Origin of the sequence: Streptomyces sp. NPDC096105 (assembly GCF_044763335.1) — a bacterium.
Classification (GTDB): domain Bacteria; phylum Actinomycetota; class Actinomycetes; order Streptomycetales; family Streptomycetaceae; genus Streptomyces.
Genome location: NZ_JBIWGC010000013.1, coordinates 167928 through 212217 on the forward strand (window position 1 = coordinate 167928; position 44290 = coordinate 212217).

38 protein-coding genes and 2 pseudogenes (1 of these 40 running past the window's edge) are annotated in these 44290 nt (G+C 73.3%); 20 read left to right on the forward strand and 20 right to left on the reverse strand.

Annotation, left to right across the window (positions count from 1 at the left end; all coding sequences use genetic code 11):
- Both ACIQ8B_RS21310 and ACIQ8B_RS21315 read left to right on the forward strand, forming a co-directional pair.
- Nucleotides 1–280, forward strand: the 3' portion of a protein-coding gene (locus ACIQ8B_RS21310; RefSeq protein ID WP_403548738.1) for a DUF3558 family protein. Its footprint begins 548 nt before the window's first position; only the last 280 of its 828 coding nucleotides appear in the window; the start codon falls outside the window, past its left edge; the stop codon is at nt 278–280.
- Nucleotides 281–395: 115 nt separating this feature from the next.
- Nucleotides 396–1685 (forward strand): DUF2637 domain-containing protein, encoded by a 1290-nt coding sequence (locus tag ACIQ8B_RS21315; protein WP_403548798.1) that lies wholly within the window; start codon nt 396–398, stop codon nt 1683–1685.
- A gap of 85 nt (nt 1686–1770) precedes the next feature.
- Here the strand turns inward: ACIQ8B_RS21315 and ACIQ8B_RS21320 are convergent, their stop codons facing one another.
- Together ACIQ8B_RS21320 and ACIQ8B_RS21325 are read right to left on the reverse strand one after the other, a co-directional pair.
- Complete coding sequence (locus ACIQ8B_RS21320; RefSeq protein WP_403548740.1) at nt 1771–3975, reverse strand: trypsin-like serine protease; 2205 nt, start codon at nt 3973–3975, stop codon at nt 1771–1773.
- Nucleotides 3976–4132: 157 nt separating this feature from the next.
- A complete protein-coding gene (locus ACIQ8B_RS21325) occupies nt 4133–4639 on the reverse strand; it encodes a hypothetical protein (protein ID WP_403548742.1) in 507 nt (168 codons plus the stop codon).
- A 400-nt stretch (nt 4640–5039) separates the two neighbouring features.
- On the opposite strand from ACIQ8B_RS21325, the gene ACIQ8B_RS21330 reads away from it, so the two are divergent.
- Nucleotides 5040–8477: an ALF repeat-containing protein gene (locus tag ACIQ8B_RS21330; protein ID WP_290005563.1), complete on the forward strand. Its 3438-nt coding sequence runs from the start codon at nt 5040–5042 to the stop codon at nt 8475–8477.
- An 83-nt stretch (nt 8478–8560) separates the two neighbouring features.
- Nucleotides 8561–8950: a hypothetical protein gene (locus ACIQ8B_RS21335; protein WP_133169065.1), complete on the forward strand. Its 390-nt coding sequence runs from the start codon at nt 8561–8563 to the stop codon at nt 8948–8950.
- An 89-nt stretch (nt 8951–9039) separates the two neighbouring features.
- Here ACIQ8B_RS21335 and lysS read toward each other — a convergent pair whose 3' ends face one another.
- Nucleotides 9040–10782: a lysine--tRNA ligase gene (gene lysS / locus ACIQ8B_RS21340; RefSeq protein WP_403548744.1), complete on the reverse strand. Its 1743-nt coding sequence runs from the start codon at nt 10780–10782 to the stop codon at nt 9040–9042.
- 223 nt (nt 10783–11005) lie between these two features.
- Between lysS and argS the strand changes: the two genes are divergently transcribed.
- Nucleotides 11006–12763 carry an arginine--tRNA ligase gene (gene argS / locus ACIQ8B_RS21345; RefSeq protein ID WP_403548746.1) on the forward strand — a complete coding sequence of 586 codons (1758 nt, stop codon included), beginning with the start codon at nt 11006–11008 and terminating at the stop codon, nt 12761–12763.
- A gap of 89 nt (nt 12764–12852) precedes the next feature.
- On the opposite strand, the gene ACIQ8B_RS21350 is transcribed toward argS, so the two are convergent.
- Entirely contained in the window at nt 12853–13224 is a 372-nt protein-coding gene (locus ACIQ8B_RS21350) for a peptidase inhibitor family I36 protein (RefSeq protein WP_290005556.1), read from the reverse strand.
- 284 nt (nt 13225–13508) lie between these two features.
- Here ACIQ8B_RS21350 and ACIQ8B_RS21355 point away from each other — a divergent pair, with 284 nt between their 5' ends.
- Both ACIQ8B_RS21355 and ACIQ8B_RS21360 read left to right on the forward strand, forming a co-directional pair.
- Nucleotides 13509–14288 carry a peptidoglycan-binding protein gene (locus tag ACIQ8B_RS21355; protein ID WP_403548749.1) on the forward strand — a complete coding sequence of 260 codons (780 nt, stop codon included), beginning with the start codon at nt 13509–13511 and terminating at the stop codon, nt 14286–14288.
- Complete coding sequence (locus ACIQ8B_RS21360; RefSeq protein ID WP_403548751.1) at nt 14285–15127, forward strand: DUF2690 domain-containing protein; 843 nt, start codon at nt 14285–14287, stop codon at nt 15125–15127. Before ACIQ8B_RS21355 ends, ACIQ8B_RS21360 begins: the two co-directional genes overlap by 4 nt.
- A gap of 19 nt (nt 15128–15146) precedes the next feature.
- Here the strand turns inward: ACIQ8B_RS21360 and ACIQ8B_RS21365 are convergent, their stop codons facing one another.
- Nucleotides 15147–16355 (reverse strand): PLP-dependent aminotransferase family protein, encoded by a 1209-nt coding sequence (locus ACIQ8B_RS21365; RefSeq protein WP_403548753.1) that lies wholly within the window; start codon nt 16353–16355, stop codon nt 15147–15149.
- 101 nt (nt 16356–16456) lie between these two features.
- A complete protein-coding gene (locus tag ACIQ8B_RS21370; RefSeq protein WP_403548755.1) occupies nt 16457–17962 on the reverse strand; it encodes a helix-turn-helix domain-containing protein in 1506 nt (501 codons plus the stop codon).
- A gap of 213 nt (nt 17963–18175) precedes the next feature.
- On the opposite strand from ACIQ8B_RS21370, the gene ACIQ8B_RS21375 reads away from it, so the two are divergent.
- Nucleotides 18176–18910, forward strand: a complete 735-nt coding sequence (locus tag ACIQ8B_RS21375; protein WP_403548757.1) for a DUF4232 domain-containing protein — start codon at nt 18176–18178, stop codon at nt 18908–18910.
- Nucleotides 18911–19010: 100 nt separating this feature from the next.
- Here ACIQ8B_RS21375 and hemB read toward each other — a convergent pair whose 3' ends face one another.
- Nucleotides 19011–20003, reverse strand: a complete 993-nt coding sequence (hemB, locus tag ACIQ8B_RS21380; RefSeq protein ID WP_403548759.1) for a porphobilinogen synthase — start codon at nt 20001–20003, stop codon at nt 19011–19013.
- Nucleotides 20004–20270: 267 nt separating this feature from the next.
- Between hemB and ACIQ8B_RS21385 the strand changes: the two genes are divergently transcribed.
- From ACIQ8B_RS21385 to ACIQ8B_RS21425, 9 genes and pseudogenes are all read left to right on the forward strand, one after another.
- Nucleotides 20271–20876: a LysE family translocator gene (locus ACIQ8B_RS21385; RefSeq protein ID WP_403548761.1), complete on the forward strand. Its 606-nt coding sequence runs from the start codon at nt 20271–20273 to the stop codon at nt 20874–20876.
- Nucleotides 20876–21592, forward strand: a complete 717-nt coding sequence (locus ACIQ8B_RS21390) for a B3/4 domain-containing protein (protein WP_403548763.1) — start codon at nt 20876–20878, stop codon at nt 21590–21592. Before ACIQ8B_RS21385 ends, ACIQ8B_RS21390 begins: the two co-directional genes overlap by 1 nt.
- A gap of 14 nt (nt 21593–21606) precedes the next feature.
- Nucleotides 21607–23073, forward strand: coding sequence for a PLP-dependent aminotransferase family protein (locus tag ACIQ8B_RS21395; protein ID WP_403548765.1), 1467 nt, complete (start codon nt 21607–21609; stop codon nt 23071–23073).
- A 135-nt stretch (nt 23074–23208) separates the two neighbouring features.
- Nucleotides 23209–23601: a hypothetical protein gene (locus tag ACIQ8B_RS21400; protein ID WP_403548767.1), complete on the forward strand. Its 393-nt coding sequence runs from the start codon at nt 23209–23211 to the stop codon at nt 23599–23601.
- 90 nt (nt 23602–23691) lie between these two features.
- Nucleotides 23692–24918, forward strand: coding sequence for a hypothetical protein (locus tag ACIQ8B_RS21405; protein ID WP_403548769.1), 1227 nt, complete (start codon nt 23692–23694; stop codon nt 24916–24918).
- Between the two features lie 65 nt (nt 24919–24983).
- A pseudogene (locus tag ACIQ8B_RS21410) lies at nt 24984–25397 on the forward strand (DUF4232 domain-containing protein); the annotation flags it as partial.
- Between the two features lie 36 nt (nt 25398–25433).
- Entirely contained in the window at nt 25434–25961 is a 528-nt protein-coding gene (locus ACIQ8B_RS21415) for an SMI1/KNR4 family protein (RefSeq protein ID WP_290005533.1), read from the forward strand.
- 556 nt (nt 25962–26517) lie between these two features.
- Nucleotides 26518–27138 (forward strand): DUF4232 domain-containing protein, encoded by a 621-nt coding sequence (locus ACIQ8B_RS21420; RefSeq protein WP_403548771.1) that lies wholly within the window; start codon nt 26518–26520, stop codon nt 27136–27138.
- A 20-nt stretch (nt 27139–27158) separates the two neighbouring features.
- Nucleotides 27159–27740 (forward strand): annotated as a pseudogene (locus ACIQ8B_RS21425) (nucleotidyltransferase family protein); the annotation flags it as partial.
- Between the two features lie 66 nt (nt 27741–27806).
- Here ACIQ8B_RS21425 and ACIQ8B_RS21430 read toward each other — a convergent pair.
- The 5 genes from ACIQ8B_RS21430 to ACIQ8B_RS21450 form a co-directional block, all read right to left on the reverse strand.
- The gene (locus tag ACIQ8B_RS21430) at nt 27807–29513 is read right to left on the reverse strand and encodes a bifunctional uroporphyrinogen-III C-methyltransferase/uroporphyrinogen-III synthase (RefSeq protein WP_106413068.1); all 1707 of its coding nucleotides are present in this window, start codon (nt 29511–29513) and stop codon (nt 27807–27809) included.
- Nucleotides 29510–30505 carry a hydroxymethylbilane synthase gene (gene hemC / locus ACIQ8B_RS21435; RefSeq protein WP_290005528.1) on the reverse strand — a complete coding sequence of 332 codons (996 nt, stop codon included), beginning with the start codon at nt 30503–30505 and terminating at the stop codon, nt 29510–29512. The genes ACIQ8B_RS21430 and hemC overlap by 4 nt, the downstream gene beginning before the upstream one ends.
- Nucleotides 30502–32220, reverse strand: a complete 1719-nt coding sequence (locus ACIQ8B_RS21440) for a glutamyl-tRNA reductase (protein WP_403548773.1) — start codon at nt 32218–32220, stop codon at nt 30502–30504. Before ACIQ8B_RS21440 ends, hemC begins: the two co-directional genes overlap by 4 nt.
- A complete protein-coding gene (locus ACIQ8B_RS21445; protein ID WP_290005523.1) occupies nt 32217–33005 on the reverse strand; it encodes a redox-sensing transcriptional repressor Rex in 789 nt (262 codons plus the stop codon). Before ACIQ8B_RS21445 ends, ACIQ8B_RS21440 begins: the two co-directional genes overlap by 4 nt.
- 287 nt (nt 33006–33292) lie before the next feature.
- Entirely contained in the window at nt 33293–33565 is a 273-nt protein-coding gene (locus tag ACIQ8B_RS21450) for a glutaredoxin family protein (RefSeq protein WP_290005521.1), read from the reverse strand.
- A 115-nt stretch (nt 33566–33680) separates the two neighbouring features.
- Between ACIQ8B_RS21450 and ACIQ8B_RS21455 the strand changes: the two genes are divergently transcribed.
- From ACIQ8B_RS21455 to ACIQ8B_RS21465, 3 genes are all read left to right on the forward strand, one after another.
- On the forward strand, nt 33681–34592 hold the full coding sequence (locus ACIQ8B_RS21455) for an HAD family hydrolase (protein ID WP_403548775.1): 912 nt from the start codon (nt 33681–33683) through the stop codon (nt 34590–34592).
- Nucleotides 34593–34949: 357 nt separating this feature from the next.
- Nucleotides 34950–35726: an ECF subfamily RNA polymerase sigma factor, BldN family gene (locus tag ACIQ8B_RS21460; RefSeq protein ID WP_106413074.1), complete on the forward strand. Its 777-nt coding sequence runs from the start codon at nt 34950–34952 to the stop codon at nt 35724–35726.
- A 205-nt stretch (nt 35727–35931) separates the two neighbouring features.
- Entirely contained in the window at nt 35932–37176 is a 1245-nt protein-coding gene (locus ACIQ8B_RS21465) for a DUF5667 domain-containing protein (RefSeq protein ID WP_403548777.1), read from the forward strand.
- Nucleotides 37177–37224: 48 nt separating this feature from the next.
- Here ACIQ8B_RS21465 and ACIQ8B_RS21470 read toward each other — a convergent pair whose 3' ends face one another.
- From ACIQ8B_RS21470 to ACIQ8B_RS21505, 8 genes are all read right to left on the reverse strand, one after another.
- The gene (locus ACIQ8B_RS21470; protein WP_106413076.1) at nt 37225–38292 is read right to left on the reverse strand and encodes a lysophospholipid acyltransferase family protein; all 1068 of its coding nucleotides are present in this window, start codon (nt 38290–38292) and stop codon (nt 37225–37227) included.
- Nucleotides 38293–38306: 14 nt separating this feature from the next.
- A complete protein-coding gene (locus ACIQ8B_RS21475) occupies nt 38307–39368 on the reverse strand; it encodes an NAD-dependent epimerase/dehydratase family protein (protein WP_106413077.1) in 1062 nt (353 codons plus the stop codon).
- 201 nt (nt 39369–39569) lie between these two features.
- Nucleotides 39570–39668: a 30S ribosomal protein bS22 gene (locus ACIQ8B_RS21480; protein WP_003948845.1), complete on the reverse strand. Its 99-nt coding sequence runs from the start codon at nt 39666–39668 to the stop codon at nt 39570–39572.
- 154 nt (nt 39669–39822) lie between these two features.
- Nucleotides 39823–40035: a helix-turn-helix domain-containing protein gene (locus ACIQ8B_RS21485; protein ID WP_290005512.1), complete on the reverse strand. Its 213-nt coding sequence runs from the start codon at nt 40033–40035 to the stop codon at nt 39823–39825.
- A 129-nt stretch (nt 40036–40164) separates the two neighbouring features.
- Nucleotides 40165–40980 carry a phosphatase gene (locus ACIQ8B_RS21490; protein WP_403548780.1) on the reverse strand — a complete coding sequence of 272 codons (816 nt, stop codon included), beginning with the start codon at nt 40978–40980 and terminating at the stop codon, nt 40165–40167.
- 92 nt (nt 40981–41072) lie between these two features.
- Nucleotides 41073–42245: an acetoin utilization protein AcuC gene (locus tag ACIQ8B_RS21495; protein WP_403548782.1), complete on the reverse strand. Its 1173-nt coding sequence runs from the start codon at nt 42243–42245 to the stop codon at nt 41073–41075.
- On the reverse strand, nt 42196–43434 hold the full coding sequence (locus tag ACIQ8B_RS21500) for an MFS transporter (protein ID WP_403548785.1): 1239 nt from the start codon (nt 43432–43434) through the stop codon (nt 42196–42198). The genes ACIQ8B_RS21495 and ACIQ8B_RS21500 overlap by 50 nt, the downstream gene beginning before the upstream one ends.
- A 60-nt stretch (nt 43435–43494) precedes the next feature.
- Nucleotides 43495–44157, reverse strand: coding sequence for an HAD family hydrolase (locus tag ACIQ8B_RS21505; RefSeq protein ID WP_403548787.1), 663 nt, complete (start codon nt 44155–44157; stop codon nt 43495–43497).
- Between the last annotated feature and the right edge of the window lie 133 nt (nt 44158–44290).

Genomic DNA, 44290 nt, shown 5'->3' on the forward strand with positions numbered 1-44290 from the left:
GAAGAAGGAAGGCACCTTCAGGCAGCAGACGGTCGTGGCGCGCGTGGAGAACGTGGTCGTCACCCTCGACTACAACGGCGCGGGCCTGGCGGGCGACGAGACGCCGGACGCCGACGATCTGATGGCGGACGCGGAGAAGGCCGCCAAGGAGGCCGTGCTGTCCGTGACGCGGGCGAACGGCCCGGGCGCGGCGAGCGGTTCACCGTCCGCGCCGGCGTCGGGCAAGCCGTCCGCACCGGCCTCCGGGGCGTCCTCGGCGTCGGCCTCCGGCACGAGCTGAGCCCGCTGAAACAGATCCGGCCACCCGTCCTCCGTACACATGTGCCACTCTGTTGCGCGCAACAACACGCACTGGGAGGGGAGTACGGGTGGCCGCGCCACTGCAGCTGACACGGATGCACCGGGTTCTCATCGGCGTGGTCGTCACCGGTGCCGTCGTCATCGCCGGGATCGGCTTCGCCGGTTCGTACGCGGCGGTCCGTGAGCTGGCCCTGCAGAAGGGCTTCGGCGACTTCAGTTACGTCTTTCCGATCGGCATCGACGCGGGCATCTGCGTCCTGCTGGCGCTGGACCTGCTGCTGACGTGGATCCGCATCCCGTTCCCGCTGCTGCGGCAGACGGCGTGGCTGCTGACGGCGGCCACGATCGCCTTCAACGGCGCGGCGGCCTGGCCGGATCCGCTCGGGGTGGGCATGCACGGCGTGATCCCGGTGCTGTTCGTGGTCTCCGTGGAGGCCGCCCGGCACGCCATCGGCCGGATCGCCGACATCACCGCCGACAAGCACATGGAGGGCGTGCGGCTCACCCGGTGGCTGCTGTCGCCGGTGCCGACGTTCCTGCTGTGGCGGCGGATGAAGCTGTGGGAGCTTCGCTCCTACGAGCAGGTGATCAAGCTGGAGCAGGAGCGGCTGGTCTACCAGGCCCGCCTGCGCTCCCGCTTCGGCCGCTCCTGGCGCCGCAAGGCCCCGGTCGAGTCCCTGATGCCGCTGCGCCTCGCCAAGTACGGCGTCCCCCTCGCCGACACGGCCCCGGCGGGCCTGGCGGCGGCGGGCATCGAACCGGCCCTGATCCCCCCGGCGCCGGAACCCCCCGTGGCCGCGGGCAGTCGTGCCGCTGGGGCGGCACGGGTGGGCGACGGGGGTGCCTCCCCGGCCGTTCAGGCACTGGGGGAGGCGCCTCCCGGCGAGCAGCGGCTGCAACTCGAGGGCAACCAGAGCTCCGAGCAGCAGGAGGAAGCCCCCGGCAATCCCTGGCTGCACGCCCGCGACCCGCAGTCCGTCGAGTACCACGGCGACTACGACCCGACGTTCGACCCGGACGAGTACGCCCGCTGGATGGCCGAGCAGCGCCAGGCGGAACAGTACGAGGAGCAGTACCAGGAGGAGCCCCCGCTCCAGGAACCCGCTCCCGAGGAGACCGGCGCCTTCCCCATCCCGGTCGTCCCGGGCGGCCGCACCCGCGAGCTGGGCGAGGGCGGCGCCGCTCCCGGCGCGGAGCCGGACGAGGAGGCCTACTACCAGGTCTTCAAGAAGTCGATCAACGGCAGCTACCCGACGCCCCGTGAGTTCGGCGACAACGTGGAGGCCGAGTTCAGCCGGACCCTCCCGCCGGAGGAGGCCAAGCGCATGGTCACCCGCTTCACCAACCGCTTCAACGCGGAGCTGGAGGAGGACCACATCGCCTGACCGGCGGCCACGACGACGAGGGGGCGCCCGGTGTGCACCGGGCGCCCCGTCGTGTTCGCGCCGTGCGGTGTGTGCCGCCGTCCTCCTAGCGGGCCGCGTGGCCGAAGGCGACGCCCGCCGAGGGCAGTCCGCCCTTGCCCGGCTGGTAGGTGGTGGCCGGGGTCTTGGTCCCGCTCACCACGTTGGACATCGGCAGGGCGTGCAGGGCCCCGTGGGTGGGCGGCCCGTCGGGCATGCCGACGTACAGCCGGCTGCCGGTGAAGTGGATGCTGGAGCCGACGCGCTGGTTGGCGCCCGGCGTGCCGGGGATGCCGCCCGAGTTGCCCGCCTCGAACCAGCGGTCGTCGGCGCCCGGGGAGCCCACCAGGGAGAACGTGGTGATGGCACCGGCCTTCGCGGTGGTGCCGACGGCCTCGTCCGGGATGCCCACGGCCAGCCTCAGGTTCGCCGCGGTGCTGACCGCGCGGGGCGCGGTGCTGACGGCGGTGAGGGCCGCGCCGAACCGGTCACCGGCCTCGGAAGTGCCGCTGACGTCGTCGGTCGCGGTGCCCGAATAGTAGCTGTGCGACTGGCTGTAGGTGCCGGCGGCGGTGATGCGGAAGCTCTGGGCCATGCCGGTGTCGGTCTTGTTCACGCCGTCGATGTCCAGGTCCTCGCCGGGCGAGCCGACGACGAGGATCGACTCGCCGGTGACGCCGGCCGACGGGCGGTAGGGCACCAGGGCCAGGGCCGCGGCGAACTGGTCGCCCGGCTCGGCGCCGCCGGAGACGGTGTCCAGGTCCTGGTCGAGCCCGAAGAGCGGGGTGGGGTTGCCGGCGTCCAGCCGGTGCGAGAAGACGGCCAGGTTGCCGGCGTCGGCGTCCGCACCGATGGTCTCGTTCGGCGCGCCGACGGCGATGTGGAAGGCGTCGGCCGCGACGGTGGAGCCGAAGCGGTCACCGGTCTCCACGGCGCCCGGGACGTTGGGCTTGTCCTGGTGGATCGAGACGTTGGTGGTGCCGTAGAGGTAGAACGCCTGGCCCGCCTCGGCGACGCTGCCCAGCGACTCGCCCGGCGCACCCGCCACGGCGTACGGCTCGCCCTCGGCGGTGGTGCCGGCGGCCACGGCGTGGCCGAAGCGGTCGCCCTTCTCGGACGCGGAGGCGCCCAGGGAGCCGCCGCCGCTGCCCTGCTCGTAGTGGGTGGCCTTCTGCGTGCCCGTTCCCATGCCGCCGGGGGCGCCGTGGAGGATGTCGACCATGCCCGCGTCGGCGGCGCCCCCGAGGTCCTCACCAGGCGTGCCGACCACCAGGTCGGTGCAGCCGTCCTCGTTGAAGTCGGTGGTGTCGAGGGCCTCGGCGAAGTAGTCGTCGGCCTCGGAGCCGCCGGGGACCCAGTCGAGGTCCTGGGTGATCTCGGCGGTGCCCTTGCCGCCGCCGTACACGATCCGCACGAGGCCGGCGTTGGCGTCGCCGCCGACCGTGGCCTTCGGGTCGGCGACGGCGATGTCCTCGACGCCGTCGCAGTTGAAGTCGGTGAAGCGGGGAGCGCCGACCACGGAGTCCACCCAGGAGGCGAGGTCGTCGACGCGGGCGGCGATGCCTCCGGTGCCGGTCTGCTCCTCGTCGGTGCCCAGGCAGCCGCCCTGGTAGGACCGGCTGGCGAGCGCGACCAGCTGGTGGGCGCCGCCGGTGGTGCGAACCATCGGGCCGCCCGTGTCGCCCCTGCACGCGGCGACGCCGTCCTGGCCGGTGACGGTGGCGGTGGTGCCGTCGGCCGAGTCCACGACGAAGGTGCCGGTGTGCAGGTTCAGCGGGGCCCACTCGGTCGCCGTACGGCCGTAGCCGGCGAGTTTCAGCTGCTCGCCCGCGGCGGGCGCGGAGGCGGCCAGGGCGACGGGGGCGACGTCGCGGACCGGGCGGTTCAGCCGGGCCAGGACCACGTCGCGGTCGGTGCGGGGCACCAGCTGGACGACCTGCCGGACGGCGCCGCCGGTACCGCTGAGGTCGGCGCGGCCGATGGTCGCGGTGGTCTTCTTCGCGGGCTTGCCCGCGGGCACCGCGAGGCTCTGCGCCGGGTCGTCGGCGAAGCAGCTCACGGCGGTGAGCAGCCACTCGGGGTCGACCAGGACCCCGGAGCAGCCGCGGTCGTGGTCACCCACGATCAGCCGCGCGGCGTAGGCGTGGGTGGTGTCGCCGGAGGGGGCGGCGGGACCGGTGACGGCGAGGGCGGGCGCGGCGGTCAGGACCAGGGCTCCCGTGGTCAGCGCGGCTCCCAGTACGGCGGGGCGCACGGGTCTGGTACGTCGCATGAGGTTCATTCCTTGAGGTGGATCCGGCAGGGTCGGCGGGGCGCCACGCGAGCGCACCGGTTCGGCGGATCACCGCTGCCGCGTGCGTCCGCCCACGTCTCACTCCGGTCCCGGACGGGAGGGGAGTCGGTGCGTGCTCCGGTGGCGTCCGCCGGAGTTACGCGCTGGTACGGATTTCGACGAGGATGTGGCTCCGACCGCTCGGGTCGATGGATGCGCCGACGGGCTCGAACGAGTTCTCCGGCACCGTCACTTCCTGCACCGTCTCGTCCGGGGCCCGGAGGGTCACATCGGTGTCCACACCCGCGGCGCCCTTCATCCCGTAGACGGACTCGATCTCGAGGCTGAGGTAGCCGGAGGTCCCGGTGACGCTGAAGCAGACGAGCCGGTTGGCGTGCGTGTACACCTCCAGCAGCCCGGTCCGGCTGCCGCAGGTGGCGAGGGTGATGTGACCGTCACCCCGTTTGAGCACGATTCCCTGCTCTTCCTTGATCCTGTCGGCCTGCGGGTAGTTGAAGTCCTCCACCGCGTAGCCCGGTTGTTCACCGGCCACTGGGGCGACGGCCGACGCGTCGCGCGGTCCGGCGAGTCCGGTGGCGATCACGGTCACCACACAGGCGGCGGCGACCGCACCGGTGGCCATGATCCTTCGTGCAAGGTTCACGCAAGTCCCCCCTGCGCATCGTGGGTTGATTCCGCACGGTCCCGGCAGGTGGTTCTCACCGCGACGGGTCCGGACGGAAGAGCCGCCGAATTCAAACACAAGTTCGCTTCAACTGCACGCGCAAAGTGGCTTATTTGCGGCCGAACGGCTTGAACGCAGCGTGTGCGCCTTCTCACTGGATCGTTCCAACCACAACCAGTGGCCCAAACCTCACTCCTTGCGTACTCTCACGTCCGCTCACTTCCACACCTTCTCCAGCCCTTGCCGCACGCTGTCCGCAACTTCCCTACCTGACAGGCCTGTTGGGGCACGCGTGCGGTTCTGACGACTTGCGAACGCGACCGACGGCCGTTCACCAAGCGGTGTCGGACCGCCTGTCGCCGACCAGACGGATGGACTCGTGAACACCACTTTCTGGAGCAGACGCCGGTTCCTGACCGTGGCCGCCGCCACCGCGGCAGCCACGTCGATCCCCCTCGTCACGACCGCCCAGGTCTACGCCGCCACCGCGGCCACGGGCGACGTGCCCGACCTCCCCTCCCTGCCGGACACCCCCCGCGGCAAGGCCGTGTCCGCCTGGAAGGCGGGCGGCAAGGCAGTGAGGAGTGCGGCGGCGGCCGCGCTCACCGGTACTCAGGCCGACGTCGAGCAGTTCGTCGCCACGGGACTCGCCTCTGCGGTCGCGGAGGACAACCGCGTCGCCCTCTTCAAGGCCCTCTCCGGCTCCGGCAAGAGTGTCGCCCGTGACATCTCCGCCGCACTGACCGCGGGTGACGAGGCGATCGCCGCCTTCCTCGCCGGCGGCTACGAGACGTCACAGCTGGAGGACCTCCGCTTCCTCACCTTCACGCTGATGGGCCAGGGCGGCACGAGCGTGAGGGCCGCCGCGAGCAGGGCACTCGACGACGGCTCCGTCGACGCGCTGATGAAGTTCGTCACCGAGACGCAGTTCACCGCACGGTTCGAGGACGAGCGGGCGGAGGTCTTCAAGGTCCTGGCCACCGCCTCGCCCCAGGTGAGGACGTCCGCGCAGCGCGCCCTGGAGGAGGGCACAGCGGGTGCCATCGGCTGGTTCCTGGGGACCGAGCAGCACATCGCCCGCGCCCGTGACCAGGAGAAGGCGACCATCGACCAGCTCGTCGCCATCGTCGAGCGCGAAGGCAACCGGGCCCATCTGACGATGGAGCAGGCGGTGGCCGAGTCGGAGAAGGCGCAGACCGCCGCCGCCAAGGCGAAGGCGGCCGCGCTGGAGGCCGCGAACGAGGCGCAGGCGGCGCAGAACGACGTGAAGAAGGCCGGCAGCGCCGCCCGCAAGGCGGCCGGTGCGGCGAAGGGCGCCGCACAGGCGGCCCGCACCGCCATTTCCGCCTCCAACGCCGCTCAGTCGGCGGCGCGCCGGGCCGCGTGGGCCGCGAACGCGGCCGCCGCCGCGGCCGCGACCGCCGCGCGTGCCGCATCGAACGCCTACCGGTCCGCGATCGCGGCGTCCGCGGACGCCTCCCAGGCGAAGGCCGCGAGGGACGCCGCCGTCAACGCCCGCGACGCCGCCAAGAAGGCACGTACCGCCGCGGCCGCGGCGGACCACGCGTCGACGGCCGCGGCGCAGGCCTCCTCGGCCGGTTCCGCCGCGGCCTCGGCGGCCCGCAACGCCGCGTCCGCCGCGAACTCCGCCGCCGCCGCGGCCACCGCCGCCGGAGTGGCGCAGTCGGAGGCCGCGGCCGCCCGCGCCGCGGCCGCCGAGGCGGACGCGCAAGCCGCACGGGCCACCCGTGCGGCGTCCACCGCCCAGTCCCTGGCCGCCACCGCGGCGAGCGCGGCCAGGACCGCGCGGAACGCCGCCAACTCCGCCGCCGCCCACGCGGAGAAGGCGGCCGACGCGGCGGAAGAAGCGGCCGAGCACGCGGGGAAGGCCGTCGACCACGCCAACCGCTCCACCCAGTACGCCGCCCAGGCCAAGGAAGCCGCCGACGCGGCGACGGCGGCCGTCCTCGAGGCGATGGACGTCGAGCAGAAGGCGCGGGAGGCGGAAGAGGCGAAGATCGAGGAGCACACCCTCCAGGGACGGGACGAGGCACGCCGCCTCAAGGCCATCGAGGCACAGGACCTCGAGGCCGCCCGCAACCAGCTCACCCAGCAGCAGGCGCTGGACTCGGCCACCAAGGACCTCATCGCGGAGGCCGAGCGGGCGCTCCGGGAGGGGGACGAACGGGCCGCGGTCGTCGCCGGCCGCAAGGCGTGCGTCAACTTGCTGTCGTCACACGGCACCTGGACGCGTGAGGCCGCGGAGTTCGCCCTCGCCGGCGACGACCAGGCGGTCCTGGCCTGGATCGACACCGACCGGGTCATCGCGCAGAACCAGGACGACCGGGAGACCGTTCTCTACATCTCCCAGATCTCCACCCCCGACGTGGCCGAGGCCGCGCAGAAGGCCCTGGAGTCCGCCGACCCCGGCGCCGTCGCCGCGTTCCTCAACGGCGGGATGATCGAGGCGGCGAAGACGGACAACTCGGCCGCGATCTTCCGTGTCCTCGGGAAGAACCCCGGCAAGATGGTCAAGGAGGCCGCCACCGCCGCGCTCAGCGACGGCTCCGCCAAGGCGCTTCACGAGTTCTTCGCCACCAAGTACCCGGCGGCGCAGAACGAGGACGACCGTGCCGCCGCCTTCACGATCCTCGCGACCGCCGGGCCGTACACGAAGATGGCCGCGAACGTGGCCCTGGAGGGCCCGGACTGGATGCTCCGGGACTTCCTCACCGTCGTCCACCCGCGCATGGTGCAGCTCGACGCGGACGCCGCCGCTCACATCGCCGCGGTCCGCGCGTCCCTCGCCCACGCCGCCAAGATCGCGCAGGACGCCCAGACGGACGCCGCCAACGCGTCCAAGGCCGCGGCGGACGCGCGGAAGGCGGCCGACGAGGCGGTCAAGTGGGCCGACGCCGCCAAGAAGTCGGCGGCCCGGGCGGAAGAGTACGCGAGGGAAGCGGACACGTACGCGGACGCCGCGGAGCAGTCCGCGAAGGACGCCTCGGCGTCCGCCGCGACGGCGAAGGCCGCCGCCCTGGCCGCGCGTTCCGCCTCCCGTCGGGCCAATTACTCCGCCAACCAGGCCACGGCGTCGGCGAGTTCGGCGGTCCAGTCGGCCATCGCGGCACAGGCGTCCGCGTCCGCCGCCCGGGCCTCGGCCGTCGCGGCGGGCAAGGACGCACGGGAGGCGGCGCAGGCGGCCTCCGAGGCGCGCGCGATCGCCGTCGCGAAGCGGAAGGCGGAGCAGGCGGCCGCGGCCAGGAAGGCGGCGGAGGAGGCCCGCAGGAACGCGCAGAACGGTGTGGACCCCTCCGACACCGCCGACAACGACAAGGTGGAGAAGCCGGGCACGTTCCTCGGCGGCACCAAGGAGGACTGGCAGGAGGTCGCCAACGTCCTGTCGGCCGTGTCCACCATCTCGGGCGGCATCGCCGCCGCCTCCCTGCTGATCCCCCCGCCCCTGGGCGAGGTGATCGCGGGAACCGCGGGTGCGATCTCCCTCATCAGCGGCGTGGCGGGCGCGGTCATCACCGGCTTCACCGACGGATGGACGTCGCAGGCCTTCCTCTCCTCCTCCGCCGGCGTCGCCATCAGCGTCCTCACCGGCGGGATCCCGCTCACCAAGTTCGGCGGGGTGTCGGGCGTCATCGCATGGGGAGCCAACGGCCTTCGCTCCGCCCCCGTCATCGCCGCCCGGCTTCAGCAGGAGCTGGTCTCCCCGGCGGTCGGGGTCTTCACCACCAAGTGGGACCAGGCCAAGGACACGGTCAGCGACACCGTCAGCGACGCGTGGGACGCCCTGACTCCCTGGTGAGGGCGAACCGCTGAAATCCGGGGCGGATCGCGAGTACGTTCACGGCAGACATGCCGCGATCCGCTCCGGAAGGACCAGCACCCTTGTTCCTGTCCCTGCCCGCCTACGCCTGGATCCTTGTCGCACTTGCGGTCACTCCGCTCCACATAGCCCTGATGCGCTGGTCCATGCCGACGCCGAAGGGGAAGAGGAGCGTGTCCTTCATCCCCGTCGTCCTGGGACCGGTCCTGGTCCTGTACGCGCTGGTGAAGGGTTACTCCCTGTCCGTGACGCTTTACCTGTACGCGTCCGTTCTGCTCGTCTTCGTCGTCATGATCGTCCCGGTGCGGAAGTGGGTCGCCGCCGACATCGCGCGCCAGGAGCAGAATCCGGACGTCAAGGTGAGGCTGCACGGCCCCTCCACGGCATGGATCGTCTTCTCCATGCTCGTCTCCATGGGCATCGTGGTCGGGGTGTGGCTGTCCCACACCTGAGGCTCCCCGGCGGGCCGCGACACGGACACCGCACGGACGGCGGGGCGCCCGGTGTCACACCGGGCGCCCCGTTCCCGTCGGTCCGCGCGTCACGCGCCGAGCAGGTGCCTCACCCGCTCCTGCCCCACCGCGAACAGCAGGGTGGGCAGGCGCGGGCCCGTGTCGCGGCCGACCAGGAGCTGGTAGAGGAGGGCGAAGAAGGACCGCTGGGCGGTCTTGATCTCCGGGGGCAGCTCCTTGGGCGTGGCGTCGGCGGAGAAGCCCGCCCGGACCTTCGGGACGCCGTAGACGAGGTGGGTGAGCCCGTCCAGGGACCAGTTGTCCGCGAGGCCGTCGAGCAGCAGCCGCAGGGACTCCCGCGCCTGCTCGTCGAGCGACTTCAGCAGCTCGGTGTCGGGCTCGTCGCGGACGATGGTGCGCTGGTCGGCGGGGACGTGGGTGTTGATCCACGCCTCGGCCTTGTCGTAGCGCGGGCGCGCCTCGTCGAGCGAGCTCAGCGGGTTCGCCGGGTCGAGGTCGCTGAGGATGCGCAGCGCCTGGTCCTCGTGGCCGGCGGTGATGTCGGCCACCGAGGCCAGCGTGCGGTACGGCAGCGGCCGGGGCGTGCGCGGCAGCTCACCGCTCGCCGTGCGCACCGCGCGGGAGTGCGCGGCGACGTCGGCGGGCAGCGCGGTGTTGTCGGCGACCTTGGCGTCGAGCCGGTCCCACTCGTCGTAGAGGCGCTGGATCTCCTGGTCGAAGGCGATCTTGAAGGACTGGTTCGGCCGGCGGCGGGCGTACAGCCAGCGCAGCAGCTGCGGTTCCATGATCTTCAGGGCGTCGGCCGGGGTGGGCACACCGCCCTTGGACGACGACATCTTCGCCATGCCGCTGATGCCGACGAACGCGTACATCGGGCCGATCGGCTGCTTGCCGCCGAAGATCCCGACGATCTGCCCGCCCACCTGGAAGGACGAGCCCGGCGAGGAGTGGTCCACGCCGCTGGGCTCGAAGATCACGCCCTCGTAGGCCCAGCGCATCGGCCAGTCGACCTTCCAGACCAGCTTGCCGCGGTTGAACTCGCCCAGCCGCACCGTCTCCGAGAAGCCGCACGAGGTGCACGAGTACGACAGCTCGGTGGAGTCGTCGTCGTAGGAGGTGACGGTGGTGAGGTCCTTCTCGCAGTTGCCGCAGTACGGCTTGTACGGGAAGTACCCGGCCGAGCCGGAGCTGCCGTCGTCCTCGGCGGCGGCGCCCGACCCCTCGGCGGCCTCCAGCTCCGCCTCGTCCACCGGCTTCTGCTGCTGCTTCTTCGCCGGCGCCTTCTTCGTGCGGTACTGCGCGAGGATCGCGTCGATGTCCGCGCGGTGCCGCATGGCGTGCAGGATCTGCTCGCGGTACGCGCCGGAGGTGTACTGCTCCGTCTGGCTGATCCCGTCGAACTCCACGCCCAGGTCCGCCAGCGACCCGATCATCGCGGCCTTGAAGTGCTCGGCCCAGTTCGGGTGCGACGAGCCCTTCGGGGCGGGGACGGAGGTGAGCGGCTTGCCGATGTGCTCGGACCACGACCCGTCCACGCCGGGGACGCCGGCCGGGACCTTGCGGTACCGGTCGTAGTCGTCCCAGGAGATCAGGTGCCGGACCCGGTGGCCGCGGCGGCGGATCTCGTCGGCGACCAGGTGCGGGGTCATGACCTCGCGCAGGTTGCCCAGGTGGATGGGGCCCGAGGGGGACAGTCCGGACGCGACGACGACCGGTTTGCCCGGGGCCCGACGCTCCGACTCCTCGATGACCTCATCCGCGAAACGGGAGACCCAGTCGGTGGTCTCGGTGCTCTGAGCCACGATCGGCACGTCCTTCTTTCTGCTCGGGCAGCCGGTACGGTCGCACGGCTGACCGCCCCATTCTCCCAGCTCCCCCGGCCACCGCGAAAACGCCTTCTCACCGGCCTCCGCGCGGGCGCGGCGGGCGTGCGCGGAGGCCGCCCGCCGCGCCCGCGGACGGGAAAACCGCTTTACCCCCCGTGGGATACTGGCCGTGTCTATCTGAACCCACGAGGAGAACGGCACCCACTCCATGGCCTCGGTCACATCGCTCACCGATCTCGTCAGCGAGCAGCTCACGTCCGCCCTCTCCGCCGCCCGGCCGGAGACGTCCGCGGACCCGCTGCTGCGACGCAGCGACCGGGCGGACTTCCAGGCCAACGGCATCCTCGCGCTGGCGAAGAAGGCGAAGGCCAACCCGCGCGACCTCGCGACCGAGGTCGTCTCGCACCTCACCACCGGTGACGTGCTCAAGGACGTCGAGGTCTCCGGCCCCGGCTTCCTCAACATCACGATCGCCGACCGGGCGATCACCGGGAACCTGGCCGCGCGGTACGCGGACGACACCGGCCGCCTCGGTGTGCCGCTCGCCGCGAACCCGGGCACCACGGTGATCGACTACGCCCAGCCGAACGTGGCCAAGGAGATGCACGTCGGTCACCTGCGCTCCGCGGTGATCGGCGACGCCCTGCGCGGCATGCTCGACTTCACCGGCGAGAAGACGATCGGCCGGCACCACATCGGCGACTGGGGCACCCAGTTCGGCATGCTCATCCAGTACCTGCTGGAGCACCCGGGCGAGCTGGCCCCGGCCTCCGAGGTCGACGGCGAGCAGGCCATGTCGAACCTCAACCGGGTCTACAAGGCCTCGCGGGCGCTGTTCGACGCGGACGAGGAGTTCAAGGAGCGGGCGCGCAAGCGGGTCGTCGCCCTGCAGTCCGGCGACAAGGAGACCCTCGAGCTGTGGCAGCAGTTCGTGGACGAGTCGAAGGTCTACTTCTCCTCCGTCTTCGAGAAGCTCGACATGGAGATCCGCGACGAGGAGATCGTCGGCGAGTCCGCGTACAACGAGGGCATGCCCGAGACCGCGCGGCTGCTGGAGGAGATGGGCGTCGCGGTCCGCTCCGAGGGCGCGCTGGTGGTGTTCTTCGACGACATCCGCGGCAAGGACGACCAGCCGGTCCCGCTGATCGTGCAGAAGGCCGACGGCGGCTTCGGCTACGCGGCCTCCGACCTGACCGCGATCCGCAACCGGGTCGTCGACCTGCGCGCGACGACCCTGCTGTACGTCGTGGACGTGCGGCAGTCGCTGCACTTCAAGATGGTCTTCGAGACCGCCCGCCGGGCCGGCTGGCTGGGCGACGACGTCACCGCGCACAACATGGGCTACGGCACGGTGCTGGGCGCGGACGGCAAGCCGTTCAAGACCCGTGAGGGCGAGACCGTACGGCTGGAGGACCTGCTGGACGAGGCCGTGCAGCGGGCCGCCGAGGTGGTGCGGGAGAAGGCGAAGGACCTCACCGAGGAGGAGATCCGGGAGCGGGCCGCGCAGGTCGGCATCGGCGCCGTGAAGTACGCGGACCTGTCGACGTCGCCGAACCGCGACTACAAGTTCGACCTGGACCAGATGGTCTCGCTCAACGGCGACACCTCGGTGTACCTGCAGTACGCGTACGCCCGTATCCAGTCGATCCTGCGGAAGGCCGGCGAGGTGCGGCCGGCCGCGCACCCGGAGCTGGAGCTGCACGCGGCCGAGCGGGCGCTGGGGCTGCACCTGGACGCGTTCGGCGACACGGTGTTCGAGGCGGCGGCGGAGTACGCGCCGCACAAGCTGACGGCGTACCTGTACCAACTGGCGTCGCTGTACACGTCGTTCTACGACAAGTGCCCGGTGCTGAAGGCGGAGACGCCGGAGCAGGTGGAGAACCGGCTGTTCCTGTGCGACCTCACGGCCCGCACGCTGACCAAGGGCATGGCCCTGCTGGGCATCAGGACGCCCGAGCGGCTCTGACGCCCTGGCCGGAACACAGGCCGCGGCCCGTCCTCTCCCCCGCAGGGAGGACGGGCCGCGGTGGTGTCAGGGTCCTCCGTGACCGGGGGTCAGCAGTTGACCCACTTGTTCGACTTCTGGAACCAGACCTGGTCGCCGGTCCCCTTGGCCCCCCGCTTGAGGACCGCGGTGTTGCCCCTGTAGTTGGTCTGGTCGTACCAGCGGTAGTCGCAGGAGGCGCCGTGGTTGTACCAGGACTTGAAGCCCTGGAAGACCACGAACTGGGTCAGGTCCGCGTTGTTGCCCGCGACCTTCTGCATGCGACCGGTGTAGTTCTTCCCGGCCCAGACGCAGAACCAGCCCGACGGGCAGTCGCTCGCGGCGGACGGCGCCGCCTCGGCGGCGCCCGCGGTGCCGGCCAGCAGGCCCCCGGTCATCACGGCCCCCGTGGCCAGGACGGCGAGCTTGCGGGTGATGGTCATGCTGTTCCCCCTTCGGAACGCGGGTTGCGCCGGCTCGGCGGGCCGGCTCGTCACCGAGACTGGCGGAAGCCGCCCAGGGACCGCCACGATTGCCGGTGAAGTGACGTCACCGTGGGACACGCCAGTCTCTGACCTGCGGTTTCCCAGCCCCGTGGGACGTCCCGGCGGGACGGTGGCGGGCGGTGGCCGGATCGGAGCGGAGCCGACCGCCGACTCCCGCACGTGTGAACCGAGGTGTTGCAGAATGCGAAGGGGGAGAATCCACGCACGCGATCGGGGGAATCATGTCGCGTTGGAAAGCGCTGCCCGCGGAGCTCGATCCGAGGGCGCGGCACCTGGTGGTGAGCCTGCGCCGGCTGAAGGACCACAGCGGGCTGAGCATGCGGCAGCTGGCGGCGAAGACGGGGTACAGCACGTCGTCGTGGGAGCGTTACCTCGGTGGCAGGTCGCTGCCGCCGAAGGAGGCCGTCGAGGCGGTCGCGGCGGTCGCCGGGGAGGACCCGACCCGCCTGCTGGCGCTGTGGGAGGTCGCGTCGGCGGCCTGGACGGGACGGCGTACGAGCCCGGCCGCGGCCACGGCGAACGACGGCGCACCGACCGGTGCCGCACCCGGACCACCCGCCCGCCGCAGGCCCCCGCGGGGTGCCGTCGTCGCCGGTGTCGTCGCGTTCGTGCTGGTGGTCGCGTCGGCCGCGCTGCTGGTGGCGCGGGCCGCCGGGGACGACGAGGGGCGGGCGCGGCCCCCGGCGGTCTCGCAGGCCGCGCCGGCCGGCGTCGAGGTGTCGCCGACGGCCACGTCGTACACCTGCCGGGTGGAGCGGGCCGACGGGCAGTGGTTCGCGGGACTGAGCCGGACCCAGGACGCGATCCTGGCGAACGGACATGCGGGGGCTCATGTCGCTGAAGCCCAGTGCCTGTTGCGGCGGGCCGGGTTCCCTCCCGGCGACATCGACGGCATCTACGGTCCGAGGACCGAGCGGGCCGTCCAGCGGCTCCAGCAGAGGGAAGGTCTGGTCGTGGACGGCATCGTCGGCCCCCACACCTGGGGAGCCCTGCGCGGATGACGCCCCCACCGGAACGAGCCGAACTGGCCGCCGCCCTGCGGGAGGTGCGGCGGCGCACCGGGCTGAGCCTGACGGGTCTGGAGGAGCGCACCCCGTTCAGCAGGTCCTCCTGGGGCCGCTACCTGAAGGGCGACACTCTGCCGCCCCGCGAGGCGGTCAGGGCGCTGTGCCGTCTGGCGGGCGAACCGGACGGGCGCTGTCTCGCGCTGTGGGAGATCGCGGAGGCGGCGGGCAGCGGACGCGCCGCCCACGCCCCGCCGGAACCACCGCCGCCGTCCCGCGAGCCCCCTCGGCAGGAGGCCGGTGCGCCACCGCCACCCGAAGGGACGAACCGGAATCGGCCGTTGCGCGGTGCGGTGGCGGTCGCCGCGGTGCTCGCGGTGCTGGTGTCGGTCGTCACCGCGGCCGTCCTGCTGGCGGGCGACGACACGCCGGACGGATCCGCCCACGCGGCCGCGCCCTCCGGCGCGACCGTGGCGCCGCCGCCCCGCTGCCGGGGCGCGTCCTGTGCGGGCAAGGACCCCTTCACCATGCTGTGCGGGGTCGCGCCGGACACCCTCACCACGTACCGCGCCATGGCCGGCGCCCGGCTGGAGCTGCGGCACAGCCCCCGGTGCGGGACGAGCTGGGCGCGGATGTGGGCCGCCGAGATCGGCGACCGCATCGAGCTGACCGCGCCCGGCCCGCCCCGCTCCGCCGAGGTGACGGACGCCCTGGACGCGCGGGCGTACCTCTACACCCCGATGGCGGAGACCGCCCCCGGCACGGTCGTCCGCGCCTGCTTCCACCCGGCGGGCGCCGGTTCCGGGCCGGAGTGCTTCGAGGCCGAGGTGCGGTGAGCCCTCGCGGGGTCCGCGGTCACGCCCGCAGCGCCGCCCCCAGCCTCCGCAGCCCCTCCGCGATCTCCTCCGGGGTCTGTGTGACGAAGCACAGGCGGAGGGTGGAGCGGTCGGGTGCGCCGGCGTGGAAGGGGGCGCCGGGGACGTACGCCACGTCGTGCCGGACCACCTCGGGGAGCAGGGCCGTGGTGTCGTACGACTCCGGGAGCCGCACCCAGAGGAACATGCCGCCCCCGGGGCGGGTCCAGACCGACCCTGCGGGGAGGGCGTCGGGGAGGCCGGCCAGCATGGCGTCCCGGCGTTCGCCGTACACGCCCGCCACGCGGCGGACGTGGGCGTCCAGGTCGCGGTCGGCGAGGTAACGGGCGGCGGCGAGCTGGTTGACGGTCGGGGTGTGCAGGTCGGCGGCCTGCTTGGCGACGGCACAGGCGCGGCGCAGCCCCTCGGGCGCCCGCAGCCAGCCCAGCCGCAGTCCGGGCGCCATGATCTTGGAGAGGCTGCCCAGCAGCACCGTGCGGTCCTCCGCGCCCGGGTGGGCGGCGATCCACGGCACCCGCGCGCCCTCGTAACGGAGTTCGCCGTACGGGTCGTCCTCGACGATCCACAGTCCGCGGCGGGCGGCGACCTCGGCGACGGCGGCCCGGCGGGCGGCGGGGAGGGTGCGGCCGGTGGGGTTCTGGAACGTGGGCACGGTGTAGAGCAGCTTCGGCCGCTCCCGGACCACCAGCTCTTCCAACGCCTCGGGGTCCAGCCCCTGTTCGTCGCCGGGCACCGCGACGATCCGCGCCCCGGCGAGGCCGAAGGACTGAAGTGCCGCCAGGTAGCAGGGGTCTTCGACGAGGACCGTGTCGCCGGGTTCGAGCAGCGCGGTGGCGAGGAGGGACAGCGCCTGCTGGGAGCCGGTGGTGACGAGCAGGTCGTCCGGCCCGGTGGGCAGCCCGCGCGCGCGGGCGCGTTCGGCGAGCGCGGCCCGCAGCGTCGGTTCGCCCTCCGTCGTGGAGTACTGCAGCGCCCGCGCGGGCGTCCCGGCGAGCACCGCGCGGTACGCCGCCGCTATGCCCTCGGCGTCGAACAGCTCCGGTGCCGGGAGCCCGCCCGCGAAGTTGATCACCTCGGGCCGCGCGGTGACGGCCAGGATGTCCCGGACGGGCGAGCCGCCGACCGCCGAGGCCCGTGCGGCGAGCCGCGGGGTGGGAGCGGGGGCGGCGGGCAGGTCGGTGACGGTCATGGCACGGCTCCTCGGTCCGGGTGACGGCGCGTGACCGCAGCCTAGGAAAACGCGTGCCTTCTACATGCGCCCTTCCGCGATCCGGACGTCCGCCGCACCGCCTACCCGAGTTTCGTCGTCCCCTCCGGCACCCACCCGTCGCCGCCGATCGGGAACTCGTACGCCGGACGGCCCTCGTTGCCGCTGGTGCGGAAGGGGCGGCCCTCGTCGTCGACGGTGAGCGTGCCGCTGCGGTCGCCGCTGGACCACTTCAGCTCCAGGTACCAGTCGACGTCGTGGGCGGAGACGGAGGCGGTGATGTAGTACACCTCCGGGTCGGACTCGCTGACCTTGAACGGGAAGTCCTGGTTCCCCGGTTCGGGGGTGACGGCGGGCCGCGCCGAGTCCAGGGAGACGGTGAACGCCCGCGTCGGCACGGAGCCTCCGCAGCCCACGCCGGGGTAGGCCATGGCGAAGTCGTTCCAGGCGAGCGGCGCCCGCTTGCCCGCCACCCGCACGGTGAGGCCGTCGACGACCACCGTCTCGGGACCGGTGCCCTGCACGGTGAGCCGCAGGTACTGCTGCCCCGACGACACCGCGCCCTGCGCCGCCACCCAGGCCGGGGCGGCCTCCTCCACCGGCGGCGGGTTCACCTCGCTCGCCGGCTTGTCGATCAGATAGCGCTGCGAGCAGGGGCTCTCCCACGCGTACGGCTCCGCCTGCACCGTGACCGGCACGCCGCTCCTCTCCGCACCGACGCTCGGCGCGTCGGCGGGCGCGGACCCGGCGGGCGTCCCGGTCGGGCCCTTGTCCTTGCCCGAGGGGGACGCGGAGGCGCTGGAACGGGAGCCGGCGGAGGAGGAGGACGGCGAGGACGACGCGGGGGCGGTCTCCTCGGCGGTCACCCCTGCCGCGCCGGCCGGGCGGTGCCGGCCGCCGTCGCCGTCGCCGTCCGGTCCGCCGCCCGGCAGCCCGACGGCGAAGGCGATCCCGGCGGCCACCGCGGCGACAGCGATGCCGGTGAGGACGGCGGTGCGGGTACGGCGCCGGGCGGGGGCCGGGGTGGCCGGGTGGCGGGCCGGGTCCGCCCCGTCGAAGGCGCTTCCGTCGGGGGCATCCCCGTCGGGGGTATCGGCGTCCGTGGGGCCGGTCCCCGGCGCCCCCGCCCCGGCGGGACTGGTAGGCGGTGGGCCGGCCGGGGCGGCCGGGGACGCCTCAGCCTCGGGCGCGGCACCGGAAGCCGCCTCCCCGGGTCCGGTGCCCGAGCCCTCCTCCCCCGAGGGCTCCTCCCCCGAGGGCTCCGCGGCCGAGGACGTCTCGGCAGCCCCCGAGGGCTTCGCGGCCGAGGACGTCTCGGTCGCTGCCGCCCCCTTCCGCCCCCGCACCGCGTCCGCCAGCACCCACCGGCGGTGCAGCTCGACCAGCTCCTCGGGGCGCGCCTTGCACAGCCGGGCCAGCCGCTCGACCGGCGCGTAGTCGGTCGGCACCGCGTCCCCGTTGCAGTAGCGGTGCAGGGTCGACGTACTCATGTGGAGCCGCTTGGCGAGGACCCCGTAGCTGTGCCCCGATCGGTCCTTCAACTCCCGCAGCAACGTGGCGAAATCCGCCGCGGCCGTCTGTTCCGACACCGTTCCTCCACTCCCCCGTGTCCCGTTCCACCGTTCCAGGGGACGGACGTTCTCGCAGGTCAGGGCGGTGTGAGCGTTTCAGCGTCCCGGATCGCCCGCCGACTGTGGCGGCCGGGACGGATCACACCGCACGCTCTGGTCATCCAAGCACGCCGCTCCCGCCGATCGGTGGGGCGGCTGGGCCAAGTCCCTTTTGACGACAAGGAATCCGCCATGCGCGCCTCCCGCCTCCGCCTGCTCGCCGCCGCCGGTGCCGCCGTCGCCTCGCTCGCCCTGACCGCCTGCCAGGACGGCACCGGCACCCGCGACGAGGGCGCGTCCGCCTCGGGTCCGGCCGGCTCGGCCCCCGCGGACAGCCCCGCGGGGTCGTCCGCCGGCACCGCGGGCAACGGCTCCTCGGGCGGCGGCACGGGCCCGGCCGGGAGCGGCGACGGCCAGGGCGCTCAGGCCGGCACGTCCACGAACGGGGAGAACGGCGGGAAGGACTCCCGGTCGGCCGGTTCCGGCGACGGCTCCGCGGCCTTCCGCTCCTGCAACGGCTCGAACACCTCCGTCACCGCCGAGCCGGTCTCCCGCCCCGTGAACCACATGCTGATCACGGTCGAGAACACCGGCTCGCAGAACTGCCACCTGACCTACCACCCGGTGCTGCGGTTCGACGAGATGCAGTGGGTGCCGCAGCCGATCGAGGACTCCCAGCCGCAGGCCGTGGTCACCCTGCAGCCGGGTGAGTCGGCGTACGCCGGGGTCGTCCTGTCGGCCGCCGACGGCAGCGGCACGGCCGGCACCACCGGCCGGAAGCTCGCCGTCGGCTTCCAGGGCCGCGCCCCGCTCAGCGACGGCGGTCCCGCCGCGATCCCGTCCCTGCCGGCCGAGGGCGTGTACTACGACAGCAGCCTGACGGTGACGTACTGGCAGTCCTCGAGGGACGACGCGCTCGCCTACTGAGCCGGGCGGCGGCCAGGACGGACGGAACGGGCGGGTTCACCTGCGGCACCGGGTGGACCCGCCCGTCCTGGCGTGGTCGTGGATCCGGGTCCCCCGGAGGTCAGCGCAGGGTGCGGGCGACCTCGGTGGCCCAGTAGGTGAGGATGTTCCGGGCGCCGGCCCGGCGGATGCCGGTCAGGGACTCGATGATCGCCTTGTCGCGGTCGATCCAGCCCTTCTCGGCGGCGGCCTCGATCATCGCGTACTCACCGGAGATCTGGTACGCCACCACCGGCACGTCCACCGCGTCCGCGACCTTGGCGAGGACGTCGAGGTACGGACCGGCCGGCTTGACCATGACCATGTCGGCGCCCTCCTCCAGGTCGAGCTCCAGCTCGCGCATCGACTCGCGGAGGTTGGCCGGGTCCTGCTGGTAGGTGCGGCGGTCGCCCTGGAGCGAGGAGCCGACGGCCTCCCGGAAGGGGCCGTAGAAGGCGGAGGCGTACTTGGCGGTGTAGGCGAGGATCGCGACGTCGTCCCGGCCGATCTGGTCGAGGGCGTCGCGGATGACGCCGATCTGCCCGTCCATCATCCCGCTCGGACCGACCACGTGGGCGCCCGCGTCGGCCTGGACCTGCGCCATCTCGGCGTACCGCTCGAGGGTGGCGTCGTTGTCCACCCGGCCCTTGTCGTCGAGGACGCCGCAGTGGCCGTGGTCGGTGAACTCGTCGAGACACAGGTCGGACATGACGAGCAGGTCGTCGCCGACCTCCGCGCGGACGTCGCGCAGGGCGACCTGGAGGATGCCGTCCGGGTCGGTGCCCGCCGAGCCCACGGCGTCCTTCTCGGACTCCTCCGGCACGCCGAACAGCATGATCCCGGAGATCCCGGCGGCGACGGCCTCGGCGGCGGCCTTCTTCAGGCTGTCGCGGGTGTGCTGCACGACCCCCGGCATCGCCGAGATCGGCACCGGCTCCGCGACGCCCTCGCGCACGAAGGCCGGGAGGATGAGGTCGGCGGGGTGCAGCCGGGTCTCGGCGACCATGCGCCGCATGACCGGGGAGGTGCGCAGACGCCGCGGGCGCGTGCCGGGGAAGGATCCGTACGTCGTCATACCGCCTACGCTACGCCCGCCCCGCCCGTGCCTTTGCCGACGCCCAGTCGGCCCCCTCCCCGGCGCGGAGACCCTGAGGCCGCGGACGTCCGCGCGGTCCCGGCCCCGGCCGCGGCCGCACCTCATGCCGGACGCCCCGGAGGCCTCCTCCCGGATGACGGCACCGCTGAACGCCGCTTGTGGACCTGTCCGGCCGCCCCTCTTTGGCCCTGTCCACCGGACCATGCCGCCACCAGGCTGGGGGGACCGACGATCCCGGAGGTTCCCTTGAGTCTCGCGTTCCTGCTGGCCGCCCTGGCCGTGGTGGTCACCCCCGGCACCGGCGTGGTCTACACGCTCGCCGCCGGCCTGTCCCACGGCCGGCGCGCGGGCCTGGTGGCCGCCTTCGGCTGCACGATCGCCGTCGTGCCGCACCTGCTGGCGTCCGTCACCGGCCTCGCCGGCCTGCTCCACTCCAGCCCGGTCGCCTACGCGGTGGTGAAGTACGCGGGCGTCGCGTATCTGCTGTACATGGCGTGGGCGATGCTGCGCGACAAGGAGGCGTTCACCGTCCGGCCGGAGTCCGAGCCGCGCCCCGCGCTCCGCGTGATCACGACCGCCGTGCTGATCAACGTGCTGAACCCGAAGCCGACGCTGTTCTTCGTCGCGTTCCTCCCGCAGTTCGTCCCGGCCGGCTCCGGCGACTCGCTCGGCCTGATGCTGCGGCTCGGCGCGGTCTTCATGGCCCTGACCTTCGTGGTCTTCGCCGTGTACGGCGTGTGCGCGGCGGCCGTGCGGGACCGGCTGCTGGCCCGCCCCCGGATCACCACCGGGCTCCGGGCCGTCCTCACCGCCGGCTTCGTCGGTCTGAGCGTCCGGATGGCGGTGGCGTGATGATCCTCCGGCACGCGGACGCGATCCGGTCCGCCCACCCGGGCCTGGCGGCGGGCGCGCTCCACGCCACGGGCGTCGACGGCACGGCGGACACGGGTCCGCGGGTGGCGGCGTACACCGCCCGCGCCCTCGCCCGGCTCGCCGGCGCCCCCGAGAGCCGGTTCCCCGAAGTGCTGGCGTGGCGGCGGGCGTTCGCCCGCATGGGACTGCGTCCGACGCAGTACCGCTGCGCCTCCGAGTCCCTGCTGCGCCGCCTGCGCAAGGAGGGCGCGCTCCCGCGCATCCACCCGGTCGTCGACCTGTGCAACGCGGTCTCCGTCGCGTACGCCGTGCCGATCGCGGTGCTCGACGCCGACCGCGTCACGGGCCCGCTGCTCGAGGTGCGGCCCGCCCACGGCGACGAGGAGTACACGGCCTTCGACGGCCGCACCGAGCACCCGGCCCCCGGCGAGGTGACGTACGCCGACTCCGCCGGACGCGCGCACGCCCGCCGCTGGACCAGCCGGCAGAGCGGCCACTCGGCGGTGAGCGGGAGCACCCGCCGGATCCTCGTGGTGACGGAGGCGCTGCACGAGGGCGGCACGGACACCGTCGCGCGGACCCTGGAGACCCTCGCCGAGGAGCTGGCCGCGCACTGGCCGGTCACGCCGGCGTCCGCCCTGCTCACGCCCGAGGCACCGGAGTTCACGCTCGACGGCACGACACGGGCGCCGTAGCGGTGCGTGGCACCATGAGTGCGGTGACGGACAGCAGCGGGACGGCGCACGGCTCGGACTTCCTCCAGCTGCGGGCGGACGACGTGCCCGCGGACGGCAAGGCGGACTGGCTCGCGCGGCAGGTGCGGGAGGCGATCACCGACCGCCGGCTGACCGTCGGCAGCAGGCTCCCGGCCACCCGGCTGCTCGCCGCCGAACTCCGCGTCTCGCGGGGCGTGGTCACCGAGGCGTACCGCAGGCTCGCGGAGGACGGCCACGTCGAGGGGCGCCGGCGCGGCGGCACGGTCGTGGTCGCGGCGCCCCCGCCTCCCCTGCCGCCCCGTACCCGGCGGCCCGCACCCGTCACGCCGTTCACCGGATCCCCCGACGCCCGCGCCTTCGACGCGCTGCGCGCCGCCGACGCGCGGATCGACCTCACCCCCGGCCGCCCCGACCTGTCCGCCTTCCCCCGCACGGCGTGGCTGCGTGCCGAACGGGCCGTGCTCGCCGAACTGTCCAGCGCCGACCTGGGATACGGGGACCCGCGCGGCGCTCCCCGGTTGCGCCGCGCCGTCGCCGACTGGCTGGCCCGCAGCCGCGGCATCGCGGTCGAACCGGACGGCGTCCTGATCGTCGCGGGCATCGCCCAGGCCCTCACCCTGCTGCACCCGGTGCTGCGCGCGGACGGCATGACGGCCGTCGCGGTGGAGGAGCCCGGCTCGCTCGGCACCCGCCAGCACCTGGCGCACGGCGGCCTCGCCACCCCGCCCGTCCCGGTCGGCGCGCACGGCCCGGACGTCGCGGCGCTGCGCGCCACCGGCGCCCCGGCGGTGCTGCTCACCCCGGCGCACCAGTTCCCGACCGGCGTCGTGACCAGCGGGGAGCACCGCCGCGAACTGCTGCGGTGGGCGGCGGACGGCGGGCTGATCCTGGAGGACGACTACGACGCGGAGCACCGCTACGACCGCCCGCCGGTCCCCGCGCTGCGCTCCCTGCTGACCGACCGCCTCTGCTACATGGGCAGCGTCTCCAAACTGCTCGCCCCCGCCCTGCGCATCGGCTGGCTGCTCCCGCCCCGGCGGCACCTGGAGGCGCTGACCGACGCGAAACGCTTCACCGACCTGGGCAGCGCGGTGCTGCCGCAGCTCGTCCTCGCCCGGCTGATGGAGACGGGCCACCTGGAGCGGCACCTGCGGCTGCTGCGCGCCCGGCACGTCCGCCGCCGGGACGCGGTGATCGCCGCCGTCCACGCCCACCTCCCGGGCGCGGTCGTCCACGGCGCGGCGGCGGGCCTGCACCTGACGGTCACCTACGCGCCGGACGTCCCCGACACCGAACTGGCCGCCGCCGCACTGGTCTTGGGCGTCAAGTGCCACCCCCTCTCCTGGCACCGCCAGCTCCCCGGCCGCCCCGGCCTGGTCCTCGGGTACGCCGCCGACCCGCCCGGCACGCTCGCCGAGGGCGTGGCCCTGCTCGGCACGGCGCTGCGCACCTTGGCCTGAACCCGACGGGTCTTCCGCCCAAGAGGCTCTGAACTCCCTCAAGTTGCTTCACCCGGACGCCGGGGCGTCCGTACGGTCGGAAGCAGGAGCACGGAGCACGGGCGGAGCAGCAACGGCAGGGAACAGGGGAACGCTGTGTCGGTCGAGCACATCGCCGTGATCGTCCTGGCGGTCGAGGTGGTCGTCATGGTGGCGGCGCGGGTCGGCACCGAACGCCGCCACTGGAACCACGCCAAGGGACGCGGTCCTGCTCCGCAGACGGGCGAGGACCTCACCTTCGTACCGGCGGCGCTGTACGGGATCGCCGCCGCGTCCATGGCGGTCGGCGCCCTCACGGCGTCCGTCGAACCGACCCTCGAAGCGCTCGCCACCGTCGCGGTGTTCGGCGTGCTGCTCCCCGCGTTCACCGCGAACGCCGTGCTGCGGCTGTCCACCCGAGGCGGCCGTACGGCCGTCACTCCGGGCCTGCGCGGTCTCGCCGCCACGGTCGCCGCGACGGGCGGCCTGGTGTCGGTCGGCCTGATCTGAGAACCGGGTCCGGCAGCCGCCCCGGACCCGCTATGATCCCCCGGTCAGCCTTTGGCGCGCCCCCGACAGGGCAGCCCAAAGGCTTTTCTCATGCCTTCCGACACCACCGACACCCCTGATCCCCAGCCCGGTTACCGCGCGCTGCTCCGCAACCGCGAGTTCGCCGGCCTGTACGCCGGTTTCACGCTCACCGTCGGCGCGAGCACCCTCTCCGGCTTCGCGCTCGGCACGCTCGTCGACCGGGCGACCGGCTCACCGTTCCTCACCGCCGTGAGCATGTACGGCGCGACCTTCGCGACCGTCCTCGGCGCGACCACGCTGATGTCGGTCGCGGACGGCAGCCGTCCGCGCCGCACCCTGGTCGCGCTCCAGGCCGTCGCCCTCGCCGGCGCCTGCGCACAGGCGGTCCCGGGCATGCCCCTCGCCGCCCGCTTCGCCCTGCTCCTCCTGCTCGGCTTCTTCCAGTCCCTCAACACCGGGACGCGCATGGGCCTGCTCGCCGAGGCGGTGCCCGTCTCCGCGTACGTCCCGGCGCGCTCGCTGATGAACGTCACCGCGGGCGGCACCTCCGTCCTCGGCTTCGCGCTCGGCGCGGTCCTGCTGCGCCACCTCACCCCGCAGGGCGTGTTCCTCGCGGCGGCGGCCCTCACCGCGGCCGCGCTCGCCGTGACGGCCGCGACCGTACGGGAACGCTCCGTCCGCCCGCCCCGCCGCCCCGGCCTGCGCGAGACGTGGACGACCAACGCCGCCCTCCTCTCCCGCTCGGGACCGCGCGCCCTGCTCCTCAACCTGTGGGTGCCCAACGGCCTGATCGTCGGCTGCGAGGCCCTGTTCATCCCCTACGCCCAGGAGGACGCGGGGATCCTGCTGGCCGCCGCGTCCGCCGGCATGCTCCTCGGCGACCTGACCGTCGGCCGGCTGCTGAGCGCCTCGTGGCGACGCCGCTGCGCGTTCCCCCTGCGGCTGCTGCTCGCGGCGCCGTACCTCCTCTTCGCGCTGCACCCGCCGACCACCGTGGCGGCGGTCGCGGTGTTCCTGGCAAGCGCGGGCTTCGCCGCCACGCTCCCCCTCCAGGAGCACCTGCTCGCTCTCACGCCCGAGCAGGTGCGCGGCCAGGTGCAGGGCGTGGAGTCGGCGGGCCGCATGACCTGGCAGGGCATCGGCGCGGCGGTGGCCGGCGGCACGGCGCAGTTCCTCTCCCCCACCGTGACGATCACGGCCCTGGCAGCGCTCTCCGTGTGCGTCACGGTCGTCTCCCGCCCGTACGTGAACCGCACCCGGCCCCTGACGGTCGCGCCCAGGTCACGGCGCCGGTGACTTGGCGACGGGTCCGTCGGTGACCGGGAACCGCCACCACGGACCCGGACCTCTGCACGAGGAAGGACCTCTCCTTCACCGCGTCGAACCACGACGGGAAGGGCGAGCCGGCCCGCTGCCTCCTCATCACCGCCGCCAACGCGAGCGACAAGGAGTGCGAGGTCCGGAACGCCCCTGAGATCATGCTCGGTGACGCGCAGGGCCCCTCCCCGGTCATGGAGGGCACGGAGACCGGCGAACCCTTCGCCCTCGTCCCCGGCGGCACGGCGTACGCGGGTGTGCCGGCGGCCGGCGGCAACCGGGACACCTACGAGGTGACGTTCATGACCCTCACCCTCGGCAGCCCCGGCGGTGAGGCGGAGGAACCGGTCGGCCTGGCGATGCCGGTCGAGGGGTTCCTCCAGGCCGACGACGGCCAGCGCGTCACCGGCCGGCAGCCCACGGAGGGCCTCGCCATGCGCCCGGTCACCCAGTCCTGACCCCGGCTGTCGGTGTGCGCGGCTACGGTGCCTCGCATGACCGACACCTCCGGCGACGACCGCCGCCTCCCGCCCGCCCTGGCCGAACTGGCCCGCACGCCCATCGACTACGCCGACGGCGAGGGCATCGACCTCGAACCCTACGAGACCTTCTGCTCGGCCGGGGAGACCACCGACTGGCTGCGTCAGTGGACCGGGAACCCGGAGCTGGACGGCGACGCCTTCCGCGTGTTCGGCCAGGACGGCACCGGCGGCCTCGCGGCCCTCTGGCGGATACGCCCGGGCCGCCCCCTCACCGAGCAGCCCGTGGTCTTCCTCGGCTCGGAGGGCGAGACGGGCGTCGTCGCCGGCAGCCTCTCCGACTTCCTGTGGGTGCTGGCGGAGGGCATCGGTCCCCTGGAGTCGGTCCTCCACGACGACCACTCCCCGCGCCCCGAAGGCGCCCTTCCCGGCCTCGCCGCCCGCCACGCCACCACACCGCGCCGCCCGGCCCGCACGATCATCGCCGAGGCCCGCGCCGAGTTCCCGGACTTCACCGCGTCCATCGACGCCCTCTGCCGCTGACCGCGCCGGCGCCCGCCGAGCGGGACGACGCGCCCGCCCTCACATGCCGGTTCGGTTCAGGCCGCGCTCGCCGCCCCGCCCGCTCCCGCCCGCACGTCACGGCAGTCGCGGCAGGGACCTGGCTCCGGGCCACGGAAGACCCGTCCGCAACCGCCGTCACAGTCCCGGAAGGGGTGCGGGCGATGCGGGTGAGGGGTGGCGGCCCGCTCCGCCGGACGTCCAGCGGCGTGCGGTGGGCGTACGTCCGCGTCACCAGCGGCCCGTCCTCCGTGTGCTCACGGACCCGCCGCAGACACCCGTGCGCCTCCAGCTCCCGCAGCCCCGCCCGCCGGCCCGCCGAATCCCGTGCTTCCGGGCTTCCGGGCTCCGCTCCGCGGCACACCGGTGTCCGTGCCAAGCCCGGTACGGATGTCACCGCGCATGCATCCGTTCGTCACAGGCGTGTCCGGGTGGGGCGCCGGGTGAAACGGCGAGCGGACGGAGCGGGTCTTGTGGTGCGGAACGGCCGCCCTGACGGTCCGTCACGAAGGCCGGCACCGACACCGAGGAAGACACCATGCGCGTCAACAAGCTCACCATCGCCGCCCTGGCCGTCGTCGCGGGTCTCTCGCTGACCGCCTGCCAGAACGAGGAGGACGTCGCCGCGGACCCCGGCCCGGCCGCCTCGTCCCCCGCCGCCCCCTCCGCGAACGGCGACGGCGACACGGACCAGTCCCAGGAGGGCACGGTCGCCGGAGCCGGCGCCGACGGGGGCGGCAAGGCCGACGACTGCCGCACCGACGAGCTGGAGGTCACCGCGACAAACGTCACCATCGACGGCGACACCGAGGGCACCGTCGCGGTGGAGTTCACCAACGGCGGCGGCCGTGACTGCACCCTCGCCGGTTACGCGGGCGTCGACCTGAGGACCGACGCGGGCACGCTGTCCGCCGAACGCACCGGCGAGGCGGCCCCCTCGGTCGTCCTCGAGGACGGCGAGGCGGTGTCCTTCGCCGTCGTCCACCCGGTCAACGACTCGGGCGGCTCCGGCGTCCGCGTCACGAGCCTGGTGGTGACTCCGCCCAACGAGACGAAGTCGGTCACCCTCGACTGGCCGGCCGCCACGCTGCCCGTCACGGACGGCTCCGGCACGAAGGTGAGGGTCGGCCCGATCGGCAGCGCGGGCCAGGGCGGCTGAACTGTCCGGACGCCGTCCGGGTGACCTGGCCCGTCCACTCCGCGTTGATCCCGGCAAGGGCACGCGACCGGAACGGAACGCTGCTGGAGGTGCTCGGCCGGACGGCGACGCCGGAGCCGCCCGGCTGGTACCTGACGGCAGGCTGTCTCTTCCAGACCGTGTGGAGCGTCGTCACGGGCCGCCCGCCCGGCGAGGGCATCAAGGACGACGACGTCTTCCACTTCGACGACGGCGACCTGCCCCGGGAGGCGGAGGACGGGGTGATCCGGGCCGCGGCCGAGGTCTTCGCGGACCTCCCCGCCGAGGCCGGGATCCGCAACGAGGCCCGCGTCCGCCTCCGGTACGAGCAGAAGTCCGGCGTCCCGTGCGCCCCGTGCACCTCCACCGGGGCCGCGATCGACAGCTTCGCCGCGACCACCTGCTGCCTGGGCGTCCGCCTCACGCCCGGCGGCCGGTGGCGCGTCCACGCTCCGCACGGGCTGTCCGACGTGTTCGGGCTCGTCGTACGGCCGAGCCCGGTCCTCGCGCCGCGCGCCGTGTACGAGGCGAAGACCGCGCGCCGGCGCCGACAGTGGCCGGAGCTGACCGTGCTGGAGTGGCCCACGGCATGGGACGACGGCGGGGCGTGTCCGCAGACACGCCCCGCCGTCAGCAACCCTCGGCTCACCTCACGTCGTCGACCGACGCCTCCGCGCCCCCGGACGCCGCTCGCTGGGCCGGGTGACCGGGTCACCCGCCTCCAGCGCCGCCAGCCGGCGCCGCGCGCCGAAGTCCGCGAGGGCCTCCGCCAGCTTGTGGACCGACGGCTCGGGAGCCATCACGTCCACGCGCAGCCCGTGCTCCTCGGCCGTCTTCGCCGTGGCCGGGCCGATGCAGGCGATCACCGTCACGTTGTGCGGCTTGCCCGCGATGCCGACCAGGTTCCGGACCGTCGACGACGAGGTGAACAGCACCGCGTCGAAGCCGCCGCCCTTGATCGCCTCACGGGTCTCCGCCGGCGGGGGCGAGGCCCGCACGGTGCGGTAGGCCGTGACGTCGTCGACCTCCCAGCCCAGCTCGATGAGCCCCGCGACCAGCGTCTCGGTGGCGATGTCGGCGCGCGGCAGGAAGACGCGGTCGATCGGGTCGAAGACCGGGTCGTACGGCGGCCAGTCCTCCACCAGCCCGCGGGCCGACTGCTCGCCGCTCGGCACCAGGTCCGGCCGCACCCCGAAGTCGATCAGGGCGTTGGCCGTCTGCTCGCCCACCGCCGCGACCTTGATCCCGGCGAAGGCGCGGGCGTCGAGCCCGTACTCCTCGAACTTCTCGCGCACCGCCTTGACCGCGTTGACCGAGGTGAAGGCGATCCACTCGTAGCGGCCGGTGACCAGGCCCTTGACGGCACGTTCCATCTGCTGGGGCGTGCGCGGCGGCTCGACCGCGATGGTCGGCACCTCGTGCGGCACGGCCCCGTAGGACCGCAGCTGGTCGGAGAGCGACGCCGCCTGCTCCTTCGTGCGCGGCACGAGCACCTTCCAGCCGAACAGCGGCTTGGACTCGAACCACGCCAGCCGGTCCCGCTGGGCGGCGGCGGAACGCTCACCGACCACGGCTATCACCGGCCGGCCGCCCTCCGGGGAGGGCAGCGCCTTGGTCTGCTTCAGCGTCTGCGCGATCGTGCCGAGCGTCGCCGTCCAGGTGCGCTGCCGGGTGGTGGTGCCCGCGACGGTCACCGTCAGGGGGGTGTCGGGCTTTCGTCCGGCGGACACCAGTTCGCCCGCGGCGGCGGCCACCGAGTCCAGCGTGGCGGAGACGACCACCGTGCCGTCCGAGGCGCCGACCTCCGTCCAGCACCGGTCGGACGCCGTCCGCGCGTCGACGAACCGCACGTCGGTGCCCTGCGCGTCCCGCAGCGGCACACCGGCGTACGCGGGCACGCCGACCGCGGTGGCGACACCGGGCACGACCTCGAACGGCACCCCGGCCGAGGCGCACGCCAGCATCTCCTCGGCGGCGTACGCGTCAAGGCCGGGGTCGCCGGACACCGCACGGACGACCCGCTTGCCGCCCCGCGCGGCCTCCATGACAAGATGTGCGGCATCCCTATTCGCAGGGACAGCGGCGGTTGTTGACGCGCCGTCAACGACCGTCAGCTGGGGCGTGCCCAGGCCCGGCGTGGACGACGCAGTCGTGTCCGCGTCCGTGTGCACCTCGGCGACGCCCTGCCTGGCGTGCGTCCGCACGACGGCGAGCACGTCGTGCTCGGCGACGAGGACGTCCGCGTTCGCCAGGGCCTCCACGGCGCGCAGGGTCAGCAGTCCCGGATCCCCGGGTCCGGCACCGAGGAAGGTGACGTGCCCTTGTTCCGGAGGGGCGGGAAGAGTGGTGGGGCTCAAAGTGCTCGCTCCCCCATCAGACCGGCCGCGCCCTGCGCCAGCATCTCGGTGGCGAGTTCGCGACCGAGCGCCATCGCCGCCTCGTGCGTCTCGGGCACGGGACCGGTGGTGGACAACTGCACCAGCGTGGAGCCGTCGGTCGAGCCGACGACGCCCCGCAGGCGCATTTCCTTGACAGTCTGCCCGTCGGTCCGGGAGTCCCCCCGCTCGAGCGGAGCCGAGAGGGGGGGAAGGTCGGCCAGCGCCCCCACGGGTGCGCTGCAGCCGGCCTCCAGAGCGGCGAGCAGTGACCGCTCGGCCGTCACGGCGACCCGCGTGAACGGGTCGTCGAGCTCGGCGAGCGCGGCGATGAGGTCCGCGTTGTCCGCGGTGGTCTCGACCGCCAGTGCCCCCTGGCCGGGGGCGGGCAGAATCGTGTCGACCGACAGGAAGTCGGTCACCTCGTCGCTGCGGCCGACCCGGTTGAGCCCCGCGGCCGCCAGCACGACCGCGTCCAGGTCACCCTTGGTGACGTACCCGATGCGGGTGTCGACGTTGCCCCGGATCGGGACCGTCTCGATCTCCATGCCGCGGCTGCGCGCGTACGCGTTCAGCTGCGCCATGCGGCGCGGCGAACCGGTGCCGACGCGCGCCCCGGCCGGCAGGTCGGTGAACTTCAGCGCGTCCCGGGCGATGAGCACGTCCCGCGGGTCCTCCCGCACCGGGATCGCCGCCACGACCAGCTCGTCGGGCTGCGTGGTCGGCAGGTCCTTCAGGGAGTGCACCGCGAAGTCCACCTCGCCGCGCGCCAGCGCCTCCCGCAGGGCGGCGACGAAGACGCCCGTGCCGCCGATCTGCGCGAGGTGCTCGCGCGAGACGTCGCCGTACGTGGTGATCTCGACGAGCTCGACGGGCCGTCCGGTCACCTGGCTCACGGCATCCGCCACCTGCCCGGACTGGGCCATGGCGAGCTTGCTCCGCCTGGTGCCCAGCCTCAGTGCCTTCTCAGTCATCCCGGCCCTCGGTTCTCTGCGTTCTTCTCGGTGCTTTCCTCGGCGCGGGAGACGGAGGCCACCGTCTCGGGGTCGAGGTCGAACAGGGTGCGCAGCGCGTCCGCGTACCCGGCGCCGCCGGGCTCGGCCGCGAGCTGCTTGACCCGGACCGTCGGGGCGTGCAGCAGCTTGTCGACCACCCGTCGCACGGTCTGGGTGATCTCCGCGCGGTGCTTGTCGTCCAGGCCGGGGAGCCGCCCCTCCAGGCGGGCCATCTCACCGGCCACCACGTCGGCCGCCATGGTCCGCAGGGCGACGACGGTCGGCGTGATGTGCGCCGCCCGCTGTGCCGCCCCGAACGCGGCGACCTCGTCGGAGACGATACGCCGGACCTGGTCCACATCGGCAGCCATCGGAGCGTCCGCGGACGCCTCCGCGAGCGATTCGATGTCCACCAGCCGCACGCCGGGCAGGCGGTGCGCCGCCGCGTCGACGTCCCGCGGCATGGCGAGGTCCAGCAGGAAGAGCACGGGCTCGGGGCGCCGCGGCTCCTCCACCGGCTCGGGCCGCCGCCGCTCGGGGATGCGGCCGATCGCGGACGCGGTCGCGGCGAGCGCGCCGATGACCTCGGCGTCCGCCTCCGGCCCGGCGCCGCCGCGGGCGGCGTCCCGGCGGTCGACGGCGGAGCCCGCCGCCCACGCGCCGTGCTGCTCCAGCGTGGCCGCGTCCATCCCGGCGACGGCCGCCTCCCCCATCACGGAGAAGCCGGGCCGCACCGTGGGCAGGTCCACCGGGCAGCCGTCCTCGGCGGAGGTCTGCGGCTGCGCGGCCGGGGCGTCCTCGCGGGCGTCCTCCTCGGCGACGGCGTCGAGGTCGACGACCGGCGCCCCGCCGGCCCGGCCCTCGACGCCCGCGGCCACCGTCTCGGCGGTCAGCACCAGGCCGGTCGCGCCCGTGCAGGAGACGACCACGTCCGCACGTGTCAGCTCGAACGGCACCGATGTCATCGGGACCGCGCGGGCCGTCACGTCCGTGTCGTCACCCTCGGTGAGGATCCGCACCAGCCGCTCGGCGCGGTCGGGCGTGCGGTTGGCCACGACGATCTCGGCGGCCCCGGCGCGCGCGAGCGTGGCCGCGGACAGTGAGGACATCGAGCCCGCGCCTATGACGAGGGCCTTCTTGCCCCGGACCCAGGACTCGACGGGGGCGCCGAGCGCGAGCTGCTCCAGGCCGAAGGTGACCAGGGACTGCCCGGCGCGGTCGATGCCGGTCTCGGAGTGGGCGCGCTTGCCGACCCGCAGCGCCTGCTGGAACAGGTCGTTCAGCAGCCGTCCCGCGGTGTGCGTCTCCTGCGCGCGGGCCAGCGAGTCCTTGATCTGGCCGAGGATCTGCCCCTCGCCCACGACCATCGAGTCCAGCCCGCAGGCCACCGAGAACAGGTGGTGCACGGCCCGGTCCTCGTAGTGCACATAGAGATAAGGAGTGAGCTCTTCCAGGCCGACCCCGCTGTGCTGGGCGAGCAGCGTGGACAGCTCGGCGACACCGGCGTGAAACTTGTCCACGTCGGCGTACAGCTCGATGCGGTTGCAGGTGGCGAGGACCGCGCCCTCGGAGGCGGGCTCCGTGGCGACCGTGTCCTGCAGCAGCTTGGTCTGCGCGTCCGCGCTCAGCGACGCCCGCTCCAGCACGCTGACCGGGGCGCTGCGGTGGCTCAGTCCGACGACGAGGAGGCTCATGCCGGCATCACGGCGGGTACGTCCCCGTCGGGTCCCTGGTCGGTGGAGCCCTCGCGCTGGGCGGCGACGGCGGTGTTGGCGGCGCCGGCGGCCTGCGCGGTGGCGACCTCGGCGGCAGCCTCCTCACCGGCCTTGCGCTGCTCGTGGAAGGCGAGGATCTGCAGCTCGATGGAGAGGTCCACCTTGCGCACGTCGACGCCGTCCGGAACGGTCAGCACGGTCGGCGCGAAGTTCAGGATGGAGGTGACTCCGGCGGCCACGAGCCGGTCGCAGACCTGCTGGGCGGCGCCGGCCGGGGTGGCGATGACGCCGATGGACACGCCGTTGTCCCGGATGATCGCCTCGAGCTCGTCGGTGTGCTGCACCGGGATGCCGGCGACGGGCTTCCCGGCCATCGCGGGGTCGGCGTCGATCAGCGCGGCGACCCGGAAACCGCGGGAGGCGAACCCTCCGTAGTTGGCCAGGGCGGCGCCGAGGTTGCCGATTCCTACGATCACAACCGGCCAGTCCTGGGTGAGGCCGAGTTCGCGGGAGATCTGGTACACGAGATACTCGACGTCGTAACCGACGCCCCGGGTGCCGTAGGAACCCAGGTAGGAGAAGTCCTTGCGCAGCTTCGCGGAGTTGACACCCGCGGCGGCCGCCAGCTCCTCCGAGGAGACCGTGGGCACCGAGCGCTCGGAGAGCGCGGTCAGGGCGCGGAGGTACAGCGGAAGCCGGGCGACGGTGGCCTCGGGAATCCCTCGGCTACGGGTCGCCGGTCGGTGAGTTCGGCCAGTTGCCACGGTGCTCCTGCGGGTAGAGCGGGGCTTCAGGCGGTCATACGTCCCCGGACCGCCCCGTCGCATGCAGGCTATGCCTTTGTGAACGCGTGCACAAAGATTGTGTCCGATTTGCCCGGCCAACGTGACCGGGGTCACGCGCCCCCGGCGCACACGGACGGAACCGGCGCACCCGCGGCGGCGTTCCTTGGCTTCCAGGGGCAAAGCACCCACTCTCCTCTGTGAATCCCGCCCCCGAGACCAGACCGCCATCGATCCTAAGCGAATTTCCGCCAGATTGAACTGGTCGGTCAGTCACCCAGTGCCTTGCGGAGACGGTCCTCGTCCACGCGCCAGAAGGTGTGCTGCCGTCCGTCGACGAGCACCACGGGGATCTGCTCCCAGTACCGGTCGTACAGCTCCCGGTCCTCCGTGATGTCCTTCCCCTCCCACGGCACGCCGAGCTCGGCGCACACCTTCTCCACCACCACCTGCGCGTCGTCGCACAGATGACAGCCGGGCTTGCGGATCAACGTCACGAGCCGGTCCCGCGGGGGCACGGCACGGCGGAAGAGAGGGCTCATACGGGCCATTGTCCCGCGCAGGACAAGGCCGGGGCACCGTCCGTGACACACGGAGTTCACGACGTGCCAACCTCTCGGCTCCGGAACAGGTCCGCGCACTGGCTATGCTCACGCCATGGCCGCTCTCGGATGGCTCACTCCCCGTAGGCGCTCCGCCACGGCGCGGAGCGTGTTGGCAGGCGAGGCCTCGGCGGAGGCAGCCCGCAAGTCCACCCTGCACGTTTCCGAACGCGAACCCGAGTTCCCGGTCCACGGTGACGAACGGGCCGCCGCGTTCTTCGACCTGGACAACACCGTGATGCAGGGCGCCGCCCTGTTCCACTTCGGGCGGGGCCTGTACAAGCGGAAGTTCTTCGACACCCGCGAGCTCGCCCGGTTCGCCTGGCAGCAGGCGTGGTTCCGGCTGGCCGGCGTCGAGGACCCCGAGCACATGCAGGAGGCGCGCGACTCGGCGCTCTCCATCGTCCAGGGCCACCGCGTCGCCGAGCTGCAGTCCATCGGCGAGGAGATCTACGACGAGTACATGGCCGAGCGGATCTGGCCCGGCACCCGGGCGCTGGCCCAGGCGCACCTCGACGCGGGCCAGCGGGTGTGGCTGGTCACCGCCGCCCCCGTGGAGATCGCCACGGTGATCGCCCGCCGGCTCGGCCTGACCGGCGCCCTGGGCACCGTCGCCGAGTCGGTCGACGGCGTGTACACGGGCAAACTCGTGGGCGAGCCGCTGCACGGCCCCGCGAAGGCGGAGGCGGTCCGCGCGCTGGCGCTCGCGGAGGGACTGGACCTCAGCCGGTGCGCCGCCTACAGCGACTCCCACAACGACATCCCGATGCTGTCGCTGGTGGGCCACCCCTACGCGATCAACCCGGACTCCAAGCTCCGCAAGCACGCGCGCCGGATGGACTGGCGGCTGCGCGACTACCGCACCGGCCGCAAGGCGGCCAAGGTCGGCATCCCGGCGGCGGCCGGCGTGGGCGCGGTGGCCGGGGGCACGGCCGCCGCCATCGCCCTGCACCGCAAGCGCCGCTGACGCCCCGCGGCCGTCGCACGGGCGCGCCCGCGGCGCGCGGGCCGGACCGCGACACGCCCGAACCCACTGCCGTACCCCGCACCCGGCCCGAGCAGTCCTGTTGGCTGCACACGGCCACAACTCGCCCCGGACCAAACGGAATACGAAAGCTTCCGGTCATCAACCGGTCAGCCCCTCATGTCTGAACAGGCGTCAATCGGTTACGGAAGCGACGTAATCGACGATTTGAGCAACTCGGCGTAGCAGAGCCTGTACGAAGCGTTATTCTCCTCAGACGCATTCCGGGACCACCGCTTCGCCACGACGGGTGAACGGCCCCGCACTGCACGTGATGAAAGCTCTGCCTCTGGGAGTCCCGTGTACCCACACGTCGGGGTTGACGCCTCGGGCCTGGCTACGCTGCGCGCGACAGTCGCGACAGCCCGAGACATGTTGCGCGGAATCGTCCCCCCCGCGCACGCCGTCCCCGCATTCGCCGCCGTCCCCGCCGGCCCGTGCTACGCCCTCGCCGAGGGGACGGCCGCGGTCGGCAGACGAGGACGTCCGTCCGGCGCTCCCGCTGCCCGCCGTCCCGCCGCCGACAGCGACAGCGCCCGGATGATGGACCTCGTGGAGCGCGCCCAGGCCGGCGAGGCGGAGGCCTTCGGACGGCTCTACGACCAGTACAGCGACACCGTCTACCGCTACATCTACTACCGCGTCGGCGGCAAGGCGACCGCCGAGGACCTCACCAGCGAGACCTTTCTGCGGGCGCTGCGCCGCATCGGCACCTTCACCTGGCAGGGCCGCGACTTCGGCGCCTGGCTGGTGACCATCGCCCGCAACCTCGTCGCCGACCACTTCAAGTCCAGCCGCTTCCGCCTCGAGGTCACCACCGGGGAGATGCTCGACGCCAACGAGGTCGAGCGTTCCCCCGAGGATTCCGTACTCGAGTCCCTGTCCAACGCCGCCCTCCTCGAAGCCGTACGTCGGCTCAACCCCCAACAGCAGGAGTGCGTCACGCTCCGATTCCTCCACGGCCTGTCCGTCGCCGAGACGGCCCGCGTCATGGGCAAGAACGAGGGCGCCATCAAGACCCTCCAGTACCGGGCCGTCCGCACCCTCGCCCGGCTCCTCCCGGACGACGCCCGCTGACCCTCCGTGAGACGCGGCGGGAATCCTCAACCGGGTCACCGGTGTCCGTAACCCAAGTGCCGCGCCCGTCGTTGTGCGGGATACAGGCTCCCTGTGGTCACCCCCTGACCGGCTCCGCTCACCCGATCGTGTGGCGTCGGCCGGGCCGGGGAACCCTCAGGACCCCCTGGGGAGTCGACCGTCATGACGAGAGGAGGTGCCGCCAGTGATCGCGAACGTATCGGCGCACCGGCGGGCGAACGCCTTCGCCCAGGCCCTGGAGGAGCAGTCCGACCGGGGCACGGCGGCCGAGCGAACCGAAGGACCGGCACCGGCCCCGGACGCCGCCGAGACCGAACAGGACCAGCTGCTCACGCTGGCCTCCGGTCTGGGCGCGCTGCCCCGGCCGGAACTCGACCCGGAGGTGAAGGTCGTCCAGCGGGCCCAGCTGGTGGCCGCGTTCGAGGCCATGCTCCAGGAGGGCACCGCCGCAGGCGAGGCGACGGACCGGACCGTCCCCGGACAGCGCTCGCGCCGCGCCAAGGGCGCCCACCGCGCGACCCCGCTGGGCAGGCTCCGGCCGCGATCGAGGCTGGCCAAAGGACTCACCGCGGGCGGGCTCACCGTCGGCGTCGCCGCCGGCGCCCTCGGCGGAGTCGCCGTCGCCAGCTCCGACGCCCTCCCCGGCGACTCCCTCTACGGACTCAAGCGCGGCATCGAGGACGTCAAGCTCACCCTCGCCGACGACGACACCGAGCGCGGACAGGTCTACCTCGACCACGCCTCCACCCGGCTGAGCGAGGCCCGCCGGCTGATGGAGCGCGACCGCGCCGGCGACCTCGACCACGAATCCCTCAACGAGATCCGCCGCGCCCTGTCCGGCATGCGGCACGACGCCGCGGAGGGCCACCGGCTGCTCCGCGAGGCCTACGAGCGCGACCCGGACTCCCTCGGCCCCATGCAGGCGCTCTCCTCCTTCTCCCAGGCCCACCGCGACACCTGGGGCAGTCTGCGCGACCGGCTCCCCGTGCAGCTCGGCGACGTCAGTGAGCAGGTCACGTCGGTGTTCGACGCCATAGACGAAGACGTCGCCCCGCTGCGGTCCCTGCTGCCCCAGCCACCGAACGACGAGGCGGGCGACGGGAAGCGGCGCGGCGACTCCGCCCCGGCGTCCGACACCCCGTCCACGGCCGAACCCTCGCAGTCGCCCGGCACCGAACGGGACGGCTCCGGCACGGGCGAGGCGGACAGCGCGGCGCCGACCGGCTCCGCCGACACCGAGCGCGAGAAGGACGGCCTGCTCGGCGGCAACACCGGCGGTCTCCTCGACCCGCCCCAGGAGAGCGGCCAGAGCAGCACGCCGCCGCCCACGGGCTCCGCCACCCGGCCTCCCGCCTCCGACGTCACCCTCCCGCCTCTCCTGCCCGGGCTCCTCCCGGGTCTGGGCATCGACGCGCAGGACCGGGAGTAGCACCGGGGGCGCCCCTCGCAGCAGGGGCGCCCCCGTACGCATGACGGTCTAGAAGAACACCGACCGGCGCTGCACCAGCAGCTTGTACAGCGTGTGCTGGATCTGCTCCCTCACCTGGTCGGTCAGGTTGAACATCAGCATCGGGTCCTCCGCCGCCTCCAGCGGATACCCGTCCGTCGGGATCGGCTCCCCGAACTGGATCGTCCACTTCGTCGGCAGCGGAATCGCCCCCAGCGGCCCCAGCCAGGGGAACGTCGGCGTCAGCGGGAAGTACGGGAAGCCCAGCAGCCGCGCCAGCGTCTTCGCGTTGCCGATCATCGGGTAGATCTCCTCCGCCCCGACGATCGAGCACGGCACGATCGGCACCCTGTGCCGCAGCGCCGTCGACACGAACCCGCCCCGCCCGAACCGCTGCAGCTTGTACCGCTCCGAGAACGGCTTCCCGATGCCCTTGAAGCCCTCCGGCATCACCCCGACCAACTCGCCCTGCGCCAGCAGCCGTTCGGCGTCCTCCGCGCAGGCCAGCGTGTGCCCCAGCTTCCGCGCCAGCTCGTTCACCACCGGCAGCACGAACACCAGGTCCGCCGCGAGCAGCCGCAGATGCCGCTCGGCCGGATGATGGTCGTGCACGGCGACCTGCATCATCAGCCCGTCCACCGGAAGCGTCCCCGAGTGGTTGGCGACGATCAGCGCACCGCCCTCGGACGGGATGTTCTCCACGCCCTTCACCTCGACCCGGAAGTACTTCTCGTACATCGGGCGCAGCAGCGACATCAGGACCTGGTCGGTGAGCTCCTCGTCGTACCCGAAGTCGTCGACCTCGTAGTCCCCGGTGAGCCGGCGGCGCAGGAACGCCAGCCCGCTCGCGATCCGCTGCTCCAGGCCGCCGTCACCGCCCTCGCGGTCCGCCGCGGGCTCACGCGGCTGCTCTCCTTCACCGGTCACGGGATCATCCTCCCGCACCGGCTCCGCCCCGGGCAGGGGCTGGACCTGCCCCACCGCCGCGGACGGCCGCGCCGCGCCCTGGCGCCGGCCGGCCGCACCACGGCGGCGCGACGCGGCACTCCCGCGGGAGCGGTGGTCGTCGTCGAACGGGATGACCTTGGCGTCCGCCATCGTTGCTGCGCTCCTCAGTCGGCGCCGTGCGCCGGCGCGTGGCCGCTGCCCGGCACGGGCAGCGCGGCGATCCGGTCGACGGCCCTCGCGACGGTCTCCGGCGGCAGCAGCCCGGGACCGCGGCTGCGCACGAAGTCCGCAAACGTTTCAGCAGTCGAGTACGTGGGGGTGAACCCCAGCGTCTGACGCATCTGGTCCGTCGCCACCACCCGCCCGTGTGTCAGGAGCCGGATCTGCTCGGGCGAGAAGTCCGACATCCCCAGCGTACGCATCAGCGAGCCCGCCCAGGTGACCGCGGGAAGCAGCAGCGGCACCGTCGGCCTGCCCAGGCGCCGCGAGCACTGCGACAGCAGCAGCACACCGTCCCCCGCGATGTTGAACGTCCCGCTGTTGAGCGTGCCACGCCGCGGCTCGTGCGCGCCGATCCGCAGCACCTCCACCACGTCGTCCTCGTGCACGAACTGCAGCCGCGGGTCGTAGCCGAACACCGTCGGCAGCACCGGCAGCGCGAAGTACGACGCGAGCGGGGTGTCGGCGGCCGGGCCCAGGATGTTGGCGAACCTCAGCACGCACACGGCGACGTCCGGGCGGCGCCGGGCGAACCCGCGCACATAGCCCTCGACCTCCACCGTGTCCTTCGCGAAGCCGCCGCTGGGCAGCGACTTGGGCGGCGTCGACTCGGTGAACACCGCCGGGTCGCGCGACGCCGAACCGTAGACGTTGGTGCTGGACTTCACCACCAGCCGCTTGACGTTCGGGGCCTTCTGACAGGCGCCCAGCAGCTGCATGGTGCCGATGACGTTGGTCTCCTTCAGCGACGCCCGGCCGCCGCTGCCCAGCGGCGTGCCCGTCACGTCGAGGTGGACGACCGTGTCGGCGCCCGACTCGGCCAGCACCCGAGCGATCGTGGGCTGCCGGATGTCCGCCTGGACGAAATCGGCGCCGCCCAGGTGGTGCTCGGGCCGCACCGCGTCCACGGCGACCACCCGGTCCACCTCGGGATCCCGCTGGATCCGCCGCACGAAACGGCCCCCCAGCTGCCGGGCCACCCCGGTCACCAGCACGACCTTCCCCAAGATCAGCGCCTTTCTCTCACCCTGCTGCCGACGGCCAACCTATCGGGTACCCGTCGCCGTGCGGTGCCGAGCGGACACGTGACGTGACAACATCCCCGGGACGTACCACCGGACACACCGCACGCACCGCACGCACCAAAGGGCAGTGGCCCCCCACCGAATCGCGGTGGGGGGCCACTGGACACGCTCTCGCGCTGTCGCTTACTTCTTGTTGCGACGCTGGACGCGCGTGCGCTTGAGCAGCTTGCGGTGCTTCTTCTTGGCCATCCGCTTGCGCCGCTTCTTGATAACAGAGCCCACGACTACCCTCGCTCACTTCTCATCACTCGGTGTTTGGGCGCCATGGGCCCACACGACCTACGAGGGGCTAGCCTACCCGCCCGAGCGCTGAGGTCGTAATCGAGGTGACCGGGAGGGCCCATGAGTGCCCGATACGGACCCTCCCGGACCGCCGTCAGGCCGTGTCCACCCCCACGTAGCTGTCGCGGAGGTACTCGTGTACCGCTTGCTCCGGGACGCGGAAGGACCGCCCCACCCGGATCGCGGGCAGATGACCGCTGTGCACCAGGCGGTACACGGTCATCTTCGACACTCGCATCACCGAGGCGACTTCCGCCACGGTAAGGAACTGAACCTCGTTCAGAGGCCTCTCGCCAGCTGCAGCCATGACACACCTGAACCTTCCGCACTCGACGGCCACCGGCTTCCCCTTCCGGTGACTCTTCGTCGTTGCGTGCTCACTCCCCAATGTAGGGGCGGGTGATGCGAATGGGGAAGAGGTGCACCCATCGGCGGCCTACTGTGACAGACACGCTCGATTGAGTACGTAGCGGGTCAGCGGCAGGTAGTCGTCGGACCGTGCGCCGTCGTCAACCGGAACGACCACGGACACCGCCCCCTCGGCCTGCCCGACGAACGGCGCCGGGTCGTTCACATCGGCCAGCCCGACGCTCGCGAACCCCAGCTGACCTGCCCCGCAGACCCAACCGTGGTCCCCGATCACCAGCCCCGGCAGCGGCCCGCCGGCGTCCGCCGCGGCCGCCAGCGCGGCCCGAACCGGGAGAGGGGAATGCGTGTGCGCGCCCGGCTCACCACCGGGGCGCTGCGCGGTCGCGTCCCGGACCAGCCCGACTCCCCGTACGTAGTCGAGGTTGCCCGTGCGTAGACCGAACCGGGTCGTTATGTCGACACAGCGACCCTGCGCCGGGGTGAGGACATCACATCCCGCCGCCGACAAGGCGTCTGCGAGCACGGCGTAGAAACGGAGCAGCCGATGCGGGTGCCCGGTGCCCAGCAGCACCGGAACACGGTGCCGCGCGGTCTGCGCGAGCCGCTCCGCGAGTGCGTCCAGGGCGGCCAGCGTACGCTCCGGATCGATGGCCTCGCGCCCCGACGTCCGGGCCGGATCCGCCGCCACCCCGCACCGGTCCGCCATCAGCGCGAGCACCTCCCGCTCGCCCCACGCCCCGACCGGGTCGAGCCCGATCAGCACCCGCGGGTCCCGGGCGGCGAACAGCCGGTAGCTGCGCAGGCTCTCCTCCCGGGTGGTGCCCACCACCCCGGCGAGCCCGGCCGTCAGAAGATGCGCGCGGAGGCGGTCGGCGGTCACCACGCGAGCGATGCTGCGCCACCCGCCCGCGCCCGCGGGCCGGAACGCGGCCCACGCCCCACGGTCGGGGTAACACCCCCGCCCCTCGGGGACGCTCAGGGCAGCATCCCCCGCAGCGGGAACACCGCCCGCCGGGTCGCCAGGACCGCCTGGTCCAGCCGGTCCGCCGGGTCGTACCCCGCGTCCCACGCGGCCCACGACACCGGCCACCGGCCGTCCGTCATCCGGTACGGACCCGGCTGCCGGGTCCGCGCGTACACCTGCTGCCGCCACTCCTCCGGCACCGGCGTCGCCGGCTCCACGGGCCGCCCGGCGGCGATGCCCACCAGGTGCGACCAGGACCTCGGCACGACCTCGACCACCGCGTAACCGCCGCCGCCCAGCGCCACCCACCGGCCGTCGGCGTGCTCGTGCGCCAGCTCGTGGCAGGCCACCTGCACCGCCCGCTGCGCGTCCAGCGACACCGCCAGGTGCGCCAGCGGGTCCTCGAAGTGCGTGTCGGCCCCGTGCTGCGTCACCAGCACCTGCGGCCGGAAGTCCGCGATCAGCTCCGGCACCACCGCGTGGAAGGCGCGCAGCCATCCCTCGTCCCCGGTGCCCGCCGGCAGCGCCACGTTCACCGCGCTGCCCTCCGCGTCCGCGGCGCCCGTCTCCTCCGGCCACCCGGTCTGCGGGAACAGCGTCCGCGGATGCTCGTGCAGCGAGATCGTCAGCACCCGCGGGTCCTCCCAGAACGCCGCCTGCACACCGTCCCCGTGGTGCACGTCGACGTCGATGTACGCCACCCGCTCCGCACCCAGCTCCAGCAGCCGGGCGATGGCCAGCGCGGCGTCGTTGTACACGCAGAACCCGGATGCGGCACCCGGCATCGCGTGGTGCAGACCGCCCGCGAAGTTCACCGCGTGCAGCGCCTCACCGCGCCACACCGCCTCGGCCGCGCCCACCGACTGCCCCGCGATCAGCGCCGACACCTCGTGCATCCCCGCGAACGCCGGATCGTCGATCGTCCCCAGCCCGTACGCCTGGTCCGCCGACCTCGGATCGGCCGACGCGGCCCGCACCGCGTCGATGTAGTCCTCCCGGTGCACCAGCCGCAGCGTCGACTCCCCCGCCGCCTTCGCCGCGACCACCTTCACGTCACGGTCCAGACCGAGGGCGCCGACCAGGCTGCGGGTCAGCGCCAACCGGACCGGGTCCATCGGGTGGCCCCGGCCGAAGTCATAGCCCGTTACTGCTTCGTCCCACATCAGCTGTGCGCGACCGCTCATGCCCGCCACCGTATCGGTCGGCCCCCGGCGCGAACGAACGGGCGTGCACGAGCGTCACCAGCACCAGGACCATCGGCACCAGCATCGCCCCGCGGTAGCTCCAGACGTCACCGAGCGCGCCGACGAGCGGGGAACCCACGAGGAAACCGACGTAGTTGAAGACGTTCAGCCGCGCCACGGCCGCGTCCGACGCCCCCGGCCGCCCCGTCTCGTCCGCCCGCCGCCCCGCCGCCGCGAACGTCTGCGGCACCAGCACGCACAGCCCGAGCCCCAGCAGCGTGAACCCCAGCATCCCCGCCCACACCCCGGGCGCCCCGGCCACCACGGCGAACCCGGCCGCCGCCACCAGCGCCCCCGCCCGCACCACCGACACGGCACCGAAGCGCCGCACCCCCAGGTCCCCGATCGCCCGCCCCAGCAGCGTGGTGACCATGTAGACGTTGTACGGCACGGTCGCCATCTGCTCCGAGCTGCCCAGCACGTCCTGAAGGTACTTCGCGCTCCAGTTGGAGACCGTCGAGTCCCCGATGTACGCCACCGTCATCACCAGGCACAACGGCAGCAGCCACGCCGGCCCGCCGCCCGCACCGGCCTCCGCGCCCTTCACGCCCTTCCTCACGGGAGCCCGGTTCTCCCCGTCGGCGTACCACCGGCTGCCCAGCAGCGCGGCCGGCAGCAGCACCAGCACCACCGGCAGATACGACACCCACAGCGCCAGCCCGAAGTGCGTCCCCACCCAGGCGAGCGACGCCCCGACGATCCCGCCCAGGCTGTACGCCGCGTGGAAACTCAGCATGATGCTGCGCCCGTACGCCCGCTGCAGACTCACCCCGAGCATGTTCATCGAGGCGTCCAGCGCGCCCACCGCCAGCCCGAACGCCGCCAGCGCCAGGGCGAGGACCGCCATCTGCCGCCCCGCGCCCACCGCCAGCAGCGCCAGCAGCACGACCGGCTGGGACCACCGCAGCACCCGGCTCGGCGGCGCCCGCCGCACCAGCCGCTCCGTGGAGACGCTGCCGATGCCGGCCAGGATCGGCACGGCGGCGAGGAAGACGGGCAGCAGCCCGTCGGAGACCCCGTACCGGTGCTGGATGCCCGGGATGCGCGTCACGAGCAGAGCGAAGGCGACGCCCTGTACCGCGAAGCTGAACGCCAGCGAGGCCCTGCCGCGCCGCAGCACATCAGTCATGGCGGCGAGCGTAGGGCTCGGGGGTACCGGTGGGTAGATCCGGTCGAGGACGAACCGTGTTCAGCCCTCGGCGCGGTCGCCGGTCAGGAAGGAGAGCAACTCCCCCATGTCGCCGAAGAGTCGGGTGGCGCCGCTCAGCTTCTCCGCCGGCGTCGTCCCGGTGAACCCGTAGACGTCCATCCCGGCCGCCACGGCCGCCTGGACACCGAGCGGGCTGTCCTCGACCACCACGCACCGCTCGGGGGCCGTGCCCATCCGCTCGGCCGCGTACAGGAACAGATCGGGGGCAGGCTTTCCGCGGCCGACGTCCTGCGAGCTGAAGATCCGTCCGTCGTCGAACCACCGGTCCAGCCCGGCCGCCCGGTGCCCCACCCGGATCCGCTCATGGCTCCCCGACGACGCCACGCAGTACGGCACCCCGTCCGCCTCCAGCTCCTCCAGTACGTCGGCGACTCCGGGCACCGGCTTCAACTCCCGCTCGAACGCGGCGAAGACGCGGGCGTGGAAGACGTCGTCGAAGTCGGCCGGCAACCGCTGCCCGGTGCGCTCCTCGATGAGATCGTGCACCCGGTGCATGGCCGACCCCATGTAGTCCCGGATGGAGTCCTCGTACGTGGTGGGGTGCCCGAGCTCGGTGAGGTAGGCGGCGAGGTGTCTGTTGGAGATGGGCTCGCTGTCGACGAGCACGCCGTCGTTGTCGAAAATCACCAGGTCATAGCGCATGGACCCGACCCTAAACGCAGAGAGCCCCCGTGCCGAACGGCACGGGGGCTCTCCCTATCAAGAATTGTTCGGCGGCGTCCTACTCTCCCACAGGGTCCCCCCTGCAGTACCATCGGCGCTGTAAGGCTTAGCT

Coding starts and splice junctions, on each gene's coding strand:
- ACIQ8B_RS21485 (WP_290005512.1), bottom strand. CDS start 40,035: ATGGCTGCAGCTGGCGAGAGGCCTCTGAACGAGGTTCAGTTCCTTACC.
- hemC (WP_290005528.1), bottom strand. CDS start 30,505: ATGACTGAGAAGGCACTGAGGCTGGGCACCAGGCGGAGCAAGCTCGCC.
- ACIQ8B_RS21320 (WP_403548740.1), bottom strand. CDS start 3,975: ATGCGACGTACCAGACCCGTGCGCCCCGCCGTACTGGGAGCCGCGCTG.
- hemB (WP_403548759.1), bottom strand. CDS start 20,003: ATGACGACGTACGGATCCTTCCCCGGCACGCGCCCGCGGCGTCTGCGC.
- ACIQ8B_RS21360 (WP_403548751.1), top strand. CDS start 14,285: ATGACGCCCCCACCGGAACGAGCCGAACTGGCCGCCGCCCTGCGGGAG.
- ACIQ8B_RS21505 (WP_403548787.1), bottom strand. CDS start 44,157: ATGCGCTATGACCTGGTGATTTTCGACAACGACGGCGTGCTCGTCGAC.
- ACIQ8B_RS21470 (WP_106413076.1), bottom strand. CDS start 38,292: ATGGCGGACGCCAAGGTCATCCCGTTCGACGACGACCACCGCTCCCGC.
- ACIQ8B_RS21355 (WP_403548749.1), top strand. CDS start 13,509: ATGTCGCGTTGGAAAGCGCTGCCCGCGGAGCTCGATCCGAGGGCGCGG.
- ACIQ8B_RS21395 (WP_403548765.1), top strand. CDS start 21,607: ATGAGTGCGGTGACGGACAGCAGCGGGACGGCGCACGGCTCGGACTTC.
- ACIQ8B_RS21495 (WP_403548782.1), bottom strand. CDS start 42,245: ATGAGCGGTCGCGCACAGCTGATGTGGGACGAAGCAGTAACGGGCTAT.
- ACIQ8B_RS21315 (WP_403548798.1), top strand. CDS start 396: ATGCACCGGGTTCTCATCGGCGTGGTCGTCACCGGTGCCGTCGTCATC.
- argS (WP_403548746.1), top strand. CDS start 11,006: ATGGCCTCGGTCACATCGCTCACCGATCTCGTCAGCGAGCAGCTCACG.
- ACIQ8B_RS21455 (WP_403548775.1), top strand. CDS start 33,681: ATGGCCGCTCTCGGATGGCTCACTCCCCGTAGGCGCTCCGCCACGGCG.
- ACIQ8B_RS21365 (WP_403548753.1), bottom strand. CDS start 16,355: ATGACCGTCACCGACCTGCCCGCCGCCCCCGCTCCCACCCCGCGGCTC.
- ACIQ8B_RS21375 (WP_403548757.1), top strand. CDS start 18,176: ATGCGCGCCTCCCGCCTCCGCCTGCTCGCCGCCGCCGGTGCCGCCGTC.
- ACIQ8B_RS21405 (WP_403548769.1), top strand. CDS start 23,692: ATGCCTTCCGACACCACCGACACCCCTGATCCCCAGCCCGGTTACCGC.
- ACIQ8B_RS21440 (WP_403548773.1), bottom strand. CDS start 32,220: ATGAGCCTCCTCGTCGTCGGACTGAGCCACCGCAGCGCCCCGGTCAGC.
- ACIQ8B_RS21450 (WP_290005521.1), bottom strand. CDS start 33,565: ATGAGCCCTCTCTTCCGCCGTGCCGTGCCCCCGCGGGACCGGCTCGTG.
- ACIQ8B_RS21500 (WP_403548785.1), bottom strand. CDS start 43,434: ATGACTGATGTGCTGCGGCGCGGCAGGGCCTCGCTGGCGTTCAGCTTC.
- ACIQ8B_RS21350 (WP_290005556.1), bottom strand. CDS start 13,224: ATGACCATCACCCGCAAGCTCGCCGTCCTGGCCACGGGGGCCGTGATG.
- ACIQ8B_RS21420 (WP_403548771.1), top strand. CDS start 26,518: ATGCGCGTCAACAAGCTCACCATCGCCGCCCTGGCCGTCGTCGCGGGT.
- ACIQ8B_RS21390 (WP_403548763.1), top strand. CDS start 20,876: ATGATCCTCCGGCACGCGGACGCGATCCGGTCCGCCCACCCGGGCCTG.
- ACIQ8B_RS21415 (WP_290005533.1), top strand. CDS start 25,434: ATGACCGACACCTCCGGCGACGACCGCCGCCTCCCGCCCGCCCTGGCC.